The 57,671-nt window shown below is 43.2% G+C and carries 40 protein-coding genes and 2 rRNA genes (2 of these 42 only partly in view); 20 read left to right on the forward strand and 22 right to left on the reverse strand.

The features are described 5' to 3' along the window. Positions 1-712, forward strand: partial view of a TonB-dependent receptor gene (locus ABIB50_RS16535; protein WP_429381368.1) — the final stretch only. It extends 1,619 nt beyond the left edge of the window; the window shows 712 of its 2,331 coding nt (coding positions 1,620-2,331); the start codon falls outside the window, past its left edge; the stop codon is at positions 710-712. 5 nt (positions 713-717) lie between these two features. After that, positions 718-1,512, forward strand: coding sequence for a DUF4249 domain-containing protein (locus tag ABIB50_RS16540; protein WP_429381370.1), 795 nt, complete (start codon positions 718-720; stop codon positions 1,510-1,512). A 10-nt stretch (positions 1,513-1,522) separates the two neighbouring features. On the opposite strand, the gene ABIB50_RS16545 is transcribed toward ABIB50_RS16540, so the two are convergent. The 5 genes from ABIB50_RS16545 to ABIB50_RS16565 form a co-directional block, all read right to left on the reverse strand. Then, entirely contained in the window at positions 1,523-2,356 is an 834-nt protein-coding gene (locus ABIB50_RS16545) for a phosphatidylinositol-specific phospholipase C/glycerophosphodiester phosphodiesterase family protein (RefSeq protein WP_429381372.1), read from the reverse strand. A gap of 335 nt (positions 2,357-2,691) precedes the next feature. After that, the gene (gene recA, locus ABIB50_RS16550; protein ID WP_429381373.1) at positions 2,692-3,705 is read right to left on the reverse strand and encodes a recombinase RecA; all 1,014 of its coding nucleotides are present in this window, start codon (positions 3,703-3,705) and stop codon (positions 2,692-2,694) included. A 126-nt stretch (positions 3,706-3,831) separates the two neighbouring features. Next, positions 3,832-4,593, reverse strand: a complete 762-nt coding sequence (gene nth, locus ABIB50_RS16555) for an endonuclease III (protein ID WP_429381374.1) — start codon at positions 4,591-4,593, stop codon at positions 3,832-3,834. A 70-nt stretch (positions 4,594-4,663) separates the two neighbouring features. Then, positions 4,664-6,046 (reverse strand): S8 family serine peptidase, encoded by a 1,383-nt coding sequence (locus ABIB50_RS16560; protein ID WP_429381376.1) that lies wholly within the window; start codon positions 6,044-6,046, stop codon positions 4,664-4,666. Positions 6,047-6,165: 119 nt separating this feature from the next. Next, a complete protein-coding gene (locus ABIB50_RS16565) occupies positions 6,166-6,357 on the reverse strand; it encodes a hypothetical protein (protein WP_429381378.1) in 192 nt (63 codons plus the stop codon). Positions 6,358-6,734: 377 nt separating this feature from the next. Between ABIB50_RS16565 and ABIB50_RS16570 the strand changes: the two genes are divergently transcribed. Together ABIB50_RS16570 and ABIB50_RS16575 are read left to right on the forward strand one after the other, a co-directional pair. After that, positions 6,735-7,868, forward strand: coding sequence for an acyltransferase family protein (locus tag ABIB50_RS16570; protein WP_429381380.1), 1,134 nt, complete (start codon positions 6,735-6,737; stop codon positions 7,866-7,868). 119 nt (positions 7,869-7,987) lie between these two features. Continuing rightward, on the forward strand, positions 7,988-8,368 hold the full coding sequence (locus tag ABIB50_RS16575; protein WP_429381382.1) for a single-stranded DNA-binding protein: 381 nt from the start codon (positions 7,988-7,990) through the stop codon (positions 8,366-8,368). 3 nt (positions 8,369-8,371) lie between these two features. On the opposite strand, the gene ABIB50_RS16580 is transcribed toward ABIB50_RS16575, so the two are convergent. After that, complete coding sequence (locus tag ABIB50_RS16580; RefSeq protein ID WP_429381384.1) at positions 8,372-10,927, reverse strand: CheR family methyltransferase; 2,556 nt, start codon at positions 10,925-10,927, stop codon at positions 8,372-8,374. A 254-nt stretch (positions 10,928-11,181) separates the two neighbouring features. On the opposite strand from ABIB50_RS16580, the gene ABIB50_RS16585 reads away from it, so the two are divergent. The 5 genes from ABIB50_RS16585 (at position 11,182) to ABIB50_RS16605 (ending at position 17,367) form a co-directional block, all read left to right on the forward strand. After that, entirely contained in the window at positions 11,182-12,108 is a 927-nt protein-coding gene (locus ABIB50_RS16585) for a manganese catalase family protein (protein WP_429381386.1), read from the forward strand. 162 nt (positions 12,109-12,270) lie between these two features. Continuing rightward, the gene (locus ABIB50_RS16590; protein WP_429381388.1) at positions 12,271-12,795 is read left to right on the forward strand and encodes a DUF892 family protein; all 525 of its coding nucleotides are present in this window, start codon (positions 12,271-12,273) and stop codon (positions 12,793-12,795) included. Positions 12,796-12,910: 115 nt separating this feature from the next. Further along, positions 12,911-13,300, forward strand: coding sequence for a BlaI/MecI/CopY family transcriptional regulator (locus tag ABIB50_RS16595; RefSeq protein ID WP_429381390.1), 390 nt, complete (start codon positions 12,911-12,913; stop codon positions 13,298-13,300). 24 nt (positions 13,301-13,324) lie between these two features. Then, the gene (locus ABIB50_RS16600) at positions 13,325-14,917 is read left to right on the forward strand and encodes a M56 family metallopeptidase (protein ID WP_429381391.1); all 1,593 of its coding nucleotides are present in this window, start codon (positions 13,325-13,327) and stop codon (positions 14,915-14,917) included. Positions 14,918-14,928: 11 nt separating this feature from the next. After that, the gene (locus ABIB50_RS16605; protein WP_429381393.1) at positions 14,929-17,367 is read left to right on the forward strand and encodes an outer membrane beta-barrel protein; all 2,439 of its coding nucleotides are present in this window, start codon (positions 14,929-14,931) and stop codon (positions 17,365-17,367) included. A gap of 92 nt (positions 17,368-17,459) precedes the next feature. On the opposite strand, the gene ABIB50_RS16610 is transcribed toward ABIB50_RS16605, so the two are convergent. Further along, positions 17,460-18,044 carry an RNA polymerase sigma factor gene (locus tag ABIB50_RS16610; protein WP_429381394.1) on the reverse strand — a complete coding sequence of 195 codons (585 nt, stop codon included), beginning with the start codon at positions 18,042-18,044 and terminating at the stop codon, positions 17,460-17,462. Positions 18,045-18,381: 337 nt separating this feature from the next. Here ABIB50_RS16610 and uvrA point away from each other — a divergent pair, with 337 nt between their 5' ends. After that, positions 18,382-21,294: an excinuclease ABC subunit UvrA gene (uvrA, locus tag ABIB50_RS16615; RefSeq protein ID WP_429381396.1), complete on the forward strand. Its 2,913-nt coding sequence runs from the start codon at positions 18,382-18,384 to the stop codon at positions 21,292-21,294. Here the strand turns inward: uvrA and ABIB50_RS16620 are convergent, their stop codons facing one another. Both ABIB50_RS16620 and ABIB50_RS16625 read right to left on the reverse strand, forming a co-directional pair. Continuing rightward, on the reverse strand, positions 21,295-21,849 hold the full coding sequence (locus ABIB50_RS16620; protein ID WP_429381398.1) for a hypothetical protein: 555 nt from the start codon (positions 21,847-21,849) through the stop codon (positions 21,295-21,297). Positions 21,850-21,873: 24 nt separating this feature from the next. Further along, on the reverse strand, positions 21,874-23,004 hold the full coding sequence (locus tag ABIB50_RS16625) for a toxin-antitoxin system YwqK family antitoxin (protein ID WP_429381400.1): 1,131 nt from the start codon (positions 23,002-23,004) through the stop codon (positions 21,874-21,876). Between the two features lie 129 nt (positions 23,005-23,133). Here ABIB50_RS16625 and ABIB50_RS16630 point away from each other — a divergent pair, with 129 nt between their 5' ends. Further along, positions 23,134-24,780 (forward strand): ABC transporter substrate-binding protein, encoded by a 1,647-nt coding sequence (locus ABIB50_RS16630; RefSeq protein ID WP_429381402.1) that lies wholly within the window; start codon positions 23,134-23,136, stop codon positions 24,778-24,780. Between the two features lie 261 nt (positions 24,781-25,041). Here the strand turns inward: ABIB50_RS16630 and ABIB50_RS16635 are convergent, their stop codons facing one another. The 6 genes from ABIB50_RS16635 to ABIB50_RS16660 form a co-directional block, all read right to left on the reverse strand. Further along, entirely contained in the window at positions 25,042-27,306 is a 2,265-nt protein-coding gene (locus tag ABIB50_RS16635) for an aconitate hydratase (protein ID WP_429381403.1), read from the reverse strand. Positions 27,307-27,695: 389 nt separating this feature from the next. Then, the gene (locus ABIB50_RS16640) at positions 27,696-28,598 is read right to left on the reverse strand and encodes a hypothetical protein (RefSeq protein WP_429381404.1); all 903 of its coding nucleotides are present in this window, start codon (positions 28,596-28,598) and stop codon (positions 27,696-27,698) included. Beyond that, positions 28,588-30,351 carry a hypothetical protein gene (locus ABIB50_RS16645; protein WP_429381406.1) on the reverse strand — a complete coding sequence of 588 codons (1,764 nt, stop codon included), beginning with the start codon at positions 30,349-30,351 and terminating at the stop codon, positions 28,588-28,590. The genes ABIB50_RS16640 and ABIB50_RS16645 overlap by 11 nt, the downstream gene beginning before the upstream one ends. Beyond that, complete coding sequence (locus ABIB50_RS16650) at positions 30,341-31,408, reverse strand: HD domain-containing protein (RefSeq protein ID WP_429381408.1); 1,068 nt, start codon at positions 31,406-31,408, stop codon at positions 30,341-30,343. The genes ABIB50_RS16645 and ABIB50_RS16650 overlap by 11 nt, the downstream gene beginning before the upstream one ends. A gap of 2 nt (positions 31,409-31,410) precedes the next feature. After that, positions 31,411-32,469, reverse strand: a complete 1,059-nt coding sequence (locus ABIB50_RS16655; RefSeq protein ID WP_429381410.1) for a DNA cytosine methyltransferase — start codon at positions 32,467-32,469, stop codon at positions 31,411-31,413. 643 nt (positions 32,470-33,112) lie between these two features. Continuing rightward, positions 33,113-34,780 (reverse strand): sensor histidine kinase, encoded by a 1,668-nt coding sequence (locus ABIB50_RS16660; protein ID WP_429381412.1) that lies wholly within the window; start codon positions 34,778-34,780, stop codon positions 33,113-33,115. 147 nt (positions 34,781-34,927) lie between these two features. Here ABIB50_RS16660 and ABIB50_RS16665 point away from each other — a divergent pair, with 147 nt between their 5' ends. Continuing rightward, positions 34,928-35,416 carry a cupin domain-containing protein gene (locus tag ABIB50_RS16665; RefSeq protein WP_429381414.1) on the forward strand — a complete coding sequence of 163 codons (489 nt, stop codon included), beginning with the start codon at positions 34,928-34,930 and terminating at the stop codon, positions 35,414-35,416. Positions 35,417-35,466: 50 nt separating this feature from the next. Next, complete coding sequence (locus tag ABIB50_RS16670; protein WP_429381415.1) at positions 35,467-35,820, forward strand: glyoxalase superfamily protein; 354 nt, start codon at positions 35,467-35,469, stop codon at positions 35,818-35,820. 14 nt (positions 35,821-35,834) lie between these two features. Here the strand turns inward: ABIB50_RS16670 and ABIB50_RS16675 are convergent, their stop codons facing one another. From ABIB50_RS16675 to ABIB50_RS16690, 4 genes are all read right to left on the reverse strand, one after another. Continuing rightward, on the reverse strand, positions 35,835-35,981 hold the full coding sequence (locus tag ABIB50_RS16675) for a hypothetical protein (RefSeq protein WP_429381417.1): 147 nt from the start codon (positions 35,979-35,981) through the stop codon (positions 35,835-35,837). A 206-nt stretch (positions 35,982-36,187) separates the two neighbouring features. Further along, on the reverse strand, positions 36,188-38,227 hold the full coding sequence (locus tag ABIB50_RS16680) for a beta-L-arabinofuranosidase domain-containing protein (protein WP_429381418.1): 2,040 nt from the start codon (positions 38,225-38,227) through the stop codon (positions 36,188-36,190). 462 nt (positions 38,228-38,689) lie between these two features. Next, the gene (locus tag ABIB50_RS16685; protein ID WP_429381420.1) at positions 38,690-39,178 is read right to left on the reverse strand and encodes a hypothetical protein; all 489 of its coding nucleotides are present in this window, start codon (positions 39,176-39,178) and stop codon (positions 38,690-38,692) included. A 27-nt stretch (positions 39,179-39,205) separates the two neighbouring features. Continuing rightward, complete coding sequence (locus tag ABIB50_RS16690; protein WP_429381422.1) at positions 39,206-39,739, reverse strand: N-acetylmuramoyl-L-alanine amidase; 534 nt, start codon at positions 39,737-39,739, stop codon at positions 39,206-39,208. A gap of 277 nt (positions 39,740-40,016) precedes the next feature. Between ABIB50_RS16690 and ABIB50_RS16695 the strand changes: the two genes are divergently transcribed. From ABIB50_RS16695 to ABIB50_RS16725, 7 genes are all read left to right on the forward strand, one after another. Continuing rightward, entirely contained in the window at positions 40,017-40,628 is a 612-nt protein-coding gene (locus ABIB50_RS16695) for a hypothetical protein (RefSeq protein ID WP_429381423.1), read from the forward strand. Positions 40,629-40,684: 56 nt separating this feature from the next. Continuing rightward, complete coding sequence (locus ABIB50_RS16700) at positions 40,685-41,323, forward strand: hypothetical protein (RefSeq protein WP_429381425.1); 639 nt, start codon at positions 40,685-40,687, stop codon at positions 41,321-41,323. After that, positions 41,299-42,090 carry a sensor histidine kinase gene (locus tag ABIB50_RS16705; RefSeq protein WP_429381426.1) on the forward strand — a complete coding sequence of 264 codons (792 nt, stop codon included), beginning with the start codon at positions 41,299-41,301 and terminating at the stop codon, positions 42,088-42,090. Before ABIB50_RS16700 ends, ABIB50_RS16705 begins: the two co-directional genes overlap by 25 nt. A 2-nt stretch (positions 42,091-42,092) precedes the next feature. Then, positions 42,093-42,734: a response regulator gene (locus ABIB50_RS16710; protein WP_429381428.1), complete on the forward strand. Its 642-nt coding sequence runs from the start codon at positions 42,093-42,095 to the stop codon at positions 42,732-42,734. Between the two features lie 148 nt (positions 42,735-42,882). After that, positions 42,883-46,422: a carboxypeptidase regulatory-like domain-containing protein gene (locus ABIB50_RS16715; protein ID WP_429381430.1), complete on the forward strand. Its 3,540-nt coding sequence runs from the start codon at positions 42,883-42,885 to the stop codon at positions 46,420-46,422. Between the two features lie 107 nt (positions 46,423-46,529). Beyond that, positions 46,530-50,051 carry a carboxypeptidase regulatory-like domain-containing protein gene (locus ABIB50_RS16720; RefSeq protein WP_429381431.1) on the forward strand — a complete coding sequence of 1,174 codons (3,522 nt, stop codon included), beginning with the start codon at positions 46,530-46,532 and terminating at the stop codon, positions 50,049-50,051. Between the two features lie 88 nt (positions 50,052-50,139). Further along, a complete protein-coding gene (locus tag ABIB50_RS16725; RefSeq protein ID WP_429381433.1) occupies positions 50,140-53,697 on the forward strand; it encodes a carboxypeptidase regulatory-like domain-containing protein in 3,558 nt (1,185 codons plus the stop codon). 6 nt (positions 53,698-53,703) lie between these two features. On the opposite strand, the gene ABIB50_RS16730 is transcribed toward ABIB50_RS16725, so the two are convergent. From ABIB50_RS16730 to ABIB50_RS16740, 3 genes are all read right to left on the reverse strand, one after another. After that, on the reverse strand, positions 53,704-56,400 hold the full coding sequence (locus tag ABIB50_RS16730; RefSeq protein WP_429381435.1) for a TonB-dependent receptor plug domain-containing protein: 2,697 nt from the start codon (positions 56,398-56,400) through the stop codon (positions 53,704-53,706). 365 nt (positions 56,401-56,765) lie between these two features. Beyond that, positions 56,766-56,877: ribosomal RNA gene (gene rrf / locus ABIB50_RS16735) — 5S ribosomal RNA — on the reverse strand. A 258-nt stretch (positions 56,878-57,135) separates the two neighbouring features. After that, a 23S ribosomal RNA gene (locus tag ABIB50_RS16740) occupies positions 57,136-57,671 on the reverse strand (it continues 2,342 nt past the right edge of the window).

Here is a 57,671-nt window from a genome sequence, read left to right on the forward strand (position 1 = left end):
CAGTAACAATATCAAACCGGGCATTTCAGACCAGGTGGCTTTGGGGTTCTTTAAAAACTCGGTTAACAACCAGTACGAGTTTTCTACCGAAATATATTATAAGAAACTAAAAAACCAGATAGACTATAAAAATGGCGCGCAGTTGATAGCCAACCAGGATGTAGAGTCGCAATTGGTTTATGGCGAGGGCCGTGCCTATGGCTGGGAGGTGTTTTTTAAGAAAAGATACGGCCGGCTAAATGGGTGGATAGGCTATACTTTGTCAAAAACTGAGAACAGGTTTGATGCGATAAATAATGGTAAATATTTTGCGGCCAGGTATGACCGCATACATGATATGTCGATAGTTGGGATCTATAAATTAAGCGACCGGTGGACCATATCAAGCACCTTTGTTTATGGCACAGGTAACGCCGTTACTTATCCGCACGGTAAATATTTTGTTGGCGGCCTGACTACGCTTTATTACAGTGAGCGTAATTCTGACCGCCTGCCGGCATACAGCCGATTGGATTTGGGGGCTACATTTGAAGGCAAACAACATAAAAGGTTCCACTCCAGCTGGACGTTTGGTTTATATAATGCCTATAACCGTAAAAACCCTTATACTATAACTTTCCAGGACGACCCAAACGACAAAACCCGCACGCAGGCAGTTAAAACCAGCTTATTTGGCCGCATACCGTCTATTACTTATAACTTTACATATTAACAGATATGAAGACCCATTATAAATTAACGGTTATAGTACTGGTCAGTATCCTTATCACATCCTGCAAAAAAGTGATAGACCTGAAGCTTAATAACGCGCAGCCGTTAATGGTAATTGAAGGAAACGTAACAGACCAGATAAGCCCGCAGGTTGTAACTATATCTTCATCTGTTCCTTTGGAGAATACGGCAGTTTACCCGCCTGTTAAGGGCGCTGTTGTTAAAATTATTGATTACAATGGTATTTCGCGTACGTTAACGGAACGTGCGGCGGGTGTTTATTCATCAGGCTCATTTGTAGGCCGGTATAATCAAACTTATACTTTAACTGTAACAGTAAACGGGCAAACCTATACGGCGCTGTCAACAATGCCGCAAAGGGTAGCGCTTGATTCTGTTGCGCTATCGGTTCAGCATTTTGCCAATAAAACCTCAAAAACTTTACTGATTTTTTATGATGATCCTCCGGGCTCATCAAATCAATACCGGTTTGTTTTGTCGGTAAATGGGGTGCAGGTAAAACAGGTATTTGCCCGTAATGATCAGTTTAATAACGGGCGGTCTGTACAACAGTTGTTATACCAGGATGATGTTGAGCTGCAGAGCGGCGACAGGGTTGATATAGAAATGCAATGCATTGACCCTCAAATATATACTTATTGGTATACGTTTGCCCAGCAAAGAGCAAACGGGTTTAGTTCTGCTACACCAACTAACCCGCCTAACAATTTTAATACAGAAAATATATTAGGCTATTTTAGCGTGCATACCTCACAGCATAAAAACATCATTATCCCGTAATCGGCTGGAATTAATTTACTGCTATAGGGGTGTTTGATTGGGAAACTAAAAAGTTTTTTAAGGCTACCAGTTTGTCGGTATTTATCAAATCTACGCCGCAGCTTAGTATCTCTTTCCAAACTGCTTTATTATCCGGCGACGCCCAAAGCCGTACCTGGTCGCCATTTTTATGGGCGATAGTAACATAGTTTAATAATCGTTTCTTTTCGCGTTCTGATATCTCGCCGTTACCTTTCCACTTTAACAGCTTGGAGTATTTACAGCTTGCCATCCTTGTAACATTGGCTATGGTGTCGCGGTCAACTTTACGCAGGTCTTCGTCAATAAAGGCTAAGCGGCTTGTTTCCTTCTTTACATCATCATATGGTTTATTGCCCGACAGTATAATGGTAACCGCGCGGTTAGTTACCTTACCGGTATCATAGCTTGACAATATTGGGCGGTACTTTTCAAGCAGGCTTTTTAATGCCGCATAGGTTTTTTTACCGTCAGTTTTAATGTCTATCATTAAAGTAACGGGCTTATCATACCCCTCATGGATAGTACCATTATTTTTGCAGGCCTGTTCAAATAAAGGAGCCAGGTATAAATTTTCAAGTGTACGTTTTCCTTTAAAATAAGGGTTAATGTGTGCTACCACCAACCTATTGTTATGCAAAAAAACATCGGCCTCTATGTGGGTGTAGCCGTTATTTTGAGCATCTAATAGGGGGCGTTTATGCCGGTAATCATTATGAGCAAAGGCATTTGCAAGCATAATTTGCTGTGCCTTTACAGCAAGTGGAAAAGCAAAAAACATTAAAAGAAATAATGCTTTTATTTTAGGGGTATTAAATAGTTGCATCAAACAAATTTGTATTATTATTGTTACAGGCTTACAATGTATGACTTTGGTATGACAATTAAAAGCTTTTCTGAAAATTTAATCTCATTCTAATACTGGTTACCCTTATTACGGAAAATATTAAAGAGTGTTTACTCGGTTAGCTTTTGCGTAAAGCACCCTGCTTGCAAAACTATGGGTTATATATAATCCCATCTTAAAAAGTAGGTTAAGTATTGGTTAAACAATCGCCTCTTACTGTTACCAAATACTTTACATCGCTATATAAACAAAAAAAGCCTTCCCAAAAATGGAAAGGCTCTCTCGCTAACTAACTATATAGATATATAAAAAAACTATTCTGTTTCAACTACCAGTTTATCGCCGGTAACTTCTTCTTTAATTTTGGCTTCCAGCTCATCCATCAACTCGGGGTTATCCAATATTAATTGTTTAACTGCGTCGCGGCCCTGGCCCAGGCGGGTATCGCCATAGCTAAACCATGAACCTGCTTTTTTAATGATGTTATGCTCAACACCCAGGTCAATGATCTCACCTGCTTTTGATATCCCTTCGCCAAACATAATATCAAACTCGGCTATGCGGAACGGTGGTGCAACCTTATTTTTAACTATTTTAACTTTAACGCGGTTACCTGATACTTCATCCGAGTCTTTTATTTGAGAGATCCGGCGAACATCCAAACGTACCGAAGCGTAAAACTTTAAAGCGTTACCACCGGTAGTAGTTTCGGGGTTACCAAACATAACGCCAATTTTATCGCGCAGCTGGTTAATAAATATGCAGCAGCAGCCTGTTTTGCTGATGGTGCCGGTTAGCTTACGCAATGCCTGCGACATTAAACGTGCATGCAAACCCATTTTAGAGTCGCCCATTTCGCCTTCTATCTCGGCTTTAGGTACCAATGCAGCCACCGAGTCGATAACTAAAATGTCAATAGCGCCTGACCTGATCAGGTTATCAGCTATCTCTAAAGCCTGCTCGCCATTATCAGGTTGTGATATTAAAAGGTTCTCAACATCAACACCTAATTTTTTAGCATAAAAACGGTCAAAAGCATGCTCGGCATCAATAAATGCTGCAATACCACCTTTTTTCTGCGCTTCGGCAATGGCATGGATAGCCAGGGTAGTTTTACCTGATGATTCAGGACCATAGATTTCAATAACCCTGCCCTTTGGCAAACCACCTACACCTAAAGCAATGTCAAGACCTAATGATCCGGTTGATATAACTTCTGTAGGTTCAATTACAGAATCGCCCAGTTTCATGATAGTGCCTTTTCCGTACGATTTTTCTAACTTATCCAGTGTAAGTTGTAGTGCCTTTAATTTGTCTGCGTTGCTCATCTCTTTAATAATATCTTTAGCAAATATAAAAGTTATTTTTAATAATACTAATTTTTTTAGTAATTATTTTAGTAATTATTTTTTCGTTATATCCTTACGTAAACTTACTTATAGCAAAACTACCTGTCAAATATTCTTATCAACACTGTGCTTCTTCAGCTGCTTAGTAATAGCATCTAACGACCGTTTGCGTTTAGCGTCTTTAGCCTTCTTCAATTTTTGCGCTTCGGCTTTTATTAAAGCTTTTTCTGTATGTGCACGTTCGTAATACCGGCAAAACCAGGTAAGCGGGCATATCTCGCATTTAGGGCTGCGGGCCACGCAGATATAACGGCCATGCAATATCAGCCAGTGGTGCGCAATGGCCAGGGTATTATTAGGCAGGTATTTTACTAATTGTTTCTCTACGGCAAGGGGTGTTTTGGCATTGGTGGTAAGGCCTATCCTATCGGCCACTCTAAAAACGTGGGTATCTACCGCGATAGCCGCCACATCATACACTACCGATGCTATAACATTAGCCGTTTTGCGGCCCACACCGGGCAGCTTTTGCAACTGGTCAATATCTGATGGTACTATATTATTAAACTCGCCTGCCAGCATCTTAGCCATGCCTACTAGGTGCTTAGCTTTATTATTGGGATAGCTAACGCTGCGGATATAGGTAAACACTTCATCAGCATTTGATGCCGCTAAACTTTCCGCATCCGGAAACCGTGCAAACAGCGACGGCGTTACCTGGTTAATACGTTTATCGGTACATTGTGCCGACAGGATAACCGCCACCAGCAACTCATAAGGGTTAGTGTAATGCAGCTCGGTTTCGGCCTCGGGTTGGTGTTTTGAAAAATATTCAACAAAATGGCGGTAGCGTTCTGATCTGAGCATTGGTATGTAAAAATAGCAACAATGTACTTTAAAATGAAAAGAACTTATACCCAAAAAAGTTAAGATTACCCTATTTCTTTTTTATCGTTAAGGCAATAGCCATTTTAACTGCGCTATATGCATTTATTATACCACCCGATGTTGAAAGGCTGTTAAAAGGAACGGTAACTTTCGACCCCGGCCTATTAACCATGATCTTGGGTTTAAAAGCAGATCTTAATATTATCTGCTTGACCTGTTGCGTTGATAGCGCCGGGAAATAAGACAATAGTAAAGCTGTGACTCCGGTTACCACAGGTGTTGACATGCTGGAACCCGACTTATAATCGTATAAATTACCAGGCACAGTAGAATAAATATCACTGCCCGGCGCAAAAATGTCGACATTAGTTTTGCCATAGTTTGAATTGGGATGAGCCAGCCTATAATTAAATAGCGGTCTGTTCCACCCCACAGTAATAAAGTTTGATGCTTTACCGCCATTGCTATAATAAGGTACAGGATAATAGTTGGCGCTATCAATATCATTGCCCTCATTACCGGCGGCATGAATGATCAATACCTGTTTCTTCTCAGCATATTTAATTGCAGCATCTACCAATTTTTTATCAGGCGAAAATCTTTTTGAAAAACTCATATTAATTATCCTTGCCCCATTTTTCACGGCGTATATAATGGCATTTGCAATATCCTTATCTCTTTCGTCGCCAATGCCCGTAGTGGCAATAATCGGCATAATTAATACATCATCAGCAATGCCGTCTATACCAATTTTGTTGTTTCTTTTAGCTGCAATAATACCTGCTACATGGGTACCGTGACTAAGGTCTTTGGTCGATCTTATAAATGGGCTCCCATACATCCGGCCGTTATTGCCTATCAACTTATCAGCATTGTAATTAAGATTGTAGGCGTATTTAATATCAGCCGAGTCGGTACTTGTTTTTAACACATTAAAATACTGTTTCTTCGCAGTTTTATAGATGAGCCATTGTTGAAGCTCATATCCTGTGTATTTGTTAGTATCAACGTTATCATATTTACTTTTCCAGGCAACATAGGTTTGGGTTGCGCTTGACTGCTCGTGAGGGATAAGATTTCCTAATCTATCGCTTCTAAAATTCCAGCCGTGCACATCATCTATGTAGCCATTATTATCGTCGTCTATTCCGTTACCCGGAACTTCATGCTCATTTGTCCATATCACATCTTTCAGATCCTCATGTTCAAGGTCGAACCCGTTATCAATAACAGCTACAATAACTGGCTTGGGTTTTCTCGTCTTTAGCAATCGATAGGCTTTGTATAAACTAATACCGGCTATCGAATCTGATGCAGCATCTAAATACGGCCAGTCTCTGGGTACACTATTTTGTTGCGAAAAGCCCGTATGGCTTGATATTACCATACAAAAAATAAATATCACCTTGTAATAACTATTTACATGTTTCATTTCCAACAAAAATTTTTACCCGGATTCTTGTTTTATAGTCGCTTAAATCAAAAGTAAAAAAAAGTCCGAAGAAGAAATTGACTTTCGACTTCGGACTTAAGAGTTTCTACTAACAGCAACTATCGTTTGCTCTTTGAATAATCAAGGATGTTGTGAATAGTTTGAAGTTTTGGTTTCATTTGCAGCAATTCCAGGTTGGGGCGTAATGACTGATAAAACATAAGTTCATCGCCTTCCAGGTTCTCGTGTAAATTTTCCTTTTTCACTCCGTTTTGGTTAGTGAGCACATTTAAAGTAAAGGTTTCGCCCATAAGCTATTTTAGTTTGTTGATCAGTTATACGATGTATAACGTACACTCGTTTCGTTTTATTTCACTTAAATGAAAATTAAATGAAATTTTTCGTTTTAGTTGAAGATTATACTTAGTTGTATAGTTAATGGAGGTAAATTAAATGAGAGTTAGCGATTATTAATGCTGAAAAAACAATATAACCGATCCAATTCTTAACGACTTATGGCGTTCCCCGCTGGCCGGTTCATACACTCATACGCCTTCCGGCCTTAATTGCAAGGCCGTATCCATTTCTCTAACGCAAGGGTGCCCGCTGCCGGCCCAATGTTTAATCTCCAACATTTAATCTCTGATAACTTATTATTATCTTCATCAATCATTTCACAACTAAAACTATGGCAGCAACAACAAACCAGGCCGACGATTTTCAGCAAACCCCTACCCGACTTCATTCATTAGATGCCCTGCGCGGCTTCGATATGGTTTGGATAATGGGGCTGGAGCCGGTAGTTAAAGAATTAGCTAAAGCAACACACTGGCCCTTTTTAGAGGCAATGGCCATACAATTGGATCACCCGGCCTGGAACGGTTTCCATCTTTACGATCTCATCTTCCCGCTGTTTTTGTTTATGGCCGGTGTTTCCACACCCTTTTCGGTAGGCCGCGCGTTAGAGAAAGGCACCTCGCGCAACAAGCTGCTTCTCCGGGTAATAAAACGGGGGCTTATCCTGGTTGCGTTTGGCATTATATATAATAACGGGTTAAACCTAAAACCTATAGCCGAGATTCGTTTTGCATCTGTACTGGGACGCATTGGTTTAGCTTATATGTTTGCCAATATTATTTACCTGTACGCTGCCGAAAAATGGCAGATCTTCTGGTTTTGGTTCTTCATAATAGCCTACTGGCTGATATTAAAATTTGCATCAGCGCCCGGCTTTGCTGCCGGCGACCTGACCATGGCTGGTAACTTTGCTTCGTATGTAGACCGTTGCTTACTACCCGGCAAACTATACCTGGGCATTCATGATCCCGAGGGATTATTCTCTACCATCCCGGCTATCAGTACGGGCATATTGGGCATACTTACCGGTATCACCCTAAAAAAGACCGGGCTTAGCCAGATGAAAAAAGTGACACGGATGGCCGTTGCAGGTATTATCTTCCTGGTACTGGCCCAAATATGGAACCTTGATTTCCCAATTAATAAAAACCTGTGGACCAGCTCATTTGTGCTGAATGTTGGTGGGCTTAGTTTATTATTGATGGCCCTGTTTTATTATATTATTGACGTTTTGGGCTATGTAAAATGGGCATTCTTTTTTCAGGTGATCGGCATGAATTCCATCCTCATCTATATGTCTAAGCGGTTTATTGATTGGAATTATACCAATAGCGCATTTTTTAACTGGCTGTTTCAATTAGTTGGCGGGCCGTATAACCTGGTGGTTATGGCTGTTACTTATTTGCTCATCAAGTGGATATTCCTTTATATCATGTATCAGAAGAAGATCTTTTTACGAGTTTAGGCAGTGTTGGCGGCGGTCATCTATTTTTCGGTGTTTTAATATAAAACACGAAGTATAAGGTAATTGATAAAACTTATAGGAATAATCGGTATTTTTGAGGATACTAATCAACAATAGCTATGTCAGGAATCAACAAGGTCATCCTGGTCGGTCATTTAGGGAAAGACCCAGAGTTTAAATATTTGCAGGATCAGGCGGCAGTATTAAGTTTCCCGCTTGCTACTTCCGAATATATAATCAAAAACGGTATCAAGACTGAGCAAACGGAGTGGCATAATATTGTGATGTGGCGGTCGCTGGCCGAGGCTGGTAAAAAGATGCTGCGTAAAGGTAAACTGGTTTATATAGAAGGGAAATGCCATACGCGCTCTTTCGAGGATAAGGAAGGCATAAAACGTTATATAACAGAGATCAATGCGGAAACCTTTACGATGTTGGGCCGCACCAGTGATTTTGAAAAGGATGAGGTGCTGACAAACGAAAGCCGTTCAGAAAAATAGCTTTTACCTTTTTTCGCTCAACTCCTCTATCGCCAGCAGTATCAATTGTTCGTCCCCCGCCATCAGTATAGTACGGGCGTTCAGGTACAGTTCGCGCTTGCCGGTTCTTAGAGAGTTATAAGTCACCTTAAAGTCTTCCATCGCCATTTTTTCGGGGAGGATACGTTCCAACAGTTTTTTCAATTGGGGAATGTTCCACTCACCGTTACCAAGTTCGTACAGCAATCGTCCCTCCACTTCTTTTTCGTTCAGCTTAAATTTTAAATAAAAACTGCGGCTGGCACGTTTAACACGCAATTCCTGATCAATAACCAGCAATGGGTCACGAATGGTATTCACTATTGCTTCGGTATAAAGGCGGGCGTTATTCAGCTGCTCGTTCCGGTCTATCAGTTCCTTGTTTACAATAATTATCTCTTCATTGGTGCTTTGCAGTTCTTCTTTCGATGTTTCCAGTTCCTCGTTCAGGCTTTGCTGCTCTTCGCCGGCCGAAAGTAATTCTTCGTTATAGCTCTGTAATTTTTCGTTCGCGGTTTCCTGTTCCTCTGTGATCATGCGCATATTGGCGCGTGTTTGGATAAGCTCTCTTTCAAGATGTTCAATACGCAAGGCTGCCCCGTCGTAAGAGTCGTCATCATGCAATCGGGGTGCTTCAAACATATTGGGCTGGATCCCCGTGGATGATGCCGGCTGGAAAACCACCAGGAAAAAAACATCATGTGCCGACGACAACGGCAGCGCCTGTAAATTCACAAAATGCTGCAGGTCGTTATACTTATAAGGTATGGCATATTTATAAGACGGTTCCAATGTTTTCTTCGCATTTAATAGTAGGCTCTGCAGTTCATACGCTATTTCCTCCCGGGCAATTTTAAGCAGGTTAAAGCTGGGTTTCCCTTTAGGCAGCGCTAACCAATGATCGGTTGTTCCTTTAAACTGGATGACATCAAATTTTTCGTTCACTAATACACAGGGCGGGGTGAGTTTTTCCAGTATGGCCTCTTCGGCCATTTCAAAAATATCTTTTTCTTCATCCTTGCGCAGGTCATCGTTCAGCTCCTTGAACATGGTTTCCCTGGCATATGATGTTACATCAAAGTAACGGCCAACCGGCCCTTTGCGGCGGTATAATTTGTCGGCTGCTTTAAAAGGGCTAAAAATATCGGTATGCCTGCCAATGGTTTCTGATTTACCAAGCCATAAAAAGCTGTCTTTGTTTAATGCGTAATGGAAAATGGTAAGCGCCTTAGCCTGCAATACAGGTTCAAGGTATATCATCACATTACGACAGCTCAACAGGTCGACCTTCGAAAAAGGCGGGTCCTTCAGTAAATTATGATGGGCAAACACGCAAATATCCCTGATAGATTTATTAACCTGGTAACTGCCATCCATTTTAGTGAAGAATTGTTGGATGCGCGACTGGCTCAGGCCCTCCATTTCGGCTGTGCGATACATGCCGGTACGTGCCTTGGTGATTGCCGTTTCAGAAATATCGGTCGCGAAGATCTGGATCTTCAACGCGGCAACCTTATCGCCTAACTGCTCATGCAGGCAAATAGCCATAGAATAGGCTTCTTCGCCCGTAGCGCAACCTGCTATCCAGATGCGCAGCGGTTCCTGCTTTTCGAGTTTGGGGCGCAGCAGTTCAGGTAACACTTCAGAGCAAACTACAGCAAACGTATCCGGGTCGCGGAAAAAGCTGGTGACCGAGATCAGCATATCGTTATACAAGGCATCCTGCTCGCCTTTGCTTTCCCTGAGTTTTTCGAGATATACTGATGGGCTTTCGGTTTTAGAGAGCGCCATCCGGCGGATGATGCGGCGCTTAAGCGTACTTGATTTATAATTTTGAAAGTCGACACCGCGCCGGGTCCGCAAAACAGCCAGTATCTGCTTAAAGATCTGATCTTCTGATTTAGCTATATCGCCTGAAATTGCGGCATCCGATTGAAAGAGCTTATTGACCTCGATCAGCCGCTCGGCAATTTTAGCCGGGGGCAACACAAAGTCAATAACGCCGGCCTTAACTGCGCTGCTGGGCATACTATCGAAATTGGCCGAACGATTATCCTGGGCAAACGTTAGTCCGCCGTATGATTTGATAACCTGCAGGCCCACCGTGCCATCGCTCAGCGCGCCCGAAAGAACAATACCCACCGCATAACTTTGATGCACCAGGCCCAGCGAAGAAAAGAACTGGTCTATAATATCATTTTTTTTATGGTTGTTGATACGCGGCTCCAGGTGCAGTACACCGTCGGTAGTGGTTACTACTTTGTTCTCGGGTACAATATACAGGCGATCAGGTTCTATCTTTACCAGGTCGGTAACTTGCTGCACTGGTATAGGCGAAACCCGCTCCAGTATTTCGGGCAGGATGCTTACGTGGTTAGGGCTTAAATGCTGGATAAAAACAAAAGCCATACCTGTTTTAGCGGGCAGAGCCTGTAAAAATTGCTTCATCGCCTCCAAACCACCTGCCGAAGCGCCGATACCTACAACCGGGAATAACACCGTAGAACTGGTGGTCTGTTTTTTATTTTTCGAGGTTGCCATAGTGTTGTCCGCTTACAACAATATTAAAAGTTTTAAAGTAAATAACAGCCTTTAATTTATCTTTTTAGCAGCAGCGCCATCACATCGCTAAGAGCTGAGGTAAAAATCGACCGGGCATATAGCAATACCAAAGGCTGGCAAGGCATCCGTATTTATTGTTAAAATCATCAAACAAATCGTTTTCTGCGTAGTTATAAATCATAGGTTATTTAATTTATAGGATAATTTATTATTTACAACTAAAATTCACTATTATGTTTCACCACGTAAAATCTTTACAATTTAACGCCCGGGTATCCAAACCCGACCCGCGTTTTGCCAATTTATTATTAGAGCAATTCGGCGGCGAAAATGGAGAGCTTGCGGCTGCAATGCAATATTTTACACAAGCATTTGGCGCTAAAAACCCGCATCCCGACAAGTACGATATGCTGATGGATATCGCCACCGAGGAGTTTAGCCACCTGGAAATTGTAGGCGCTACCATCCAGATGCTTTTAAAGGGAGTGAACGGCGAGTTAAAAGACGCTGCCGATCAGTCGGAGATCATGCAGGTGATGGATGGCAACGCTGCCAAGGAAAGCATTATTCATGCTGCACTATCGGCGAACCCGCAGTTCCCCATTATTACCGGTGGCGGCCCCACACCGCGCAATAGCCAGGGGATCCCATGGTGCGCCTCATACATTAACTCAAACGGCGACCTGACCGTCGACCTGCGCAGCAACCTGGCATCCGAGTCAAGAGCGAAGCTGGTTTATGAGCACTTAATGAAATTTACAGATGACCCGTACATCCATGAAACATTGTCTTTCCTGATGACCAGGGAAGTGACCCACTACAAAATGTTTGAAGCGGCGCTGGACAGTATCCAGCCTAATTTCCCGCCGGCTGTATTAGCCGCCGATCCGCGGTATTTACAACAGGCGTACAACCTCTCTGACGGTACCGTACGTGGCCCGTGGAACGAAGGCGAGATCAAAGGCATGGGTAAGGATTTCGTCTACATTGAAAACCCTATAGCTTATGTGAAACAAACCGAAGGACAGACCAAGTTGCCTGATGACTACAGCAAAGAACTGAAAGCAACCGAAAAACTGGACAAGGAGATGAGCGCTGTTAAAAGCGAAGAAGTTAAAAAAGCCGACCCGAAAGGCGTTGCGCAATGGAGCACTTACTAACCAAATAAACCAATGAATACTAAGGGGCCGCAAGGCCCTTTGGTATTTGATAGCGGCTGTATAGTTTTAGTAGCATCCGTCTGTATATGCGCATCACAACTTAAAGCTACTACCACTTATAAAGTGTACCTTTAGCCATTCCTTCCTCTAAATCACGATAAAATGGCTTCAAGATCAAACATGCGTTTATTCAACGGCCATTTAAAAATGGACAATGCTTCTGTACGGAAGATATTTTTGATGCAATTAAGCAACATTTATAGCATTAAAACTTACCTGGTTGCCAACCTGCCGGTTATGGCTAACAGCGCATCGTTTAAGGACCTTGAGCATGCTATATTAGAAAGCGTTGATGGCATAAGACTGCAACTGCTGCGCATGGATGTTATTTACCGGATCATTAACGAAACTTACCATCCGCGCCAGTGTGTGGGTGTGCGCGCGCTCACTATGGAGGCATACGTTACAAGCAAAGCACCCGGCATGTCTAAGCTTGAAACCGATCTTTACCTGCTTTATCACCTTAATGTTGTAGAGAGCCTGGAAATATCATGTTTTACGGCGCTGCATACGCTTGCGCTATCTATGCCCGAAGAAGATATGGCCCTTTTAATAAAGCAAAACCTGGATATGGCTAAGGATAATAAGGAGTTGTATGAAATGATAGCTAAGGAATACATTAATTAGCCGCAGCTAATCCACCACCACCCTCGCTCCATAGCGATCAACTACTATTTTCAAAAGGTAGAAAAAAATTCCTACTTTTATTTGCATGGTAGAAAAAAATTCCTACCTTTGTTTCATGAGTATGAAAAATGAGCGGCAAACGGTAGAGCCAACCAGGTCAGAACTGGAGATCCTGCAGGTATTGTGGAAGACCGGCCCGGCTACGGTACGCACTGTTAACGACGAGTTATTGAAGCAAAAGGAAGTGAATTACAGCACTACCTTAAAATTCATGCAGCTAATGGCCGAAAAGGGCCTGCTTAAACGCGACGACAGCCAGATGAAACATATTTATAGTGTGGTTGAGGCCGAAGAGAAAACCAAGGCGCACCTGCTGGATAAGTTTGTTGATACGATGTACAAAGGATCAGCCGGCAAGTTGGTAATGCAGCTGCTGGGCGATAAAACACCCTCGCGAAAAGAATTACAGGAGATAAAGGACCTGCTTAATAAACTCGAAGAATAGTTAACCTCACTTTAAAGCCAAGCCATGAAAGCAATCCCAGCCCATTATATTAATGCCATTTGCGATACGCTTATCCATTCTTTATGGCTGGGTATCTTACTTTCTGTAGCGGCAGGCTTGATGGTGCTGTGCACCCGCAAGGCAAGCCCGCAGATAAGGTATAACTTGTTGCTTACGGGATTAGGCTTATTTGCCGGATCGGTACTGTTTATATTCTTAAGGCAGTTATTGGCAACCGAGCCAAGCTTAAGCTTAACTGCCGCTCCGCCGGTTAGCCTGCCTGCATTTGCATCAACACCAATAAATGCTAAGCCAGGCAATTGGGCTGATATCACCTTATTGCTGCGCACACATGCCAATGCCATTGTACTTATTTGGCTGGCAATTGTTTTGGCCAGGACATTGCAACTTCTTACGGGCCTGCAAAGCCTGTATTTTTTACGCCGCAGGCATATCACCGCAATAAGCCGCGAGTGGGAAGAACGGGTAAAGGTGCTTGCCTTGCAATTAGGTATTAAGCGCATGATAAGTATAGCCGAATCTGGTTTAGCTAAGGTGCCTATAGTAGTTGGCCATTTAAAGCCACTTATCCTCATCCCCGCCGGTTTGATCACCGCCATGCCGCCTGCCGGCATAGAAGCAATGCTGATCCATGAATTGGCCCACATCCGCCGGCGCGATTATTTGGTGAATTTGCTGGTTAGCAGTGTGGAGATCGTTTTCTTCTTCAATCCGGCTGTGCTTTGGGTGGCATCACTTATCCGCGAAGAGCGCGAGAACTGTTGCGACGATATTGCACTGGCCCATACCGGCAGTAAATCAGCTTATATTAATGCCCTGGTAGCCTGTCATGAATATCAATTAACAGCACCTGCCTATGCCATGGCCTTTAGCGGCCGTAAGGACAATTTATTAGGGCGCGTAAAGCGGATGCTATCAAACAGCAACCCATCTTTGAATATCATTGAACGTGCCGTATTAGCTGTCGGATTGTTAACAGCTGTTTTGTTTACTGCCGCTTTCTCTAATGCCGATAAATTACAAAAACTGGTAGCTAAGGTGGCACATCCGGCAGTCATTAAAGCTGACCCGATCACTCCAGTTGTATCTATACGTACAGCCCAGGCAAACCTGCGGACAAGCCAGACAAATCTGCGAACAAGTAAAGCAAACCTACGGACAAGCCGGGCTAATATCCGGACAAGCCAGGCCAATCTTCGAACGAGCAAAGCTAATATCAGGACTGGCGAGGCAAACCTACGGACAAGTCAGTACAATTTGCAGCATCAGGCTTATGCAGCAACTCCTTACCCGGTTAATTACAAACCTTATAACGACGATACCAACCGCGAAAAGTTAACCGCTGCTTTGATAGCAGATGGCGTCATAAACAAGAAGGAAGACCTGCGGTCTTTCAAGTTAAGCGATAAAGAATTTATCGTAAATGACGAAAAAATACCCGACGAAATCTATCAGAAATACAGGAAAGCTTTTGTAAAATCCCCGGAACCAGGTAAAAAGGGAAGCTGGTCATGGATGTTTAATTACGATGAGAAAACAACTAAAATTAACCTACCCGATTCATCCTTAAATTTAGCCTTAGCATTTAACGCTTAACATCACTACCTATGAAATTAACGATCACGGCTTTTTTAGCCGCCTGGCTATTTATTGCGCCAATTTTTGTAAAAGCCCAAAGCGGCTTACAGCTTACCGGCAAGGTGCTGAACGCAGATAAAAAAGCATTAGACGGCGCCACAGTTTACCTGCTAAAAGCGCAGGATTCTACCCTGGTAAAGACAGCCCTGGCTGACGCGACAGGTAATTATAGCTTCCAAAAACTCGGGAGCGGTGACTACAGGCTGTCGGTAAGCATGATGGGGTACCAGCCTTACAAAAGCGCCACTTTTACCTTGCAACAAAATAAAATAATGGAACCAATTGTGCTGGTAATTTCAGGCACCGAGCTAAAAACGGTTAACGTAACAGCGCAGCGCCCTTTTGTAGAGCAAAAGATTGACCGGACGGTAGTAAACCCCGAAGCGCTGATAAGCAATGCAGGCGGTACAGCATTGGATGTACTGGAAAAGGCGCCCGGCGTTATAATAGACCAAAACGGCGGCGTGACACTGAAAGGTAAGGGCGTGACCATTTTTATTGATGATAAGCCTACCTATCTTTCCGGTGCCGATCTGCAAAACTATCTCCGTTCATTAAGCGCGGCGGGTATTGATCAATTAGAGTTAATGACTAATCCGCCGGCAAAATATGATGCGGCCGGAAACGGCGGGGTGATCAACATCAGGACAAAAAGAAATAAAGTAAAAGGCTTTAACGGAGGCGTAAATCTTAATTATATCCAGGGCAAATTTGCCAGAACCAGCAACAATTTTAATTTTAATTACCGTACCGGGAAACTAAATGTATTTGGCAACCTAAGCTATAACTATAATAATTCATTTACTGATCTTACCATTAACCGGCATTTCTTTGACGCCGCAGGTAATCTGCTGAGTAACTTTATGCAAAGTTCGTATATCCGCAATACCGGCACTAATCGCCTGGCTAAGATCGGTGCAGATTATTACCTGTCAGAAAAAAGCACGCTGGGGATTAACCTTACCGGCATGTACAACACGCATAACACGGTTACTCCGGTAACCAGCCGTTTTTCTAACGCGGCCGGCACACCTGACTCTACCGTACTTGCCGACAATAATCAGCTTGACAAGTTCCGCAACCTTGGCGCAAACCTAAACTACAGGCACCAGTACAAAAAAGATGGCCCACAGCTTAGCGCAGATCTGGATTACCTTAATTATTATACCCGCAATGAGCAGTCGTTTGATAACCGTAGCTTTTTGGCCAATGGCAGTCCCAAAGGCAGCGATCTGCTAACCGGCTCCTTACCCGCGCATATCAATATTTATTCGGGCAAGGTTGATTACGAACATCCATTGACCGGTGGGCTTAAACTTGCCGCCGGCCTCAAATCAAGTTATACGCATACTGATAACGTGGCCGATTATTTTTATACTACGGGTGGTACAACAACACCCGATTATGGCAAAACCAATCATTTTCTGTACAAGGAAAACATCAATGCGGCTTATTTGAATGCCTCGCGGGATTTTAAACGCTTTTCGTTCCAGGCAGGGCTGCGTTTGGAGAATACGGTTTCAGACGGGCATCAGTTGGGCAATGCGCAAAAGGCCGATTCAAGTTTCCGCCGCAACTACACCAGTTTGTTCCCAACCTTATACCTGCAATACAAGGCAGATACTGCAGGACGCAACACTATAAGCCTTAATTATGGCCGGCGTATAGACCGCCCATATTACCAGGACCTGAACCCGTTCTTATCGCCATTAGACAAGTTTACCTATTACACCGGCAATCCATTTCTGAGGCCATCATTTACAGATAATATTGAATTATCGCACACGTATAACAACCGGTATACAACTACTTTTAGTTACAGCAGCACGCGCGACAATGTTGATGAAACCATCGAGATAGTGAATGGCATTTATTACAGCCGGCCAGGCAATATCGGGAAGTATACAGAGATGACCTTATCTTTCGACGGCAGCTTCGACCCGGCCAAGTGGCTCAACATCCAGTTTCACGGTCATGCGGCCCAGATCCACACAGTAAGTGATTTTTATACCGGGACGCTGGACACTAAGGGAACTTATTATTTTGTAAGACCGGTATTTAGCTTTAAGCCCGGCAAGGACTGGACGCTGCAATTAGACGGCGGTTACCAAAGCAAGATCACCACAGCCCAGTTTGTTATCGAGGGCAAAGGGAAAGTTAACGCTGCCATAGCCAAAAAACTGTCGTCGGCAGCGACGCTTAAACTGGTAGTTAATGACATGTTTTACACCTTTGCCACCAATGGCACTATTAATAACCTGAGCCGCACAACAGCCAACTGGACAAACATTAACGACTCGCGGACCGCAGTGTTATCCCTATCCTACCGCTTTGGTAAAACTATTTCTGATCAGCGCAAACATGAAGCCAATGGGGCAGAAAGCGAACAAAACCGGGTGAAGAACTAACTAATTGCAGTGATACTAAAATAAAAAAGAGGTTCTCGTTCCCTCGGGAGCAGATGGGAAGGATGAACCTCTATTTAAATCACACTTTAATCTTAATTCTTTAAACTCAACTCTTTAGTTTGCATCATTTTGCGCAGGTTGTTTAGCGCGTAACGCATGCGGCCAAGGGCGGTGTTTATACTCACATCGGTAATGTCGGCAATTTCTTTAAAGCTCATGTCGCCAAAATGGCGCATAATCAACACTTCTTTTTGTTCAGACGGTAAAAGTTGTATCAGTGTTTTCAGGTCCTTATGAGTTTGTTCGCGCACCATGCGGTCCTCGGTGCTCTCATCGTAGTTGCCAAGAACCTCAAAAATATCAAAATCGTCGCCGTTGCTTACCATAGGGGCGCGCTTTTCGCGGCGAAAATGGTCAATAACCAAATTGTGGGCAATACGGGTTACCCAAGGTAAAAACTTGCCTTCTTCGTTGTATTTACCGGCTCTAAGTGTATTAATAACTTTAATAAACGTGTCCTGAAAAATATCTTCGGCCAGGAAATCATCCTTAACCAGCAAGTAAATAGAAGTGTAAATTTTAGTTTGGTAACGGCGAATTAGCTCCACTAACCCCTTTTCGTCGCCGCCAATGTACAGATGGATTAGATCCTGATCACTTTGCAATTGAAAATCCATATAAAGCGTTTACTTTAACTTAGTTTAAATTAATTTGTTAAGTATAGCTTTTAATCGATATAGATCCTCCTTAGGGGTTTGTTAATTTAATGTTACACCAAATAAAACAAATTCCGCGGTAAAAAACAAATAATTTTTTTGTGTCATAATAATTATTGCCTTACAATGTTATTTGGATACTGCTAAATATTTTAGGATTTTTGCACTTTCAAAAAATACGGTTCGATTATTGGCTATATGCTCTTAGACGTTATCTTTTATAAAGGTTTAATCCCTAACAAACAATAATTTATACGATATACGGTAGTCGGACGGCTACAGATTTTACGATATACAAATGATCAACGAAGCAGACAAGGATCCTAAAAAACACATTATTATAAAGGGCACACGGGTACATAACCTTAAAAACCTTGATGTGGCCATACCTAAAAACAAGCTGGTGGTAGTAACCGGCATGTCGGGCTCGGGTAAATCATCGCTTGCTTTTGATACTTTATATGCCGAGGGCCAGCGCCGTTATGTAGAGAGTTTATCTGCCTATGCGCGCCAGTTTTTGGGCCGGATGAACAAGCCCGACGTTGATTATATAAAAGGTATTGCCCCCGCTATTGCTATCGAGCAAAAAGTAATTACCTCTAACCCTCGATCAACCGTGGGCACATCAACCGAGATCTATGATTATTTAAAGCTGCTGTTTTCGCGCATCGGTAAAACTATATCGCCGGTATCGGGCGGTGTGGTTAAGAAGGATTCTGTTACCGATGTCATCAATTTTATCATGACCCTGCCTAATGAAACACAGGCCACCATACTTTGCCCGCTATATCCGCACAACAACCGCAGCTTAAAAGAAGAGCTGGCGGTACTGATGCAAAAAGGTTTTGTGAGGATTGAATACCAGGGCAAGATCTCGCGGATTGAAACCTTGCTTGAAGAAGAAGGATTAGATAATACCGTTTGGGATAATACCGAAGAAAGTGAAGTTATAGACCGCGACCGTTATAAGGACCATGCGGTACATATTGTTATAGACCGGATCACTAAAGACAATTCGGACGAAACCATGAGCCGCCTGGGCGACTCGGTACAGACCGCGTTTTTTGAAGGTAAAGGCGATTGTTACGTACGATATGAAGCCCCACCCAAACCCTCCCCGGAAGGAAGGGCTTCAGAATTAAAAGTCTCCCCTGCCGGGGGAGATTTAGAGGGGGCTGCAGAACGTTTCTTCTGCGACCGCTTTGAGCTTGACGGGATAAAATTTGAAGAACCCACACCAAACTTCTTCAGTTTTAATAACCCTTATGGCGCCTGTAAACGCTGCGAGGGCTACGGTAAGGTTATCGGCATTGATGAGGACCTGGTTATCCCCGATAAAAGCAAATCGGTTTATGATGGTGCTATTGCCCCGTGGCGCGGCGAGAAGATGCGCGAATGGAACGATGTACTGGTAAAAAATGCTTTAAAATTTGATTTTCCTATCCATCGCCAATACAACCAGCTTACTAAAAAAGAGCAGGAGCTATTATGGAAAGGCAATAAATATTTCCGTGGCCTTGACGAGTTTTTTAAGGAGATGGAAGCGCAGACCTATAAAATTCAGTACCGGGTTATGCTGTCGCGGTACCGGGGCAAAACAACCTGCCCTGAGTGCAAGGGAAGCCGCCTGCGCCATGATGCTACCTATGTTAAGATAAACGACCATTCTATAACCGACGTTGTTTTAATGGCTTTAGATAAAGCACAGGAGTTTTTCCAGGGCCTTGAATTAAGCCCTACGGATGTTACTGTGGGCAAACGTTTATTAACCGAGATCACCAACCGATTGATCTTTTTAAATGATGTTGGCTTAAGCTATTTAACGCTAAACAGGTTATCGAATACATTATCAGGCGGCGAGTCGCAACGGATCAATTTGGCTACCTCGTTAGGCAGTAGTTTAGTGGGATCGATATATGTATTGGACGAGCCAAGTATTGGTTTGCATCCACGCGATACGCAACGTTTAATTACGGTTTTAAAATCCTTACGTGATGTTGGTAATACCGTTTTGGTAGTTGAGCACGAAGAGGAAATAATGAAAGCTGCCGACCATATTATTGATATTGGCCCCGCTGCCGGCACCCATGGCGGCGAGCTGATATTTAGCGGTACTTATGACGAAATTATAAAAGACGACAATAGCCTTACCGGCAAATACCTAAGCGGCAAGGAAGAAATTGCCATACCAGGCAGTCGGCGTAAATGGAACGATTTTATCGAGATAAAAGGCGCGCGCGAAAACAACCTGCAGCATGTTACGGCAAAATTTCCGTTAGGGGTATTTACCGCGGTTACCGGGGTATCAGGCTCGGGTAAAACAAGTTTGGTAAAACGCATTTTGGCCCCTGCCCTGCAAAAAGTATTGGGCAATTATAACGGCGAACAAACCGGAAGCTATGACGCTATTGAAGGTGATTATAGCAAAATAGAACAGGTAGAGTTGGTGGACCAAAACCCCATAGGCCGCTCATCGCGCTCAAACCCGGTTACCTATGTTAAGGCCTGGGACGAGATCCGTAACCTGTATGCGGCACTTCCGGTTGCAAAGGCGGCGGGGCTTAAGCCATCAGCTTTCTCATTTAACGTTGAAGGTGGCCGTTGCGATGTTTGCCAGGGCGAAGGAGAGGTTAAGATAGAAATGCAGTTTATGGCTGATATCTTCCTGACCTGCGAAACCTGTGGCGGCAAGCGTTTTAAGCAACATATTTTAGATGTTACCTACAACGAAAAAAATGTTGCCGATGTACTAAGCATGACCATTGAAGAAGGCCTGGAGTTTTTTGCCAACGAACCTAAGATCGTTGCCAAAATAAAACCGCTGATGGATGTTGGGTTGGGCTATGTGCAATTGGGTCAATCGTCAAACACACTATCGGGTGGCGAGGCACAGCGGATCAAGCTGGCATCCTTCCTAGTTAAGGGCAACAATCCGCATAAAACCTTATTTATTTTTGACGAGCCTACCACAGGCCTGCACTTTGCCGATATTAAGAAGCTGCTTAAATCATTCGACGCACTATTGGCGCATGGTAACACCATTATCGTAATTGAACATAACATGGACGTGATAAAATGCGCCGACTGGGTTATTGACATAGGCCCCGAAGGTGGTGACCGTGGTGGTAAAGTTATGTTTGAAGGTTTGCCTGAAGATCTGATAAAAGTTAAGGACAGCTATACCGGGAAGTTTTTGGCGGATAGGTTTTAATCATTCTTGTCTTTCCATATCATCGGTTTGATCAGTGTCGTCAACCTTAAATATTTTCTTGAGTTTTTTTATTTGCTGTAGCCGGTTAAAATATTCATCAAATAAATATGCCGGAAAAAAGCCTGTCATCCATAGAGCAATTTCTCCAAAGCTTGATAAATTTAAGGGCAATGATAGAAAGGCTGATATTATTAAAGCTATAAATCCTACAAAAGAATAATAATTAGCCTGTCTTACTTTTAATATATACCCATCTTCTCTATAATTTCGCTTAAAGGCAAAGGTTAAAATGGGAAACCAAAAAAGATAAAACAGCATTTTCTGCCAAGTGGTTAAATCTACTTCTATATTGTTTACAATGAAAGTATTTACCTCGTCTAATATTTCCTCTTTGTAATTTTTTACATCTTCTTCAGATGGACTTCTTTTTGCAAGTTCTTCTATGGCGACGGTTACAGCGAGATCAGTATAGCTAAACTTATTATCCAAGATATTCATTAGCTCACTGGTTGATAGCGTAGCATATTTTCTCTGAAGATCTTCCTTTGTAACCATAGCTGATAAGTGCTTTGTATTAAATTAATAACCATTTAACGGCAAAAACTGATAACTATACCTGTAAACACCATCGCTAAATTCAAAGGTGACTGTAAATTTTTGCTTTATTGGTTTACCATCTGCTGTTGCAGGATTCAACTTAGGCAATCTTTTAAGCTGGTTAATTAACCCCTGGGATATGGTCATATTCAATGCATTATTAGACGCCAGGTTTACGATATGCCCGGTTTCATCAATATCTCCATTAATAGTAAAAGTGTTTTGATAAGATTTCAGATCTGTCCTTTCCAGGTAAGGCGTAATAACCCTTGCAATTTCCTCGGTGAAGGTTTGCATACCATTGTCATATTGGGCGTTTACCAGATGCTTTTGTTTAACACCTCCACAAGGCACCGCCGATGCACGCATATTTTCGGCATTGATGAACGGGAATAGTTCGGGCGGTAAAAGCTCCAGTTTAGGCACGTCATTGTATTCACCTAAAACTCCTTTTCCTCCTTGAAATAATCCATTTTTATAATGCTCTACTACTTTGTCTGTATTGGTAGCATCATCGGTAAGTCGGGCGCGCCAGGTACCGTCAGGCTTACCATCAACCAGTTTCCCTTTCCAATAAATCCCATTAAGATCTGCAATATATGTTCCCTTTCCGATATCAACAGTCTTTGCACCCTTGGCATCCCAGGCTTCGATAATTCTTATATCGTTTCCGTTGGTTTCAAATACGAGCTTAGGCTTGCTGTTTTCATAATAAACTTCCCATTTGCCATCATATATATTATTCTTAAAATTACCCTTGGCCTGTAAATTTCCATTCAGATACCGGGTGATAAAATAACCATCTTTTATACCATCAATTGTATATGTTCCTTCAGCAACTGTCAGTTTTGGGTTTTCAACACTAACGTCTTTAAAAGATCCATAAAAAAAGTGCTGATACCGGTTATAATGTCCGTAGCGAATAATTTGGCGGCATGATCCCTCTGTCAACTCATAATCACTATTCATACTCAAATTAATACTATCCTGCCCTATAAATTTAACCTGAACGGTATGGTTAGAGAAACTTGCTTCTCTCTTATTGACATCTGATTGCGCCAGGACGGCCACCGAACACGATAATACGCCAAACATTGTTAAAAGAAATTTCATGATAGGTTATTTATACTGCAAACTAAAGATTTTTTATATCATTATCAATTCCGCCGCATATAAAACATTACACTGTCAAATCAATAATTCCCTCAATCAATAATTCATTAATTAACTACTTTAGCATTAATGAATAAATTGATTGGTGGCCTGGGTTTTTTGTTACTGCTATGCATGGCTTTCACGGCCTGCAAACAAGACGATAGCAACCGGCACCAAACCGTTTTCAATATTAATTTAGATGAGGGCCTTACCTCGCTCGACCCTGCCTTTTGCCGTAACCACAATACCATCTGGATGGATAACCAGATCTATAATGGACTGGTGCAGATAAACGATAGCTTAAAAACTTCGCCCTGTATTGCCAAAAGCTGGGAGATCTCGGCTGATGGCAAGATCTATACTTTCCATTTGCGTAATGATGTCAGTTTCCAGGACCATGCTCGTTTTAAAAACGGTTTGGGCCGCAAAGTTGTAGCCAATGATTTTATATATAGCTTTAGCCGGCTGATAGACCCGAAAGTAGCCTCGTCCGGCTCATGGATCTTTAGCGATAAGGTGGTGGGCAAGCAGGCTTTTGAGGCTGTTAATGACAGTACGCTTCGTATAACTTTAAAGCAGCCGTTTGCGCCTTTTATAAGTATGCTTACGGCGCAATACTGCTCGGTAGTGCCGCATGAGGTGGTTGATTTTTATGGGAAGGATTTCCGCAGCCACCCGGTGGGTACCGGTCCGTTTAAGTTTAAGTACTGGAAAGAGGGCGAAGTAATGGTGCTGCTTAAAAACGAGAAGTATTGGGAGAAGGATAGTACCGGCCATCCCCTGCCCTACCTTGATGCCATGCGCGCCACTTTTATAGACGATAAGCAAACCTCGTTTATGGAGTTCATCAAAAAGAACCTCGACTTTTTTAATGACATAGATGGCAGCTACCGCGATGATATCCTGACCAAATCCGGCCATATCACTCAAAAATATAAAGGGAAGTTTGTACTGCAAACCGGGCCCTATTTAAATACCATGTACCTGGGCATGCTGGTTGATACCAGCCTGGCTATCGTAAAAAACTCACCGTTGCGGATGGTAAAGATAAGGCAGGCCATTAACTATGCCATTGATAAGCAAAAGCTGATAAAATACCTGCGCAATAGTTTGGGCACGCCGGGTAATGAGGGCTTCGTTCCGGCGGGGATGCCGGGTTTTAGCGAGAGTGATGTTAAAGGCTACAGCTACAACCCCGCCAAAAGCCGGCAGCTACTGGCCCAGGCCGGTTACCCCGATGGCAGGAACATGCCCGTTATTACCCTTACCACCACCGTTGCCTACCATAACCTGATAGAATATGTACAAAGCGAACTGGAACGTGCCGGCATAAAAACCAAAATAGAAGTAACCCAGGGTGCCAGCCTGCGCGAAATGGTAGCTAAGAACGGCATTAACTTTTTTTACGGATCATGGATTGCTGATTACCCGGATGGCGAGAATTACCTGTCGCTGTTCTACTCAAAAAATAAGATCCCATTTGGGCCAAACTATACCGGCTTTAGCAATGCCGAATTTGATAAACTTTTTGAGCAGGCCTACCACGTAAAAAGCGACGAAGAACGTTATGCCCTTTATCATAAAATGGATAATATCGTTATGAGCAATGCGCCGGTGGTGGTGCTGTATTATGATAAGCGGGTTAATTTGTATCAGAATAATATTAGCGGGTATAGTTTGAACGCGCAGAATTTGTTGACGTTGAAGAGAGTCCGGAAGTCGGTAAGTCGGTAAAGTACGAAAGATTGCGCAATGCCCGCGTTAGGGGCAGTAGCGGATACCGGCCCCGAGCCTAAGGCCTTGCGTAGTATGAGCGGATGACCCGGGCCGCAGGCAACGCCCAAATAAGTAATGAGTTTGCGTGATGTGTGATAAGCAACTGTCCGTCCGCAAAGGGGCGAGACACCCAAAAACAGCCGGATACAAAAACGGCGACCCGATAAAATCAAGTCGCCGTTAATATAAAACCTTTTAGCTTTCAGCTTTCGCCTCAAACTAAACCATTTGCCTTCTGATAATATTAAGCGCACCACCTGCTTTAAACCACTCTATCTGCTGTGCATTGTAAGTGTGGTTAACCGGGAATTGTTCGGTAGTACCATCCTGGTGATGCAACACAACGGTTAACTGTTTGCCCGGGGCAAAGGTGGTTAAACCGGTGATGTCAATTTTATCATCCTCCTGGATCTTTTCGTAATCGTTACTATCGGCAAAGGTTATGCCCAGCATACCTTGTTTCTTTAAGTTGGTCTCGTGGATACGGGCGAACGATTTCACCAATATGGCGCGTACGCCTAAGTGGCGTGGCTCCATAGCCGCGTGCTCGCGCGATGAACCTTCCCCATAGTTCTCGTCGCCTACTACTATACTGCCTATGCCATGCGCTTTATAATCGCGCTGGGTGGCAGGTACCGGGCCGTATTCGCCGGTTAATTCGTTTTTAACAGTATCGGCTAAGTTGTTAAAGTAGTTAATGGCACCAATCAGCATGTTATTGCTGATATTATCCAGGTGACCACGAAACTTCAACCACGGGCCGGCCATTGATATGTGGTCGGTAGTACATTTACCTTTGGCTTTAATTAACAGTTTCAAACCGGTAATATCTGTACCCTCCCACGGCTTAAACGGATCAAGCAATTGCAGGCGCGACGAAGCCGGATCAACCTTAACCACAACCTGGCTGCCATCCTCGGCAGGGGCCTGGTAACCGGCATCTTCAACCGCGTAACCTCTAACCGGCATTTCAATACCCAGTGGCTCGTCCAATTTTACCTGCTCGCCTTTTTCGTTGGTCAGGTAATCTGTTAACGGGTTAAATGTAAGGTCGCCGGCAATAACCAACGCGGTCACCACTTCGGGCGACGCTACGAAAGCGTGTGTATTTGGGTTACCGTCCTGGCGCTTAGCAAAGTTACGGTTAAACGAAGTAATGATAGAGTTACGGCGCGTAGGGTCGTCGGTATGACGGGCCCACTGGCCGATACACGGACCGCAGGCATTAGCCAACACCACGCCGCCCATTTTACCGAAGGTATCTAAATAACCATCGCGCTCAACAGTGTAACGCACCAGCTCAGAGCCGGGGGTAATGGTAAATTCGGCTTTAACTTTTAACCCTTTATCAATAGCCTGTTTGGCGATAGACGCCGAACGGGTAATATCTTCGTATGATGAGTTGGTACATGAACCTATCAAACCAACTTCTAAAACTTCAGGCCAGCCATTCTCTCTAACCGCGGTAGCGAATTTAGATATCGGCCATGCCAGATCAGGTGTAAACGGACCGTTAATATGCGGCTCCAGTTCGCTCAGGTTAATTTCAATCACCTGGTCAAAATATTGCTCAGGGTTAGCGTAAACCTCAGGGTCGCCGGTTAAATGTTCGGCAACAGCGTCGGCAGCGTCGGCAATCTCGGCACGTTTGGTACCGCGCAGGTAAGTGGCTATCTTATCGTCATAACCAAATACCGATGTGGTAGCGCCAATCTCGGCACCCATGTTACAAATGGTACCCTTACCTGTAGCAGAAAGCGATTGCGCGCCTTCGCCAAAATATTCAACTATAGCACCGGTACCACCTTTAACGGTAAGTATGCCGGCAACTTTTAAAATAACGTCTTTAGCCGATGTCCAGCCCGAAAGCTTACCGGTTAACTTCACACCTATCAGCTTAGGGAATTTTAGCTCCCATGGCAGTCCGGCCATTACGTCGCAGGCATCGGCACCGCCAACACCGATAGCAACCATACCCAAACCACCTGCGTTAGGCGTGTGGCTATCAGTACCTATCATCATACCACCCGGGAAAGCGTAGTTCTCCAAAACAACCTGGTGAATAATGCCCGCTCCGGCTTTCCAGAAACCAATACCGTACTTGTCACTAACCGACGCCAGGAAATCATAAACCTCGCGGTTTACGTCAATAGCAGTATGCAGATCCTCAACAGCGCCAACTTTAGCCTGGATCAGGTGATCGCAATGTACCGTAGACGGCACAGCAACCTGCGGACGGCCGGCCTGCATAAACTGCAACAGCGCCATTTGCGCGGTAGCATCCTGCATAGCCACACGGTCGGGCGCGAAGTCAACGTAATCAACCCCACGGCCATAGGCTGTTTTGGCATCACCCTCGCTTAAGTGAGCATATAATATTTTTTCGGTTAATGTTAGGTGTTTACCTGTGGCGGTACGCGCAGCCGCAATACGGATGCTGTAACGATCGTAAACCTTTTTGATCATGTCTAAATCAAAAGCCATCTTGAGTAGTATTTAGTGTAAGCAGAAAAACTGGTGTACCCATGTATTTTAAGCATTAAACCGCATAAAATAAACAGGTGCCGCGAATTTACAAAATATAACGTTAAACCGAAGTAGCTGGTTTGTCACAATGTTATTTGGATAGGTTCTAAATTGGGGAGGTGAGTGATGGGTGGTGAGTAGTGAGTGGTAGCGGGTTAACAACCGAATAGTAAATGAGACTCATAACTCACCACTCATAACTATTATGGCGTTGCCTGCGGCCAGGCTTTCCGCTCATACGGCTGCAAGCCTTAGGCGCGAAGAGGGCCGGTATCCGCTGCAATCCTTAACGCGGCTGACGCACATTCCCTGTATGTCGTCAACTGGTGGTTGAAAAAATACAATATTTATATATCCAAATCAACTTTATCAAAAACAACTTTTGAAACGCCCTTTGAGTAGTCACGATTATATTCTTTTGAAGGTATATAACTTAAAGCCATTTCGGGGTATTTAAGCCAGAGTTCAAATAGCGTTATGGCAGAAGTCTTTGACCCCAATGAATTTAATATAACATTGTAATTTTCTAAGTAACTTGAATTTGTTCCAGGCTCGATTGATTGAAGTTTATTTATTATACTGTTGGAGGCTAATTCAACGTCATATGCATCGTATTCATATAGCATTGTTATATTGTATTTTTCTTTACAAAGTAATTTGCACTCATCAAAATTTGCTTTATTCCTAGCATCACTTGTATGTTGAAAGAAAAGTATCGTTTGTTTAGGCTCAAAATTAAATATTAAATTATCCAACCTTTGAATGTCATAACCGGCAGTGATGACTAATAAGGTCGGGGTTCCGAGCTTTGCGATTCCAGACATTTTATAAAGTAATCTTGGCCTATCAGGATCGCGACTAATCCACGAAGGGTAATTTTGAGGTTTATAATATATGAAATGCGTAGGGCATTTGTATTTCTTACAATTAAACAACGTGACCCAAATACTTTCACGAGGCATTGTAGAAATATCTACAAGTATGTTTTTTCCTATGCAATGGGTTTCAAAAACACTTCGGTAAACAACCCAATTAAGTTCTGGTTTTAGTTCTAAATTTATTAAAGTTAGGTTTTCTTTTAGTAATTCTTTGGCTTTAAATAAATGGTCAGCTTTCCACAATTCCGTTTTTATATTATTGTAGTAAAATAGTATAACCTTAGATGGGTTATAAACGTCCATGTTATTTTTCAAGCCAATTAAAAACCGGTCTTCCCAACTTAATACTGCTATTAAAACATCAGTTTTCATTGTTAAATAGTGTGTGTTGTTTTTCCTCGTTTGAATTGATCTTTTTATTATTTACTGCAGCATTATAAAGTTCTATAGCTTTTATAGAAACTCTTGCATGCTGTCCCACGACATCTAAACCCCTGATAGGTAATAAAAGTCTATTAGGAACATAATATATTTCGCGTTCTCCAATTTCTTTTGCAGAAGAAACCCTATCATATAAAATTTGCGCTTCTTTAGATATCCTTAATAATTCATCTAGTTCAGCCAATTTAGTTTCATTCAAATCATTACGTGCAGATATGGTAAAAGTAATAGCCCTGGGTTCAGATACATCTGAAAGTAAACGCTCCTTAAATAATATTACCAAACCGTCGAAAAGATTCTTGATTTGATTACCTTGGGTTGTTGAACATCCATCTATATTGTTAAAGAGATCATTTTCTATTTTGTTCCACAATTCTTGACTTTTTTCTTTAATAACCTCATCTTGATATGATGGCTTAATAAGCGTAACTGTGTTTTGTTTTTTATTTTTAGTCTTTTTATTCTCTAATGAAGAAAATTCTTTATCATACATCCAATAGCATGGATAAAGTAGATTTCTAACAACACCTGTAGATAAATTTACAATTGTTTCCCAACCGGAGTATTGAGGTAAATTGGCATGAGCGGGGCGACTTTTGAAATATTCTGCTCTCGCATATTTATAAACATGGTCAGCGATTTTCTTTTGATTTTTGTCCTCCTTTGAAAATATTGACTCAGCCCTTTTTCTAACCCTTTCTTCACAAATCTTAAATTCTTCTGCTACTTTCGGATTAATTGGGAAAAACTTTTCTGGTTCACTATTTATTATCCCAAATTTTTCTAGTCTTCTGGAAACTATGTCTTTTGCTAACTGTCCAAAATCAGAAAATTTATTTTGGTAAGGCTTTTCCATATCTATTTTTAGAAAATCATGTCCCTCTAAAATGGAGCTACCAGAAGCAGTTACATACGTATGGCTTCTAACTTTCGCTACAGCTACTTTAAAGCTAAAATCAGAATGATCTCTGTATGCAATCCATGAATTCAAGCATTTTGCCTGCATGGCATTTAAATCATGTGCATCATCTATTAAAAACAAAAAATGAGAGTTACTAAATTTTTCTATACTTTTTATGATACGTAAAAGAGGTATAATCAGCGAGTAAAATGAAACACATTTATCACTAAAATTATCTTCACTTGTATTAATTTGATATTGAGTTTCACTATTTAACTTTTGAAAATATTTAGACAACCCATTAAACAAAGAATAATCTATCGGCAGGTCGATATTTAAAATATAACTAAGATCAAGTCTTAATTCTTTTTCTTTCTCACTTGTGATAGTACATTCTATATCCGCAAGTACAGTCACCAATTCAAATGCAATTGCTAGAACAAAAAAATGTTCTGATATTACAGAAACCTTAAATGCATTATTTAATAACTCATATTCTTTTTTAAAGAATAAAGCATTTGTACAAGGTATATATACCCCTACTTTTGAATAATCAAACTGTTGATTTTCCTTTTTATATTTTAAGATTTGTTTTTGATATGAATTATACAGCAGAGTCATTGATTTACCACACCCTCTTTCCCCAACCAAAAAAATATTACGCCCTGATTGAATAAATCTTGAGTAATTATGATCTTCTACAAAATATTCGATTAATTCATCTGCAGCGAAATTGACAGCAGCTTCATATTCGAATGGATTGGCTGCCCTATTAATTTTCATTTAAAGATTCTTTTATAGAAGTAAAAACACTTTCGGGATCATATTTGCTATTATCTGAATAAAATTTAACAGAACTATCTTCGCCTGGTAAGACTAAGTCGTTAAGAATTATTTTGTTAATTCCGAGATTAATTTCAATCGATTTTGTCCCCTCACCATCTATTTCATTTTCTACCATAAAATTAAATGTGACATCAGTTTTCTTGAATGCCTCTAACCAGTCGCAATAATATTTACAATACTTTCTCTCTGCCTCCACTTTTAACATTCTTCCTATAGTAAAATGAAAAAGTTCAACAAATTCTTTATGAGTTTTTTCCGAAATAATACCATTTTTCGCATCAATTGAAAACCAATAAGTCAGGCAAATTCGTTCATTTTTTTTATCAATATTGACTCTCGTAATTTTAGCGTACTTATGGTAGATTATTGAATTTTCAGAATAAGGATAATTATAATATTTATTCATAAAAATAGAGGTCCGGTGTGGCCCTTCTGCTAACTCATCAGCTAGCCTTAATAACGCAGCACTTTTTTTAGAATAAATTTCACAGCCGAATAAATGTGGGGTCAATAAAGATAATTCATTCAAAGTATCTTTAGATCCGTCACTAGCAGTACCTGAGTGCTTACTGGCAACCGTCGGTACTAATGAGCGCTCCTCTTCAAATTCCGTCTTTTTATTTCGTATATAATCATAGATTTCTCTGATTACAGCAGCTTCGTGATGCTTCGTTCTGTCAACTGTTAGATTACCAACATCGTGAAATAAAATTAGCATGCAAATAAAGTATATTTGAATACCTTCTAGATTATCAATTTCCTTATCCAATAACTTATATGCATTATCCAGCACGTTCATTATGTGATCTTCGCCATGATCAGAAAGGTCCTTTTGAATTGACTTTATATCGTTAAAAATATTTTCTGACAAAAGAATATCTCTTGCTGAAGTATAATATCCAAAAAATTTATCTCCGTTTGTTGGATTTTCTTCGAAATCCGCCTTTAGTCTTTCATGAAGTTTAGTTTCAATTTTTTGCTTTTGCCAAGCCATAATTATAACGAGTAACTTGTGATTTTTTTAAATATCGCTTCGGCTAATAATGGCGGCACCGAATTGCCCACTTGTTGTTGTTGAAATCCGATACTTCCGTGAAAGTGAAACGTATCGGGAAAAGATTGGATTCTTGCTGCTTCTCTTACACTCAGTCCTCTATTTTGTGTCGGATGAATTAACATGTTTTTACGATAATTCCCTAATACAGCCGATGGCGTGTCTTGTCTTAATCGATGATAAATACCTGTATGACATCTTGTGTAATCTTTGTAATTTTCCATTAGAGAAGCCGGAATATTTTCCCAGTTCCCACCAGGGGGTATATGTTTATACCTTGTCAAAACCGTTTCATTATTTCTTGTGACAAGATTATTAACCGCTTTCTTTGAGCCTTTTCTTAATAATTTTTGATAATAGCCTTTTGGGGAACTATTGTACTCCAGTTCGTGAAAACCTGCACCATTAGTGAGCACCGGCAAATCAGAAATTGCATCTTCGACCGTTATATATTTGACATGAGTCGCCTTTGGAAATTCGTAATGTATGCCGTGCAATGACCCTACAATAAATACTCTATTTCTTAATTGTGGGATACCAAAATCAGCTGCATTCAGTACATCGTAAGTAATAGTATACCCTAAAGCATTCAGCTGTTCAATTATTAAATTAAAGAAGTAACCTTGTTCTGTTTCTACTAAACCTTTAACATTTTCAACAATTACCCAATCTGGTATAACAGATTTAACCACCCTGAGGTATTCTTTAAAAAGCCAATTCGTCGGATTAACTTTGTTTCTTGTCTTTTGATTTGAAGTAGAAAATCCCTGACATGGGGGGCCGCCGAAAAGGACCTTCACTGCGTTGGTTTTATCTCTAACAGGCTGAAATTTCCTTACATCATCGTTAAACAAACTTGTTTTAGGATGATTGGCTTTAAATGTTAATCCTGCGAATTTGTCGATTTCTACGGCCAATTTAACGTCAATACCTGCTTTTATAGCGCCGACAGACATGCCGCCAGCACCAGAAAACAAGTCAATTCCGTGATAAATAGCCATAAAAAAGATGTGAATATAGTAATATATGTTAAGAACTTTTGGAATGTTGAAAAATACGCCCGACTAGGCCGTTAATTCATTTTTAATAAAGTTTAGCTGAAGTAATATTATTAAACGCATTTAACAATAAAAAAGCTAATTTTAAAATAGGTATTTATATACCCTCCTCTCCACAAGCGAGTATCTCGAGCAGCCTGTGTTCCAAATGCTACTGGTACTTTGTAAGGCTAAAAGGTTAGTGCCTTTACTAACAATTGTAAGTGCCCTATAACAAATGATAAACCGTGTGATAAAGCAGTACACGTGTGATTAAATGTGATTTCGTGTGATAGCTGTGATATATAGGAACAAACGGGTGTTATATGGAAGAAAAAAGCAACACTATTCCGTTTCAATGTTTAAACATTTTTTATTTTTACAATCATCTTATTATCAAATAGTTAATCCAAAATCTTGTTTCATTTTGTTTCACTCGTTTTTCGTAAGTAGTTAACTATCAATTTATTAAGTCGAAATCTTGTTTCACCTGTTTCATTTGTTTCATACACGCGTGAAACAAGCGGTGTGGTAAAGGCTATTATGGTTTTAGCTTCGCGCACCCTGACGGCCATAAACGGAACGTTTTTAACAGGTGCTGGCCTTATTAATCCTGGTAAGGTATCGTAAACCTGATATCGCAGCCTTTGCCGGTATCGCTGTCAACACTAATAGTGCCACCCTGCAGGCTAATGAGTTGGCGGCACAGGTATAAACCCAGGCCGGTACCCGGCTTTAAGTGCCCGCCGCCGCCCTGGTAATAACGGGTAAACAAGCCGGCCTGCTGCTCTTTAGGGATGCCCACGCCTGTATCTTTAATGCCAACCTCCAGTAGCGCAATCTGCTTATCAGTATGCTTCAATGTGGCTGTTATAGTAACGCTGCCGTGGTCGGTGTACTTAATGGCATTGCTAAGCAGGTTAACCATTACCTGTTTCAGCTTAAAAATATCGCCGGTAACTATCGCGGGGTTATCTCCTTCAGACGCTGATATGAGTTGGATACCCTTCTTTTCGGCCATAAAATGCATGCTTTCGGCGGCTTCCTGCAATACCTTGAACGGCGCAAACGACGCCAGCAAAAGCACGCCGCCCTGCTGATGCTCGAGCGCGCTTACATCCAGTATGTTATTCACCGTTTCCATCAGCATGGTCGATGACAGGTTTATCGCCGCTACCTTTCTTACCTGGTCGGGTAAAAGGGGTGTCCTGTTCAGCATATAAATTGCCCCGGTAATAGCCGTAAGCGGGTTGCGGATCTCGTGGCTCATGGTTGCCAGGATCTCTGATTTTTGGCCGGCAAGGGCCACCGCTCGCTCATTTTCTAACAGGTAGTTTTGCTCGGCCTCGCCCGCCTTGCGGATAAAATAGATCAACAAAATAATAAACACCAGGATAAGCACAATGGCCACCCCGATAAAATTATTCATATCCCCGGTGGTCGACTGGTATTGCTGCAGCACTTCGTTCCGGGCTCTTTCCCACGCGGCCTGGTCAATATCTTTAAGCTGCTGCAAAAGCTGATGCAGCTGGCTAAGCAGGTTAAGGTTAGCCGCTATCAGCTGCTCGTTTGACAGCAGCATATAAGCGTTTTGATTCTTTAGCTCGCGCAGTAAGTTTGACGGGTTATGAGAGCGCCTTACCGAGTCACGGCGCTGTCTGTCGCGGATGATTAAAACTTTGATCTGGTTTTTATTTACGATAGCGTCTCTAAGTCGCCGCAGCAGGCCGTTGCTGGTGGGCTCCTGCCGTATGCGCACGGTTGTATCGGGTCTGGCTGCTTTATACTGTGCTTTGTAAGTGGTAGCGTTAATATTAGCTACGCTGGTAGCTTTTAGTAAGGAATCAAAATGGGTCTTTAAATCGAAAACCCGTTGCGATATAGCCAGTTTTTTAGCAAACGACTGCGCTATCTGTGCTTTGCTGCCCGGGAAATACCGCGCGCTGTCTGCCTGGTATTTTTGCAGCAGCTGGTCTATCCGCCCAAATATGGCATTTAACTTTTGCTTATAGGTTTTAAGCCTGTCGGCATGGCCGGTTAGGTTAGCCTGCTGGAAATCGTTTTCGGCGCTGTTAAGGTCAAGCAGTATGGCGCTGATCTCGGGCTCGGGCGATGGCTCTTTAAGCCCTAAGCTCAGTTTATCGAGCTTACGCCCTATCGAGTATTTTAATATCACCGATCCGGCTGTAAGCACAAACGTAAACAGCAGGAACACGATAAAAAGGTTCCGCAAATTCATTGCCGCCGCACCGGGCCTTGTTGGTTTTTCACTCATCTTTCTCGCACTAATTAATGGTTACCGGTTAACCTGGGGTCTCACTACCAAATAGGAAACCTGTAAATATAAGAGAAAACAACGCCCACAATGACATATTGAGCAATTGATTGCATTTTTATATCTTTCCACCCAAATCACCACACCATGCCCACAGCCACCAAATACTGGATAGATCATTTAAACCTGCAACCGCACCCCGAGGGTGGTTATTATAAAGAAGTTTTCAGGTCGGAAAATGGGGTTACGCGCCAGGGTGAAACTACAATTAAGCAGGCCTGCACGTCTATCTATTATTTACTGGAGGGAAAGGATTTTTCAGGATTCCACCGGCTGGCATCAGATGAGCTATGGTATTTCCATAAAGGCGCGCCGCTGCATATTCATGTTATAGCTAACGATGGCGCACATAGTGTAATTGAGTTAAGCGATAGCGATACCGGCCAGCTGCAAGCTGTTATTCCGCCTAATACCTGGTTCGCCTCTGAGATACCATCGGGCAGCGGATTTGCCTTGGTAAGTTGTGCTGTAGCCCCCGGCTTTGACTTTGCCGAGTTTGAAATGGCGAAGCAGCAGGAATTGGTAGCGCGATATCCTGCGCACAAGGTTTTGCTGGAAAGGTTATGCCGGGAGTAAGATATTTAACGCTTTTGTTTAACTTAGTTTTATAAACAAATTCTACGATCATGAAATCAATAGAGATCATTTCCATACCGGTTACCGACCAGCAGCGAGCCAAAGAATTTTATTTAGCCTTAGGTTTCGAGGTAGTGGTTGAAGCGCCTTTTGAGGGCGACAAGCAATGGATCCAAATGGCGTTTCCCGGTAATAAAGGAATCAGCATTACCCTGGTTACCTGGTTCGAGACCCTGAAACCAGGCAGCGTACACGGCTTTGTTATTAAAACTGACGACATCGACAAAGATATTGCCGACCTAACCGCAAAAGGCTATACCGCTGGCCCTGCCGAAAAAACACCGTGGGGACTGTTTGCTACAGTTATTGACCCGGATGGGAATAGATTAAGTTTGCACGGATAATGCCATTAGGTTTTCTAATCATGATGTTGTACTACAGGTACTGCTACTATCAGGGCGCAAAGCGGGTAATGGGCGGCACTACGGCCGTCGCTTGTGCAGTTGTATTCAACATATTCGGCATCTTCATTATCCGTAACTCCCGCCGCCTCGACGACGAGCAAGCCGACGCAGCCCTAATGGAAAAGTACAGGCCCACCCTGCGTTAGGGATTTCTATGGATACCGGCCAAGCGCGAGCCCATGTACCGGCCCGAGCCTAACGGCTGCAGCCATATGAATGTACAGCCCGGCCGCAGGCAACGCCAAAAAAGGCCTGACACAACGCGCCAAGCCTAACGTAAAACGTATTACGTATAACGTATAACTTCCTACTCCACCACCGGGAACGCCGAGATCCTCAACCTCGCCCCACCCATTGGCACTAAAGTAAGATTAGCTTTAGCAGTTTCGGTTTTAACCGGGCTTTGGGGCAGTACGCCGCAGAGGCCGTATTTGTCAATCGTCCAGTCGGTTATTTGTTTGCCGGTAGCGTGCAGCTCTATCGGCGCGTTAGCATTGGTAAACGGGTTGCCATCTGCAGGCCATGGTTTTTTAACTACGGTAAACGATTTTTCGGGATGTTCGGCATCCAACAACAAGCCATAGTTCCAGGCAGTAGCCGGGTAGATCTCGAACGACGGCCATTTCTCCGGGTCGGCGGTTTCCTGCCAGCCCGAGTCGCCCATTGCGGTGGTTTTGCTGTTGCCTTTTTTGTACTCCTCGCCAATTTTTAACGAATAAGTAAGCGGACCGTAATTTACACTCACGCTGTTTTTATTTTTCGCCCATTGGCGCACTGCTATCTGCATAGGCAGTTTAAGGTTGATCTTATCGCCATTTTTCCATTTGTTGGTTAGCTTGATGTAGCCACCTGCCATAGCTTGTACAGGGACACGCTTACCATTAACGGTAACGCTTGCTCCCTGGCACCAGGCCGGTACCCGCAAATAAACAGGGAACGAAACAGGCTTAGCGGTATTCACTGTAAACGCCACGGCATCATTAAACGGGTATTGCGTAGCACTGGTAACTTTAACCTGCTGGCCGTTGCCTACTTTGGCGGTAATAGTACCTGCCTGGTAAAGCTGTGCGGCAAGGCCATTATCTGGTGTAGCCATCCACGCATTCTCGGCGTAATATACCCAGCCTGCGCTGTGGTTATGCTGGCAGCAACGGCTGCTAAAAGGGTTCATCATTAAAAACGGGCCGCTGTTGGCAATGCCCGGCGCGTGGTTTTTGCTATCGTTAAGTACCATGTTCGGTGCAGTTAGGTAGCGCAATGCCCTATAGTCGCTGGTGAAAGCGGCGGGGAAGGTGTTAAAAGCTACATCCTCGCAGTTCTCGGCCCAAAAGGTGTCGCCGGTATATTGTAAAAGGTATTGGTCGCTGGTCATTTGTTCTACCATGCCACAGGTCTCAACTGCCTGGCGCGGATCATCATAACCTTTGCGCGCATTCTCATCACTACCAAACATCCCGCCCGGCACCTGCCCGTATATATTACGGATCAGCTTAAAGTCGTTATATGTAGCGGCAAGGTCGGCCTCGTTATGACTTTGCAGGTAATAGGTAGCCGGTTCGCGAAAACACTCGGCAATGTTAACATTGTGCCAGTTGGGCAGGTTAGTAGCCTGGCGCCAGTTGGCGGTATTTTTATCAACCTTACTGGCAACATCCAGCAAAAACTTGTCGCCGGTGATGTTGTACAACCAGTATATGCTTACCAGGTAATCGCCGCCGCGGCTGTTCTCCCAGTAGTCCTTTAAAAACTGGTTATCGGGATAGTTTTGCAGCCATTTAAAATATTTAGTAAGCGCGGGTATAACACGCGGGTCTTTACTGTATTCATAATAGCTGCGCAGGCACCATATCATAGGCATGTTGGCCCAAAGGTCGCGGTTGCCGTTGCGCTTGGTAATGATGGGACCCATATCACCATCGGGGCGCTGGTTATCCAGCACCGCGTTTATCCAGAATTTGGCATGAGCTATCATTTTCTCATCGCCCAGCATATAAGCGATATCGCCATAACCTTTTAGCCAGTAAGGCAACTCTTCCCAACCATATTTGCCTTTGCCGCTTTTATTTAGCCAGGCATTATCAGTTTTACTCAGCCAGATGCTGATCTCGCCCAGGTTACCGGTCAGGCCATCCTTTTGCAACAACAGTTGCGTCTTTAACCAACCAGCCGGCTTAAACGCCGTAACCGGCAGTTTGATAAATTGCTGCGGCAGTAATGGGGCCTTGTTACTGGCATAGTTAACGTTAGTACCTGTTATATTGGCTTTGGTAATTGCAGTAGCGGTTTGCGCATTGGCATGGGTACCTATGGCTGCTAAAACGGCCAGATATAAAAAACTCTTCTTCATAAATATCATATTAAAGGCATTTGAATGCACTTAGGTTCGTAAGGTAAATATATGCGTTTGGGTTGGATTACCAAAGCAGGAGTTAGTATCAAGTAGTAATTAGTAAAATCGTCTTGATACCTGATACGAAATACTTGATACGAAATATCACCGCACAGTGCAGCCCGGGAAAGGGCACGCACTGGCTGTGACGAGGTATAGGTTGTAGTGTCGTTACTACAATTCGCCGGTTGGCGATAGATGCAGGGTATGGCTTTGACTATGGTTTAATGCTAAGGTTTAACGGCCGCAATAAAATGGCATTTTACTTACCTATGCTTTTTTTATTGCTCCAAATCGCTAAAAACATGGTACCCTTTAAACACAAATTATCGCACAGTGCGGCCCCGGATTGAGCACGCACTGGCATGGGAAGGTTATAGGTGGGTTATATCGTAGTGGGGCTAAAGCAATAGCCGCGTTTTACTTACTATTGTCTTTCCCTTTTTGTTCCAGGTCGCTCACAAACTTGGTAAGCTCGCGGGTAAACATATCCAGATCAAGCGCCGATTGTTTCATATAGTCGGCTATCTTTTTTAATTCGTCCGGCGAGTTGGCGTGCTTCTCTATTAAATTAGCCATACCCAAAATATTGGCTACCGGCTGGCGCACTTTATGGTGCGTCATAAACATCATGGCCTCAAGCCCGTGCACATATTCTTTCAAAAATTGTTCCCGCTTTTCGTTCTCATTATCATTGTTGCCTATCAGCTGTTTTAATTGCTGTTTGGTTTGGGTGGCGGCTGTTGCCAACGCATTTAAAGCAAGCACATCGTCCGCAGGGTCATCCTTTCGTTGGTTTTGAAATACAAATTCTACTTTGGCCATTAGCTCCCCACCCGCAATCCTGATCCTGTTATTAAGGCCGGTTATAAAGCTAATTGCGGGTGGGTTTTGGGGGATGGATATCATGAGGTGATTGTTTTTTAAGATTGTTTTTTAAACAGCAATACGCTGATTAGCAGAAAGTGCATAGTCATTGGCAATGGAAATTAACTTATGGATATCAACCGCTGTAGCCAGGCATTTTTTTAACGAATAAATTTCATGATGGCCTATAATATGCTGGCGATTGATAGGTATGTTCCAACGCAGGCTTATTTCGCTTATCAGCTTACCGCTTATTTCATACATTTCGTCTGTCCATTCATTGCTATAGTCGCCCTCGTGCTCAATGCCGATGGTATAATAATTAGGATTGAGGTACAGGCCGTTATCCCAACTTTTTATCAGACTCCAGGTGGGCGCGTTAACCCGGTTAACGTGCAACGCGGTATCCTTTTCATTTACGTATTGATGTACCTGGCCCATTTTGCCAATGCCATAATGTGCCGATGTTTTTGATATCGTACTCTGGAACCAACTATCGGTACCATACAAAGTGCCTTGCATTATATGTATAATAATGGCCTGGGGCTTGTAGCCCTGGCGGCCCGGCAAAAAATTTGGGCTGGGTTTGTTTATGATATTCATCGCTTCCTGTGTTTTTCTTTGTTAACCAAGGGAGGCTCTCGACAGCGCCCCTACCTGCTGCCGATTGCCAACCTGGCATAAAACCAACTATTAACTAACTAACGATACAAATGTGCGAATGATGCCTGAAACGGCTTACAGTAAAGACACCCTTTTTGACAGGGTGTTTTTACCCTTTTTAATAAGGCGTAATTACTTTGATATTGTGATGTTTAATACTGATTTTAGCAGCATAATTAATTACCACTCAAACCCTAAAATTTAAACGTTCACAGTTATGAAAAAATTAGTATTCCCCCTTATTATTTTAATAGTAGGTTTTGCTGCCGGCTACTTTTATGCAAACAGTAAAACTACCGCAACCGGGCCTGCAGCCGCTGGCAAAATGGCCATTACCGATTTCCACTCGGACAACAGTATTAGTTACGACGAGGCCAAACTACTGGTAGATACCTTTGGCACAAAAGGATTAGATGATGCCAATGGCAAACCCGGCGGTAAAGGCGCAAAAACCCGCAGTATATTTATTCCGTTAACCAAACTTGATGCACTTGTTGCAGCACTTGACGCAGCTCGCGCAAAAGACGGTAAAACCGATGGTATCCGTATTTACTTTGGACGTTACCCAAAAATGCAGCTTGACCGCAAACCGTATGATCACCCCTACCGCAATACTATTATCATCGTATCGACTAAGGACACCAGTATTTTGCAACGCGGCGGCAAGATCCCGGTAAATATGCACCTGGATTACTTTGGTGCCCCTGACCATTCAAAGGCTACATTTATGCTAATGATAAACCCTGACAACCGCGGCGAAATGTGCCCTAATAACTGCGACGGCGCAACATTAATATGCCCTGATCCGTCCGACCCTGATTGCCAGTAAAACATCAACTGCCACCTCTCTGATAATTTTAGAGAGGTGGTTTAAAAAACTACTGTATGTCTGTAATTATTTTAATCGAGGCTGCCTGCTTTATCATTGCACTTGTTAGTTTAATAAAGGATGCCAACTGGGCATGGCGCAGCATGGTTTTATTTATGCTGATTACCTACCTAACCGAAATTACGGGTAAACTGCTAAGAACCGGGCATCACTCCAACCAATGGCTTTATAATGTGTTCTTACTGTTTGAGGCCGGGTTTACCAGCTTTATGTTTAACAATGTGCTAAGCAAATACATCAACAGTAAACCACTAATTATAGGCGGCCTTGGCTTTTTACTTGCACTATACACGTATGATATTGTTAGCCATGGTTTCTTTGTTTTTAACGATATTACGGCTACCGTAATGTCGGTAGTGTTTGTTATTTATAGCTTTTATTATTACTACCTTTTAATAAAGGATGAGCATTATATCGATCTGAAACGATCAGCTGCATTTTGGTGGGTAGCCGGATCATTGTTTTTTTACTTTGGCAGTACGGCCGTAAACCTATTTTTTACCTTTTTACAGAATGTAAGGGTAGCGGGGCATAATATTACCTACTTTATTTTTTCGGCGCTTAGCGCCTTTTTATACGCTTGCTGGAGCTATTCATTTATTTGCAGAAAATGGCAAACAACATCAAAGAATTAATTTTAATAGCTACGCTGATATTCTTATTGGCTCCTATGTTTATCATAGTATACGTGGTACTTTACAACAGGCGCAAGATCCGGCATATTGAAGAAAAAGAGCAGATGAAGCAAACCTTTGATGCCGAAATTATAAAAACCCAGCTGGAGGTGCAGGAGCAAACCATGCAAAACATAGGTGCCGATCTGCACGATAACATTGGCCAGCTGTTAAGCCTCAGCTCGCTCACCCTAAACTCCATTCAGTTGGACGACCCTGAGAAAGCCCGCCAGAAGATTGACGCCGCTATTGATCTTACCGGGCGCTCCATTAAAGAAATGCGCCTGTTGGGTAAACTCCTGCAGGGCGACCAGCTATTGGGCGTAGGGCTTTCAGAAGCTATTTGCCATGAGATAAACTGGGTTGAAAAATCGGGTAAGTTCCAGGTAAATTATGTTAACGACGGCGAACTGCCTGCCAATAATAGCCTGGATAAGGATCTCATCATTTTCCGTATCTTGCAGGAGGCAATGAACAATATCATCAAACACTCGTATGCCACCCAAATTAATATTAAATTAGCCTATCTCGACTGTAACATGCAGCTGCAAATAGAAGATAATGGTATCGGCTTTAATATAGATACCCTGCAAGCTACGCACCCTGAAGGGGGTGGCATGGGCCTGCAAAACATGCACAAGCGCGCCAGGATAGTTGGGGGCGATGTAATCATTAAAACCAGAGAAGGCAAAGGCACCAGCACAACTGTTATTATCCCATACCCCTAAATATGGAAACCCCTAAAATACGAATTGCAATTATTGATGACCATACCCTGTTTCGCAATGGTGTAGCCGCGCTAATGCGTGAGTTTGACGACCTGCAGGTACTTTTTGAAGCCGACAATGGCCAGCATATGCAGCGGCTTATAACAGAATACCCGCTGCCGCATGTTGTGCTAATGGATATTAACATGCCAGTGTTAGATGGCTACGGCGCCACCTGCTGGTTAAAGGATAACTACCCCACCGTAAAAGTATTGGCGTTAAGCATGTTCGAAGACGATAAGGCGGTTATCAAGATGATAAAATGCGGGGCCTGTGGTTACCTGCTCAAAGAGTCAAGCCCGGCCGAGGTGCACGAGGCCATACGAACCATTGTTGATAAAGGCATGTATATTAATGACCTGGTATCGGGCAAAATGGTACGCACGCTCACCACACCCGAAGCTGCGCCTGCCTTCTCAAAAAATGAGGAGACCTTCATCAAGCTATGTTGCAGCGAATTAACCTACAAAGAAATAGCCGACCAAATGTTCCTCAGCCCCCGCACGGTTGATAATTACCGCGAAGCACTTTTCCAAAGGCTTAACCTCAAATCGCGAACCGGACTGGTACTGTATGCTATACAGAATGATTTGGTGAAGTTATAGGTCTCCCTATTCGTACCAATACCTATCTGTATAATTTCCTTCCTTATAAGTCATTGTAATAATGCACAATTAAATTTTATATTTGATAGAACCTATCGCCCGGCCAATGAGGACTATCGTTAAATTACTATTTTTTAGTGTCCTCTTAGTGGCTTCTACGCGCATATTTGCCCAGGCACGCTACGACGTATCCGGAACTGTTATTAATGAAAAAGGCGAACCACTTAAAAGTGCAACCGTTTTTATAGGCGGGAGCGAGCGGGTAATGCCTACCGATGATAACGGCCATTTCAAGTTTACAAATATAGCGCAAGGTACATTCCAGGTATCTGTGCAGATGGTTGGCTATGAACCGCTAACGCGTAACATTATGGTACAAAGCGGCCCGGTTAGTGTCGAAATGCAATTAAAGACCAAAGAGATCCGGCTTAGCGAGGTGGTAATTGGCAGAAGCAACTTCGATAACAACTTTAGGGTGTTTAGTGAAAATTTTTTAGGCACATCAGCCAATGCCGCGCAATGTGTTATCATCAACCCAAAAGTTTTAAATTTTACTACCCGGCGAAGGCTTTTGCTGGCAGAGGCTGATGATTTTTTGATCATAGAAAACAAGCGGCTGGGTTACCGGATCCATTACCAGCTTAAGGATTTTGTACATAGTGCTACCGAAGGCTCAACTTTGTATCATGGCGAATACAGCTTTGAAGAGTTAAATGGCACAGACGATCAAAAAAAAGAGTGGGCAAAACACCGGCTTGAAACCTACCAGGGATCGTTGATGCATTTCCTGCGATCAGTATTTCAAAAAAACACTTTGGAGAGTGGCTTTATCGTGAGGCCGTTGTATGGCTACGGCACAGAAAGGATAAATCCCGATATAGAAGATCCTTATAAGGTAATTATAAAAGACCGACCGGTAATGTTCGACTCATTGCTCACGCCCATTGGCACCGGCTTTATGTCGTTCAAATTTAATCAGCTTTATATTGTTTATGACCCTCAAAAAGCCGCCGGTTATACCGGCAGTAAATCTGACGAGAAAAAGCAGATCATTAAAGCTAATAATTCGTCGATGTTAAAGTTAGGGTCGGCTGAAGCTATTATAGATCAAAAAGGCAGCTCTACAGATTACAACAATTTCTTTGTCAGGGGCACATGGGCAGTAAAAAGGGTGGCCGACCAATTGCCGGTTGAATATCAACCCCCATTCATCCCGGCATCTAAAAGGGATACTACCACTGATAAGTTGATGGCTACACTACAGCAGTGGGCGGACAGCATCCCACAGGAAAAAATGTACCTGCATTTTGACAAACCTTATTACGCAATTAATGATACGATATGGTTTAAGGGCTACCTTACCACTGCCAGCAGGCATCAGCTATCTGCAATTAGCGGTGCAGCTTATGTGGATTTGATAGACGGGCAAAATCACCCCTTAAAAACTTTAAAGCTGCCGGTAAACTCGGGCACCATAGCCGGTAATTTTATTTTGGGCGATGAGATAAAAAAGGGCAGCTATCATATCAGGGCCTATACGCAATGGATGCGAAATGCAGGTCCCGACTACTTTTTTGACCATACATTTACAGTAGGTAACCCCAATGATGTTAAACTAAAAGCAGACCCTAAAACTACTTTACAACAAACCGACGTTCAGTTTTTTCCCGAAAGCGGGAGTTTGGTTAATGGTATTGCGTCAAAAGTAGCCTTTAAGGCGGTAGGGAGTGATGGCCTGGGCGCAAACATAACAGGCAAGATCACCGACAATGACAATAACGAGATTGCCCAAATTGCTACCCTGCACGCCGGAATGGGTAATTATTTGTTACAGCCCCTGACCGGCAAAACCTACAAAGCCAACATTACCTTTACTGATGGAACTACTAAAAGCATTGCTTTGCCAACCGCGTTAAATGAAGGGTATGTGTTAAGTGTTTTCCAGCCTAATAAGGATAGTGTACTGGTACGCATCCATGCTTCATCAGCTATGCAACAGTCAACTGTTAATCTTATCATTCACAGCAGCGGCGAAATTATTTTTGCATCGCCAATAAAAATAACTGATGGCGTTACTTCGCTATGGTTAGATAAACGAGGGTTCCCGAGTGGTATAGCGCAGTTCACTATTTTTGATAGTAACAGCCAACCACTTAATGAACGCATTGCCTTTATTAAAAGCAATGACCAGCTGAAACTAAGCATCGACTCTGCAAATACCATATCAAAAAGTAAAGCGCATGTCCAATTTAACTTAAAAGTAGCCGATAGTGAAAACAGGCTGGCCGAAAGCACGCTGTCGGTAGCCGTGATTCATGAAGATAAGATGCCGGTAGATGAAAGCGCCGAGAGCACTATCTTCTCCAATATCCTGCTCACGTCCGATCTTAAAGGATACATAGAAAAACCCAATTATTACTTTACAGCCGACACAGATGAAGTAAACAGGGCATTAGATAACCTGATGCTTACCCAGGGCTTCCGCAGGTTTGAATGGAAAACCTTAAATACGACAGTTAACACCAAACCTACATTTGAAGCTGAGGGCCTGGGGTCATCTATTTCAGGCCTGGTTACAACGTTAACCCATAAGCCTTTACCAAACGCTAAAGTGAAGCTATTTGCGGTAAGGGCCGCGTTAATGAAAGACACCATTACGGACGCAAACGGCAGGTTTAAATTCGACAAGATGTTTATTGGCGACAGCCTTAAATTTACCCTACAGGCCCAGACTGCTGATAACAGCGATAAAGTTATTATTATATTAGATACCGTTGCCCAAATGAGCTCACAGGTAACGCTCAGGAATAATAAAAATACGGCAGATGCGGATATTATAAAAACTCTCCTGCAAAAAGCTACAGACGAAGGCAAACCTGTAGAGTTAAGCGGACTGCACGTATTGAAACAGGTGGATATTAAGGCAAGTAAAATAGCGGCCCCAAAAATAGAGATATTGCCGCAAGCTATATTTACAATACCTGAACAATCTGTAGATAAGATAATTACTATCCCTGACCCCGAACATTATAATAACCTGACCATGTTTTTACAGTCCAGCCTTCAGGGCACAAGCATTCAGGTTGATGAAGCTGGACGTAAACTATTGGTAGATATGAGGCCGGCTAATGTACCGCCCAATATTGCTCCGGTTTCACCATTTACTAATGCTACATCTGAAGAACCAATAGATAAATATTTAGGGAAGGAAATAGGCCTTATTGTTAACGGAAGAAAGATAAAAGGCCGTAGCGAAGCCGATGAAATATTAGAAGGTAGTATTTTAGCAGGAGATATCGCTAAAATAGAGGTAGTAAGAACAAATACCGCCCTGGTTAACTCTTTACGTAACATGGGTGATCGTTTTGTGGGCTTTGTGCTATTGTTTACTAAAACAGGCGATTGGCGTAAAGGGTACAATCCAAGCATAGCTAATGTTATACCCAAAGGCTTTAACAAGGTACGCAAGTTTTATTCGCCACGTTACGAGAACCCGGAAACGGCAAAATCCATCCCGGACTTTCGCACCACCATTTATTGGAACCCGTACGTAGGAGTTGACACCACAGGTAAAGCCAGTTTCGAATTCTTTAATGCAGATGGCCCCGCAAATTACAGGGTAGTGATAGAAGGCATAAACGCAGCCGGCGAGATTGGAAGGAAAGTATATACTTACAAAGTTGAATGATATACCCTAGTAAAAAGCTGATAGAAAAATCGCCTCATTTCCTTACTTATAAGTCATTGTAACAACCTTTAGCTAAACTTATATTTGATATAACCTATTGCCTTCTAATGAAAGCCCTTTTTAAATTTCTATTCGTTATTATCCTGTCGTTTGCTTATACCGGGGCATTTGCCCAGGCGCAGTATGATGTTTCGGGAACGGTTACTAACGAAAAAGGCGAACCGCTTAAAGGGGCTACGATTTTTATTAGCGGGAGTGAAAGAATTATGTCTACCACCGATGATGGGCGGTTCAGGTTCTCGCGTGTACCGTCTGGTACTTTCAAGCTTTCGGTACAGATGATGGGTTATGATGCCCTGACGCGCAACATTATAGTAAAAGACGCGCCCCTTATTGTCTCCATGCAATTAACCACAAAATCTATTGTACTTACCGAGGTAAAAATAGGCGCAAAAAGTGCATGGGAAAGAAACCTCAAGCTATTTAAAGAAAACTTTTTAGGCCGGTCGGCCAACGCTAAGCAATGTATCATCATCAATCCAAAAGCTATCAACTTCAGCACCAAAAAAGGGCTGTTGATGGCTGACGCAGATGAGTTTTTAATTATAGAAAATAAGCGCCTGGGTTATCGTATTAATTATCAGCTTAAAGACTTCCGGTTTAATTCGGTAAATAATATAGTGTTGTACAATAACGAATGCAGTTTTGAAGAGTTAGATGGAACAGAAAAGCAAAAGGAGGAATGGGCAAAAAACCGCTTAGAAACTTACAAGGGCTCGTTCATGCATTTTTTGCGATCGGTGCATGCTAATAACACCTTAGCAAATGGCTTTATAACCAGGCAGTTTTATGGCTACCCATCGTTTAAATACGATGGTGCTATTATAGAAGACCCGAACAGAGTGATCATAAATAACCGCCAGGTAATGTATGACTCGCTGATCACAGCTGTAGATACTAATTTAATATCATTTAAGTTCAAACAATTTTATATTGCTTATGACCCCAAAAAAGCGATGCGCTTTCAAGAAAATAGTTCTAACAATACTGTTATAATCCCAACCGACAAGAAGGGATCAATGTTAAAGCTGGCATTGCAGGAAGCTATAATAGATAAAAAGGGCAGCTATACAGACTACCGCGATTTCTTTATCCAGGGTTATTGGGCAAGAGCCCGTGTGGGCGACCAGCTACCGGTGGAGTATAAACCACCCGTTGCTGATATCCCCCGCGGGGAGATACCAACCGACAAACTGCTAACAGTATTACGAAATTGGACGGATAGCCTCCCGCAGGAAAAAATATATCTGCATATGGATAAACCTTATTATGCCTTAGGCGATACGATCTGGTTTAAAGGATATCTCACCACCGGCAGCAGGCACCAGTTATTGCCCATTAGCGGCGCCGTTTATGTCGACCTGATAAACGAACAAAATCAGCCGGTAAAAACATTAAAGTTACCTGTAAAATCGGGCACCGTTGCGGGCAACTTAATATTGGGCGACGATATTAAAGCAGGCAGCTATCGCGTACGGGCCTATACCCAATGGATGCGAAATGCCGGCGACGATTATTTCTTTGACAAGACAATTACTATAGGAAACCCAGCTATTCTCCAAGACAAAAACAGCCTGCAAACGTCTTTACAACAAACAGATGTACAGTTTTTCCCCGAGAGTGGAAACCTCGTAAGTGGTATAACATCAAGGCTTGGCTTTAAAGCCACAGGCCCCGACGGCCTGGGGGTAACCATAAGCGGAACAATAACTGATAATGACAACAACGCGGTGGCCCTAATTAATACCTTACATGCCGGCATGGGCAATTTTTTATTGAAGCCCCTGCCCGGTAAAACCTATACCGCCCTAATTAAATTTGCCGATAGTACTACTAAAAAAATAATGCTGCCCGCCGCGTTAAATGCAGGCTATGTGCTTAGCGTTTACCAGCCCGGTAAAGACAGTGTTATGGTACGCATACATGCTTCGGATACTTTACAACACTCAACGGTCAATCTCCTTGTTCATAGCAGCGGCGAAATAATTTTCACAGCGCAGATAACAATAAATGGCGCTGTCACTTCGGTTTGGCTGGATAAGAAATTATTCCCCAGTGGTATAGCGCAGTTTACTATTTTCGGTGCCAACAACCAGCCGCTTAATGAGCGTATTGCATTTATTAAGAATGACGACCATATGCGATTAGCCATAAAAACCGAAAAGACCGTTTATAAAAGCAGGGAACAGGTGCAGTTGGTGCTAAATGCAGAAGACAACGGTGGTACGCCAATAGCCGCCAATTTTTCGGCAGCGGTGATAGACGAAAGTAAGGTGCCCGTAGATGGAAGTGCCGAAAGTACCATTTTTTCATACATCCTTTTAAGCGCGGACATTAAGGGTTATATCGAAAAGCCCAATTATTACTTTACAACAGATACTGGCGACGTAAACAAGGCGTTAGATAACCTGATGCTTACGCAGGGCTATCGCAGGTTTGAATGGCGATCATTAACCAATAAGGTGAATACCAGGCCATATTTCAATTCGGAAGGCTTTGGCATCACTATATCCGGATTTGTAAAAAGCTTAACCCATTTACCTGTAAGAGATGGCAGCGTGTTATTAGTATCAACCAATGCACGGATAAATAAAGTTACCACCACCTCTGCCAATGGTACATTTAAATTTGACAACTTAGTATTTGCCGACGGAGCCAGGTTTGCCGTGCAAGCCAGGAACGTACAAGGTAACGAGCGCGCTATTATCGAGATAGATAGCGTTCCGAAGGTTAAGGTCTCCCCAAAACAAAACCTTGCGGAGGTAAACATTATTAAAACAATCCTGAAAAAGGCCCAAGACGAGGGTACCCCGGTGCAACTATCCGGCTCGCATGTATTAAAACAGGTGGACATTAAAGCTACCAAATACAAGCCCGAGGAAACTGCCACCCAGGGAATGCTTAAACTGATGGATGAGCAATCGGCAGATAAAATACTCACTATCCCCGACCCTGAGAATTATCCAACATTAGAAATGTTTTTGAATGGCCGTATGGGTAGTATCAGCATACAAATGAACCCGACTACAGGTTATAAACAGCTGATGAGCTCACGACGAGATATTACCGTAGCGACTGAGAAGGTCGAACCACTCGGCGTGGGCGCGGTTCTAAACGGCAGGCCCCTGGGAGCTGACGAGCTTAACGATGTGTTGACGGGTTCAATTCAACCGGAAGATATCGCAAAAATATTATTGGTAACACATAATCTAGCGGCGCTTAACGCACTGGGCAGTGGAACCGGAAATAGCGGGGGTGTTTTACTTATCATTACAAAACCATATTCTGCCCGCAAACAATACAACCCTTACATAGCTAACATACAACCCAAGGGGTTTAACGCAGTGCGCCAGTTTTACTCGCCGCGTTATGACCGGCCGAATACCTCTGATCTGCCTGATTTACGTACCACCATATTTTGGGACCCATACATAAACACCGATGTTAACGGCAAAGCCACGCTCAATTTCTTTAATGCCGACGGCCCCGGCACTTACCGTGTAGTTGTAGAAGGCATAAACGCCGCCGGCGAATTAGGCAGGCAAGTTTTTACTTACAAAGTTGAATGAGCAGTATGAGGGAGCCCCCCTGCTGCGTTAACTATCCATTGCAAAAAATTATATTAAAACTTATATTTGATATACCTAATGTCTGTTTATGAGACGTGTTTTCCTCTTTGTATTGTTTGCCATTTTATCAGTTGCAGCTACCGGGGTATTTGCCCAGGCGCGGAATGATGTATCCGGAATTGTTACCGACGAAAAAGGCGAACCCGTTAAAGCCGCAACCGTCTTCATAGGCGGCAGCAACCGGGTAATGCCCACCGACGAGGATGGCCGCTTTAAGTTTACAGGCGTGTCGCAGGGTTCTTTTCAACTATCAGTAAAAATGCTTGGTTTTAACCCGCTAACGCGCAATATTATGGTACAGGGTGCGCCCATTAAGGTTAACCTGCAGCTGACAGTAAAAACCAATGTACTTAATGAGGTAAAAATAGGTAACCGGAGGGCGGTAAACATAAATTTAAGATTATTTAAAGAAGCGTTTTTGGGCACATCAGCCAATGGCAGGCAATGTGAAATCCTTAACCCCGACATTCTAACTTTCAGCACCAAAAGAGGCCTGCTTTTGGCCGAGGCTGATGATTTTTTGATCATAGAAAATAAGCGCCTGGGCTACCGGATCCATTACCTGCTTAAAGATTTTGGCTATAGCACTAAAAATGGCACTGCCCTGTACCACGGCGATTTTAGCTTTGAGGAGTTACCCGGGTCAGACGAAGACAAAAAGAAATGGGCCAAAAACCGTGCGGAGACCTACCAGGGTTCATTTATGCACTTTTTACGGTCGGCATATACCAATACAGCTTTAGAGAATGGTTTTATAACCCGCCAGATGTATGGAAACGGCACATTCAGATATAACCCTGATATCGCTGATCCTGACTTAATAGTTATAAAAGACCAACCAGTTAAATTTGATACGCTGATTACGGCTATCGACACCAGTCTTGCTACCTTAAAGTTTAAACAATTTTACGTTGTATATGACCCTAAAAAAGCAACTTCCTATTATCTAACTAAATCCGATAAAAAAAAGACTATCGTTATAGATAAAAAAGGATCGGTCGTAAAGTTATCAACCAGAGAAGCTATTATCGACCAAAAAGGCAGCTATACAGATTATCGCGATTTCTATATTACCGGTTATTGGGGCATAGCCCGCGTAGGCGACCAATTGCCGGTTGAATACCAACCACCTTTTGCGCCTGTTATTAAGCGGGATAACGCGGTAGACAACATAACCATCGCCCTGCAAAAATGGACGGACAGCATCCCGCAGGAAAAAGTATACCTGCATATGGATAAGCCGCACTATGCGCCCGGTGACACTATTTGGTTCAAGGGGTACCTTACAATCGGCAGCAAGCATGAGCTGTCTGCCCTGAGCGGCGCGGTGTATGCCGACCTGTTAGACGACCACAACCAGCTGATCAGGGGGTTAAAGTTGCCTGTGGGCGCCGGCATGGTAGCCGGAAATTTTATTTTAAATGATGACCTGCCCGAAGGCAACTATCATATCCGTGCCTATACCCGATGGATGCAAAACGCCGGCCCCGATTATTTCTTTAACAAATCATTTAACGTAGGCGACCCTGCCAAGGCAGAGCAGAAGAAGGACACCAAACCTATCCTGCAGCAAACCGATGTTCAGTTTTTTCCCGAAGGTGGCAATTTAGTTAATGGCCTAACTTCCAGGGTGGCTTTTAAGGCCATAGGTACTAACGGCCTGGGTACCGCCATTAACGGTAAAATAACGGATAGCGATAACAACGAGCTAACCTGGCTCACCACGCTGCATGCGGGTATGGGTACTTTTTTATTGAAGCCGCAATCTGGTAAAACCTATAAGGCCAATCTTAGCTTTGCTGATGGCAGCACCAAAAGCATTACCCTGCCAAAGATGTTGGATACAGGCTATGTGCTTAGTGTTTACCAGCCAGTTAAAGATAGCGTGCTGGTGCGTATCCAGGCTTCGGCAACATTACAGCAATCAAAGGTTATATTGATTGCCCAAAGCAGCGGCGAAACCATTTTTGCCTCGCCGGTGACCCTAAACAGCGCCATAACATCGCTTTGGTTGGACAGGAAATCGTTCCCGGGCGGCATAGCCCAGTTTACCCTTTTTAGTGCCGATAGCGAGCCGCTTGCCGAGCGTATCATATTTATTAAAGCCGATGACAAGATGCGGCTGGCTGTTAAAACCGAAAAGGCCGTTTATAAAAGTAAAGAACATGTACAGCTTGATCTGGGCGCGAATGATGGCGAGGGTCAGCCAACATCAGGTAATTTCTCGGTAGCGGTAATTGATGCCAGCGAGATCCCGGTAGAGGAAAGCGCCGAGAGTACCATATTTTCTAACATCCTGCTAACCTCGGACATTAAAGGATATATTGAAAGGCCAAACTACTATTTTACTACCCAAACAGATACCGTAGACACCGCGCTGGATAACCTGATGCTTACCCAGGGCTACCGCCGATTTGAATGGACTACCATAAACACAACTATAAATACCAAACCTGCTTTTGAGCCCGAAGGCTTGGGTTCGGCTATTTCGGGCAAGGTTACGGGGCTTGATCATAAACCCTCGGCCAATGCCACCGTAAAACTGCTGTCAATAAGAGCAGGCTTGTTAAAAGATACGGTTACCGACGCTGAGGGCAAATTTAAGTTCGACCGCATGTTTATTGCCGACAGCATTAAGTTTACCATACAGGCCCGCGACGCCAACAACAGTAACAAAGTGCGGATAGAAATAGACGCGGCCCCCGAAATAAATTTTGACGATAAAACCGACGCCAAAAACGCCACCGCTACCGCCACTACCGAGCAGCTAAAAACCCACCAGCAGCAAATAGAGCAGCAAGGGCAAATAGTTAAGCTTAACCAGCTGCATACCCTTAAACAGGTTGATATCCTGGCAAAGAAGAAACCTAAGCTTAAAGACAATATAACCGACCAGCAGATCTTTACAGTGCCTGAACAATCGGCAGATAAAGTAATCACCATCCCCGACCCGCAGAACTACAATACTCTTACTATGGTGCTACAGGCCCGTTTGCCAGGTATAAGTATTGAAATCGATGAACAAGGCTTTAGAAGGATGATAAGCATGCGCCCGCCTGTCGAAATATTGGCTACCAGCGATGCTACCGACAAATTTGCCGGCCGCGAAATAGGCCTGATTGTCGACGGGCGGAAGATCAGGAACACCAGCGAGGTCGACGAGCTATTGGAAGGCGGCATCCTGGTGGAGGATGTGGCCAAGATAGAGGTGGTACGCACAAACATGGCCCTTATTAACGCTTTAAAAGACCAGCGCGAAGGTTTTGTGGGCTACGTATTACTCGTCACCAAACCCTATACGGCACGCAAACGTTATTACCCCAGCATAGCCAACATTATGCCTAAAGGCTTTAACAAGGCGCGCAAGTTCTATTCGCCCCGGTACGACGCGCCTGCCGACACCTATAAACAACCCGACCTGCGCACCACCATTTACTGGAACCCCTACCTGCAAACCGATATCAACGGCAAAACCACGCTCGACTTTTATAACGGCGACGGCCCCGGCACCTACCGCGTAGTAGTAGAAGGCATCAACACCGCCGGCGAATTAGGCAGACAGGTGTATACTTATAAGGTGGAGTGATGCGGCTTATTCCACCACAAAATTCTTAACCAAGTGTGCCGGTCGGCCATCAGCGGTAATGCCTTCTATAGTAAGTTGATAAGTACCTTTATCATCTGTGGTGTAAAATTTAAACGTGGCATTTCCTGCTTTGTCGGTAACAATGTCCGGCTTCCAGAATACGGTAATACGATGATCGGGCGATGAGTTTGAGGCTACCGTATAGTTTGGTGTGTAAAACTCTCTGATGGCCTGGTAGCCGGTAATAACCACCGGCGCGTAAGCAGTCGACGATTTGGAAGGATAAGTTAGCGCTCCTTTGCCTGTTTTGGTGGTGATGATGATAACCCCATTGTTTCTGCTATACAGCGCACTGGAGGCAGCGGTACGCAGTATCTCAATACTTGCCACATCTTCAACAGGTATCCAGTTTAAAGGCTCGTCTCCGTCTGAATTCATTTCCATACCATCAAGTATTATCGTCATAGCTTTGGGCCCATTGTCGCCTCCTGTAAAATTATCAGTACGGGTAGAAAAAGGAGTATCATCTATAAATTTTATACCCATAGCACGGCCCTGCAAAAATTGTTTTAAAGTTGTTGCATATTTCATCTCGTCGGCCAGGAAAATCTCGTCGGCATTGCCGGGGCCATTACGATTTGAAGAAAAGGACGGAACTAACTTGCTTTTTGATTGAGTTGCCTTGATAGTTACCTGTTTTAACATATGGTAGCTATCCATTCGCTTTTTTACCGAGTCCGGTAAGCGCGCATAAGCAGTTTTTAAATAAGATTGATACTTTGCATCGTCGGGATACTGTATACTATTGAAAGGAGTGGCGCCGTTTAATTCAGTAGGCGGATCTATTTTAACTACCATAGTATGTTTGTCATCCCTGGCATGTACCGAAAAACGATTAATCGGGCCAAGCAATAAATTATCAAATACAAAACGTCCTTTGGCGTTGGTTACCGTATCTATATTTACAAATGTTTTGGTAGCCAACAACGATACGGGAACATTTGCGGCCGGCGAACCGTTACGCAACGTTACTGTACCGCTTATAGTAAAAGCTTTCTCGGGCTGATAATTAATGGCGGGGATGTTGCCCTGTTTAACATCATTCCAAACAATACGGCGCCAGCCCTGGCATAATATAAGATTATCCAGTTCGGCCATCCGGGCATTATCAAACGCCTCAAAATAATGGTCGGGCCGCTCCACATAGCCTTTTAATTCGGGGGTAAGCAGCAAGCCGGGCAAAATGCCGGTTTCGTTGTCTTTAAGTTGCGGTAAGCCGGCCAGGTTAACTACCGAGGCCGAAAATGTGCCGTTGCGCATGGTATCAGTTGCTTCACCAGCATTAAGGTTTACGCTTACCAGCTGGCGGCTTTTATAATTTTGGTTATCCAAACCTGCTGTAAGTGGCAAAGTTGCATGCGGGTTCAGGTTAAAGAACAGGCGTTCGCACATGGGTTGCATGTTTTCGTTAAACAACGTTACCTGTATTATCCCCGGAGGGAAATTATCAAGCGGCACTTTAGTTAACGACTCGGCACTGCTGATGGTTTTTTGCCCCGCGTAGATCACCGTGCCCTGCCTTTGCACCAGTATGGTTACTTTTTGATTTTTTACCAGCCCAGCACTAACCTTCAGCGCCAGCAATACATTAAAAGGCAGGTGCGGAAGCAGCGTTAATACAAAGCCTTCCTTTAACGCTTCGGGTAAAGCGGTAGTTTGTTTTTGTCCGTTGGCATAAGTTATCACCGCTTTATAGGTTTTGCCGGCCTGTGGGGTCATATAAAAGCTTCCCATGCCCGCATATCCCGATATAAATTCGACCAGTTTTTCGCCACTATCATCGGTTATATAGCCATTCCCGGCACCGGCTAAACCATCAGGCTGCAGTATTTTAAAAGCTACTCTGCTTTGCGATCCCGCCACCATATCACCGCCCTCAGGCATAAAGCTGATGCGGTTTTCCAGGGGTTTTACATTGATAGCCAAATATTTTTGAAAAGGCGAGCCATTTACAACCATTTTTAAATTCAGTACAGCAGTTTTCAGGTCCTGGTTTTTGCTGTTACTAAACTGGATGGAAATATCGCCATTGACATCGGTAACTGCCGAGCCGGAGGCCGCGGTTTTATCAGCAAATGCCAGCTCGTACTGCACAGGTATTTTACCAAGCTGCAACCCATTGCCGGCAATTACTTTAACGCTGGCCTTTAATAGTTTCGAAACATCGTTGTAACCGAACGTGCTTTTTATTATTGCCGGGTCTAACTGCACCCGGCCTATAGTAAATGCCTTGTTAAAAAAAGTTTCTTCGGGCAGGTTGCGCATCCAGTTGGTATAGGCCCGCAGGTGATAAGTGCCCTGCTGCAGGGTGTCGGCCAGATGGATGTCGCCTATAGCGGTACCGTTCAGTATCAGCAGTTTGATGTTGCTTACCACTTTATTAGCCGGGTCAATTAAATCGACATACAATATTTTGCTTAATGCCGACAGCTGGTTTTGCACCCCGATAGTAACGTAGCCTTTCAGCCAGATATCATCACCCGTAAGGTAATGGGGCTTATCTAAATGCAGGTAAACTTTTTCCTGTTGAATGGCTGCACCATATTGCTGCAGGTTGTTCAGAAACTCGGGGGTCTGGGCGAAGCTGGTTTTAACCAATGCTATGATAAAACATACGACAACGGCGATTTTTTTACTGGCCATAAGGGTTAAGATAAATATAAAGCAATATAATTATCCTTTCTGACATAGCCGCACCTGTGCAGCCCCAAAACCTGCGGCAGCATTAAAAAAAGTCGGCGTTACTATAAATTAAAAAAAGTGGCCTAAAGCGAAGATGACAAATATTAACTATATGAATATCGGCTAATTAACTAAAAAACGTTGCACCGGCATAAGGCCTGATGCCGGAAAGAGCCCGTTTTTACTACCGCATTAAAGCTGATACCCGGAAAATGCCTGTTTTTACTACCACCATAGCGGGATTAGCCGGTGTGAATGGAGAGCTGCTTACAAACCTATTTACACGCAAAAAAGCCTTCACTCTTTCGAATGAAGGCTTTTATAAAATTGGGCACCGACCTACTCTCCCACGTTTTACCGCAGTACCATCGGCTCTGGCGGGCTTGACTTCTCTGTTCGGAATGGGAAGAGGTAGACACCGCCGATATAGGCACCTGAAGATCTTTGAGGTGAAAGCGAAAAGCATAAAGCTTAAAGCTATTCCTCATAAATTCAGTATATGTTTTGCTTTGCTTCAGACTTTCAGCTTTACGCTTTGGTCTTTTAGCGTTAAGCCAAACAATGACATATTATTGAAAGAAGTAAGTTTAAGAGAAAACAACAATACTTAGTTGTTGAGTGAGTGGTTGATTTGGATAGCAGTTTTGCAACTACTCACTATTCAACTTATTTCACCACTCACTCTAATTACCTGCTATGAGAAAGCTTCGGGCGATTAGTATTACTCGACTATGATGTCACCACCTTTATATCTGTAACCTATCAACGTAGTAGTCTGCTACGACCCTCAATGGAAGTCTCATCTTGTGGCTAGTTTCGCACTTAGATGCTTTCAGCGCTTATCTATTCCCAACGTAGCTACTCTGCAATACAGCTGGCGCCATAACAGATTCACCAGAGGTTAGTCCAACCCGGTCCTCTCGTACTAAGGTCAGCCCCACTCAAACTTCCAACGCCCACAACAGATAGGGACCGAACTGTCTCGCGACGTTCTGAACCCAGCTCGCGTGCCACTTTAATGAGCGAACAGCTCAACCCTTGGGACCTTCTCCAGCCCCAGGATGTGACGAGCCGACATCGAGGTGCCAAACCTCCCCGTCGATATGAGCTCTTGGGGGAGATCAGCCTGTTATCCCCAGCGTACCTTTTATCCTTTGAGCGATGGCCCTTCCATGCAGAACCACCGGATCACTATATCCGTCTTTCGACCCTGCTCGGCTTGTCTGCCTCAC

Origin of the sequence: Mucilaginibacter sp. UYCu711, from assembly GCF_050433825.1 — a bacterium.
Classification (GTDB): Bacteria; Bacteroidota; Bacteroidia; order Sphingobacteriales; family Sphingobacteriaceae; genus Mucilaginibacter.

Excerpts from the sequence above, each read along its gene's own strand:
- ABIB50_RS16540 (WP_429381370.1), top strand. The coding sequence starts at position 718 with ATGAAGACCCATTATAAATTAACGGTTATAGTACTGGTCAGTATCCTT.
- ABIB50_RS16545 (WP_429381372.1), bottom strand. The coding sequence starts at position 2,356 with ATGCAACTATTTAATACCCCTAAAATAAAAGCATTATTTCTTTTAATG.
- recA (WP_429381373.1), bottom strand. The coding sequence starts at position 3,705 with ATGAGCAACGCAGACAAATTAAAGGCACTACAACTTACACTGGATAAG.
- nth (WP_429381374.1), bottom strand. The coding sequence starts at position 4,593 with ATGCTCAGATCAGAACGCTACCGCCATTTTGTTGAATATTTTTCAAAA.
- ABIB50_RS16560 (WP_429381376.1), bottom strand. The coding sequence starts at position 6,046 with ATGAAACATGTAAATAGTTATTACAAGGTGATATTTATTTTTTGTATG.
- ABIB50_RS16565 (WP_429381378.1), bottom strand. The coding sequence starts at position 6,357 with ATGGGCGAAACCTTTACTTTAAATGTGCTCACTAACCAAAACGGAGTG.
- ABIB50_RS16570 (WP_429381380.1), top strand. The coding sequence starts at position 6,735 with ATGGCAGCAACAACAAACCAGGCCGACGATTTTCAGCAAACCCCTACC.
- ABIB50_RS16575 (WP_429381382.1), top strand. The coding sequence starts at position 7,988 with ATGTCAGGAATCAACAAGGTCATCCTGGTCGGTCATTTAGGGAAAGAC.
- ABIB50_RS16580 (WP_429381384.1), bottom strand. The coding sequence starts at position 10,927 with ATGGCAACCTCGAAAAATAAAAAACAGACCACCAGTTCTACGGTGTTA.
- ABIB50_RS16585 (WP_429381386.1), top strand. The coding sequence starts at position 11,182 with ATGTTTCACCACGTAAAATCTTTACAATTTAACGCCCGGGTATCCAAA.
- ABIB50_RS16590 (WP_429381388.1), top strand. The coding sequence starts at position 12,271 with ATGGCTTCAAGATCAAACATGCGTTTATTCAACGGCCATTTAAAAATG.
- ABIB50_RS16595 (WP_429381390.1), top strand. The coding sequence starts at position 12,911 with ATGAGTATGAAAAATGAGCGGCAAACGGTAGAGCCAACCAGGTCAGAA.
- ABIB50_RS16600 (WP_429381391.1), top strand. The coding sequence starts at position 13,325 with ATGAAAGCAATCCCAGCCCATTATATTAATGCCATTTGCGATACGCTT.
- ABIB50_RS16605 (WP_429381393.1), top strand. The coding sequence starts at position 14,929 with ATGAAATTAACGATCACGGCTTTTTTAGCCGCCTGGCTATTTATTGCG.
- ABIB50_RS16610 (WP_429381394.1), bottom strand. The coding sequence starts at position 18,044 with ATGGATTTTCAATTGCAAAGTGATCAGGATCTAATCCATCTGTACATT.
- uvrA (WP_429381396.1), top strand. The coding sequence starts at position 18,382 with ATGATCAACGAAGCAGACAAGGATCCTAAAAAACACATTATTATAAAG.
- ABIB50_RS16620 (WP_429381398.1), bottom strand. The coding sequence starts at position 21,849 with ATGGTTACAAAGGAAGATCTTCAGAGAAAATATGCTACGCTATCAACC.
- ABIB50_RS16625 (WP_429381400.1), bottom strand. The coding sequence starts at position 23,004 with ATGAAATTTCTTTTAACAATGTTTGGCGTATTATCGTGTTCGGTGGCC.
- ABIB50_RS16630 (WP_429381402.1), top strand. The coding sequence starts at position 23,134 with ATGAATAAATTGATTGGTGGCCTGGGTTTTTTGTTACTGCTATGCATG.
- ABIB50_RS16635 (WP_429381403.1), bottom strand. The coding sequence starts at position 27,306 with ATGGCTTTTGATTTAGACATGATCAAAAAGGTTTACGATCGTTACAGC.
- ABIB50_RS16640 (WP_429381404.1), bottom strand. The coding sequence starts at position 28,598 with ATGAAAACTGATGTTTTAATAGCAGTATTAAGTTGGGAAGACCGGTTT.
- ABIB50_RS16645 (WP_429381406.1), bottom strand. The coding sequence starts at position 30,351 with ATGAAAATTAATAGGGCAGCCAATCCATTCGAATATGAAGCTGCTGTC.
- ABIB50_RS16650 (WP_429381408.1), bottom strand. The coding sequence starts at position 31,408 with ATGGCTTGGCAAAAGCAAAAAATTGAAACTAAACTTCATGAAAGACTA.
- ABIB50_RS16655 (WP_429381410.1), bottom strand. The coding sequence starts at position 32,469 with ATGGCTATTTATCACGGAATTGACTTGTTTTCTGGTGCTGGCGGCATG.
- ABIB50_RS16660 (WP_429381412.1), bottom strand. The coding sequence starts at position 34,780 with ATGAGTGAAAAACCAACAAGGCCCGGTGCGGCGGCAATGAATTTGCGG.
- ABIB50_RS16665 (WP_429381414.1), top strand. The coding sequence starts at position 34,928 with ATGCCCACAGCCACCAAATACTGGATAGATCATTTAAACCTGCAACCG.
- ABIB50_RS16670 (WP_429381415.1), top strand. The coding sequence starts at position 35,467 with ATGAAATCAATAGAGATCATTTCCATACCGGTTACCGACCAGCAGCGA.
- ABIB50_RS16680 (WP_429381418.1), bottom strand. The coding sequence starts at position 38,227 with ATGAAGAAGAGTTTTTTATATCTGGCCGTTTTAGCAGCCATAGGTACC.
- ABIB50_RS16685 (WP_429381420.1), bottom strand. The coding sequence starts at position 39,178 with ATGATATCCATCCCCCAAAACCCACCCGCAATTAGCTTTATAACCGGC.
- ABIB50_RS16690 (WP_429381422.1), bottom strand. The coding sequence starts at position 39,739 with ATGAATATCATAAACAAACCCAGCCCAAATTTTTTGCCGGGCCGCCAG.
- ABIB50_RS16695 (WP_429381423.1), top strand. The coding sequence starts at position 40,017 with ATGAAAAAATTAGTATTCCCCCTTATTATTTTAATAGTAGGTTTTGCT.
- ABIB50_RS16700 (WP_429381425.1), top strand. The coding sequence starts at position 40,685 with ATGTCTGTAATTATTTTAATCGAGGCTGCCTGCTTTATCATTGCACTT.
- ABIB50_RS16705 (WP_429381426.1), top strand. The coding sequence starts at position 41,299 with ATGGCAAACAACATCAAAGAATTAATTTTAATAGCTACGCTGATATTC.
- ABIB50_RS16710 (WP_429381428.1), top strand. The coding sequence starts at position 42,093 with ATGGAAACCCCTAAAATACGAATTGCAATTATTGATGACCATACCCTG.
- ABIB50_RS16720 (WP_429381431.1), top strand. The coding sequence starts at position 46,530 with ATGAAAGCCCTTTTTAAATTTCTATTCGTTATTATCCTGTCGTTTGCT.
- ABIB50_RS16725 (WP_429381433.1), top strand. The coding sequence starts at position 50,140 with ATGAGACGTGTTTTCCTCTTTGTATTGTTTGCCATTTTATCAGTTGCA.
- ABIB50_RS16730 (WP_429381435.1), bottom strand. The coding sequence starts at position 56,400 with ATGGCCAGTAAAAAAATCGCCGTTGTCGTATGTTTTATCATAGCATTG.